The 56,233-nt window shown below is 66.2% G+C and carries 53 protein-coding genes and 1 tRNA gene (2 of these 54 only partly in view); 25 read left to right on the top strand and 29 right to left on the bottom strand.

What is annotated here, in order from left to right:
* Positions 1–388: the 3' portion of a polyamine export protein PaeA gene (locus BLQ28_RS07245; RefSeq protein WP_093238032.1), read on the top strand. The gene continues 896 nt to the left of window position 1, outside the view; only the last 388 of its 1,284 coding nucleotides appear in the window; the start codon falls outside the window, past its left edge; it ends in the stop codon at positions 386–388.
* An 83-nt stretch (positions 389–471) separates the two neighbouring features.
* Here the strand turns inward: BLQ28_RS07245 and BLQ28_RS07240 are convergent, their stop codons facing one another.
* Together BLQ28_RS07240 and BLQ28_RS07235 are read right to left on the bottom strand one after the other, a co-directional pair.
* Positions 472–1,191, bottom strand: a complete 720-nt coding sequence (locus BLQ28_RS07240) for a lytic transglycosylase domain-containing protein (RefSeq protein ID WP_093238031.1) — start codon at positions 1,189–1,191, stop codon at positions 472–474.
* Entirely contained in the window at positions 1,188–2,933 is a 1,746-nt protein-coding gene (locus tag BLQ28_RS07235) for a proline--tRNA ligase (RefSeq protein ID WP_093238029.1), read from the bottom strand. Before BLQ28_RS07235 ends, BLQ28_RS07240 begins: the two co-directional genes overlap by 4 nt.
* Before the next feature lie 134 nt (positions 2,934–3,067).
* Here BLQ28_RS07235 and BLQ28_RS07230 point away from each other — a divergent pair, with 134 nt between their 5' ends.
* Entirely contained in the window at positions 3,068–3,727 is a 660-nt protein-coding gene (locus tag BLQ28_RS07230) for an RNA pyrophosphohydrolase (RefSeq protein WP_093238028.1), read from the top strand.
* Positions 3,714–4,277 (top strand): CNP1-like family protein, encoded by a 564-nt coding sequence (locus tag BLQ28_RS07225; protein ID WP_256327208.1) that lies wholly within the window; start codon positions 3,714–3,716, stop codon positions 4,275–4,277. Before BLQ28_RS07230 ends, BLQ28_RS07225 begins: the two co-directional genes overlap by 14 nt.
* A gap of 41 nt (positions 4,278–4,318) precedes the next feature.
* Here BLQ28_RS07225 and proB read toward each other — a convergent pair whose 3' ends face one another.
* The 4 genes from proB to rplU form a co-directional block, all read right to left on the bottom strand.
* Positions 4,319–5,458 carry a glutamate 5-kinase gene (proB, locus tag BLQ28_RS07220; protein WP_093238026.1) on the bottom strand — a complete coding sequence of 380 codons (1,140 nt, stop codon included), beginning with the start codon at positions 5,456–5,458 and terminating at the stop codon, positions 4,319–4,321.
* Between the two features lie 80 nt (positions 5,459–5,538).
* Positions 5,539–6,615, bottom strand: coding sequence for an Obg family GTPase CgtA (cgtA, locus tag BLQ28_RS07215; protein WP_093238025.1), 1,077 nt, complete (start codon positions 6,613–6,615; stop codon positions 5,539–5,541).
* A 70-nt stretch (positions 6,616–6,685) separates the two neighbouring features.
* Positions 6,686–6,946, bottom strand: a complete 261-nt coding sequence (gene rpmA, locus BLQ28_RS07210; RefSeq protein ID WP_019656544.1) for a 50S ribosomal protein L27 — start codon at positions 6,944–6,946, stop codon at positions 6,686–6,688.
* A 12-nt stretch (positions 6,947–6,958) separates the two neighbouring features.
* Positions 6,959–7,270, bottom strand: a complete 312-nt coding sequence (gene rplU / locus BLQ28_RS07205) for a 50S ribosomal protein L21 (protein WP_057592097.1) — start codon at positions 7,268–7,270, stop codon at positions 6,959–6,961.
* A 181-nt stretch (positions 7,271–7,451) separates the two neighbouring features.
* Between rplU and BLQ28_RS07200 the strand changes: the two genes are divergently transcribed.
* The 10 genes from BLQ28_RS07200 to BLQ28_RS07155 all read left to right on the top strand — a co-directional run bounded on the left by BLQ28_RS07200 (position 7,452) and on the right by BLQ28_RS07155 (position 16,903).
* Positions 7,452–8,444 (top strand): polyprenyl synthetase family protein, encoded by a 993-nt coding sequence (locus BLQ28_RS07200; protein ID WP_093238023.1) that lies wholly within the window; start codon positions 7,452–7,454, stop codon positions 8,442–8,444.
* A 51-nt stretch (positions 8,445–8,495) separates the two neighbouring features.
* Positions 8,496–8,572: transfer RNA gene (locus BLQ28_RS07195), tRNA-Pro, on the top strand.
* 113 nt (positions 8,573–8,685) lie between these two features.
* A complete protein-coding gene (gene pilB, locus BLQ28_RS07190) occupies positions 8,686–10,419 on the top strand; it encodes a type IV-A pilus assembly ATPase PilB (protein ID WP_093238022.1) in 1,734 nt (577 codons plus the stop codon).
* A 24-nt stretch (positions 10,420–10,443) separates the two neighbouring features.
* Positions 10,444–11,673, top strand: a complete 1,230-nt coding sequence (locus tag BLQ28_RS07185) for a type II secretion system F family protein (protein ID WP_093238020.1) — start codon at positions 10,444–10,446, stop codon at positions 11,671–11,673.
* Positions 11,673–12,638, top strand: coding sequence for a prepilin peptidase (locus BLQ28_RS07180; RefSeq protein WP_093238019.1), 966 nt, complete (start codon positions 11,673–11,675; stop codon positions 12,636–12,638). The genes BLQ28_RS07185 and BLQ28_RS07180 overlap by 1 nt, the downstream gene beginning before the upstream one ends.
* Positions 12,639–12,646: 8 nt before the next feature.
* Positions 12,647–13,255 (top strand): dephospho-CoA kinase, encoded by a 609-nt coding sequence (coaE, locus tag BLQ28_RS07175; RefSeq protein WP_093238017.1) that lies wholly within the window; start codon positions 12,647–12,649, stop codon positions 13,253–13,255.
* A 72-nt stretch (positions 13,256–13,327) separates the two neighbouring features.
* Positions 13,328–14,821, top strand: a complete 1,494-nt coding sequence (locus BLQ28_RS07170) for an MBOAT family O-acyltransferase (protein WP_093238016.1) — start codon at positions 13,328–13,330, stop codon at positions 14,819–14,821.
* A gap of 1 nt (position 14,822) precedes the next feature.
* Entirely contained in the window at positions 14,823–15,845 is a 1,023-nt protein-coding gene (locus tag BLQ28_RS07165; protein ID WP_256327207.1) for an alginate O-acetyltransferase AlgX-related protein, read from the top strand.
* 31 nt (positions 15,846–15,876) lie between these two features.
* Positions 15,877–16,632: a cell division protein ZapD gene (gene zapD / locus BLQ28_RS07160; RefSeq protein ID WP_093238014.1), complete on the top strand. Its 756-nt coding sequence runs from the start codon at positions 15,877–15,879 to the stop codon at positions 16,630–16,632.
* 61 nt (positions 16,633–16,693) lie between these two features.
* Positions 16,694–16,903 (top strand): DNA gyrase inhibitor YacG, encoded by a 210-nt coding sequence (locus BLQ28_RS07155; protein WP_093238012.1) that lies wholly within the window; start codon positions 16,694–16,696, stop codon positions 16,901–16,903.
* Between the two features lie 42 nt (positions 16,904–16,945).
* Here the strand turns inward: BLQ28_RS07155 and BLQ28_RS07150 are convergent, their stop codons facing one another.
* The 6 genes from BLQ28_RS07150 to secA are packed head-to-tail and all read right to left on the bottom strand — an operon-like array spanning position 16,946 to position 26,321.
* On the bottom strand, positions 16,946–18,913 hold the full coding sequence (locus BLQ28_RS07150; protein ID WP_093238011.1) for an acyltransferase family protein: 1,968 nt from the start codon (positions 18,911–18,913) through the stop codon (positions 16,946–16,948).
* 30 nt (positions 18,914–18,943) lie between these two features.
* Positions 18,944–20,902 carry an acyltransferase family protein gene (locus BLQ28_RS07145; RefSeq protein ID WP_093238009.1) on the bottom strand — a complete coding sequence of 653 codons (1,959 nt, stop codon included), beginning with the start codon at positions 20,900–20,902 and terminating at the stop codon, positions 18,944–18,946.
* A gap of 42 nt (positions 20,903–20,944) precedes the next feature.
* Positions 20,945–21,406, bottom strand: a complete 462-nt coding sequence (locus BLQ28_RS07140) for a (deoxy)nucleoside triphosphate pyrophosphohydrolase (RefSeq protein ID WP_093238008.1) — start codon at positions 21,404–21,406, stop codon at positions 20,945–20,947.
* Positions 21,403–22,278 (bottom strand): ATP-binding protein, encoded by an 876-nt coding sequence (locus BLQ28_RS07135; RefSeq protein ID WP_093238006.1) that lies wholly within the window; start codon positions 22,276–22,278, stop codon positions 21,403–21,405. The genes BLQ28_RS07140 and BLQ28_RS07135 overlap by 4 nt, the downstream gene beginning before the upstream one ends.
* Complete coding sequence (gene argJ / locus BLQ28_RS07130; protein ID WP_093238005.1) at positions 22,275–23,504, bottom strand: bifunctional glutamate N-acetyltransferase/amino-acid acetyltransferase ArgJ; 1,230 nt, start codon at positions 23,502–23,504, stop codon at positions 22,275–22,277. The genes BLQ28_RS07135 and argJ overlap by 4 nt, the downstream gene beginning before the upstream one ends.
* Positions 23,505–23,534: 30 nt before the next feature.
* Positions 23,535–26,321, bottom strand: a complete 2,787-nt coding sequence (gene secA / locus BLQ28_RS07125) for a preprotein translocase subunit SecA (protein WP_093238004.1) — start codon at positions 26,319–26,321, stop codon at positions 23,535–23,537.
* A gap of 195 nt (positions 26,322–26,516) precedes the next feature.
* Between secA and BLQ28_RS07120 the strand changes: the two genes are divergently transcribed.
* Together BLQ28_RS07120 and BLQ28_RS07115 are read left to right on the top strand one after the other, a co-directional pair.
* Complete coding sequence (locus tag BLQ28_RS07120; protein ID WP_093238002.1) at positions 26,517–26,825, top strand: hypothetical protein; 309 nt, start codon at positions 26,517–26,519, stop codon at positions 26,823–26,825.
* A gap of 60 nt (positions 26,826–26,885) precedes the next feature.
* On the top strand, positions 26,886–27,872 hold the full coding sequence (locus tag BLQ28_RS07115; protein WP_093238001.1) for an ornithine cyclodeaminase family protein: 987 nt from the start codon (positions 26,886–26,888) through the stop codon (positions 27,870–27,872).
* A 12-nt stretch (positions 27,873–27,884) separates the two neighbouring features.
* Here BLQ28_RS07115 and BLQ28_RS07110 read toward each other — a convergent pair whose 3' ends face one another.
* Positions 27,885–29,033: a threonine synthase gene (locus BLQ28_RS07110; protein WP_093237999.1), complete on the bottom strand. Its 1,149-nt coding sequence runs from the start codon at positions 29,031–29,033 to the stop codon at positions 27,885–27,887.
* A gap of 90 nt (positions 29,034–29,123) precedes the next feature.
* On the opposite strand from BLQ28_RS07110, the gene BLQ28_RS07105 reads away from it, so the two are divergent.
* Positions 29,124–29,750: a helix-turn-helix transcriptional regulator gene (locus tag BLQ28_RS07105; protein ID WP_093237998.1), complete on the top strand. Its 627-nt coding sequence runs from the start codon at positions 29,124–29,126 to the stop codon at positions 29,748–29,750.
* Positions 29,751–29,777: 27 nt separating this feature from the next.
* Here the strand turns inward: BLQ28_RS07105 and BLQ28_RS07100 are convergent, their stop codons facing one another.
* Positions 29,778–30,761 carry a Bug family tripartite tricarboxylate transporter substrate binding protein gene (locus BLQ28_RS07100; protein ID WP_093237996.1) on the bottom strand — a complete coding sequence of 328 codons (984 nt, stop codon included), beginning with the start codon at positions 30,759–30,761 and terminating at the stop codon, positions 29,778–29,780.
* A 195-nt stretch (positions 30,762–30,956) separates the two neighbouring features.
* Positions 30,957–32,186, bottom strand: coding sequence for a pyridoxal-phosphate dependent enzyme (locus tag BLQ28_RS07095; RefSeq protein ID WP_093237995.1), 1,230 nt, complete (start codon positions 32,184–32,186; stop codon positions 30,957–30,959).
* A gap of 96 nt (positions 32,187–32,282) precedes the next feature.
* Here BLQ28_RS07095 and BLQ28_RS07090 point away from each other — a divergent pair, with 96 nt between their 5' ends.
* Complete coding sequence (locus BLQ28_RS07090; protein WP_093237993.1) at positions 32,283–33,203, top strand: LysR substrate-binding domain-containing protein; 921 nt, start codon at positions 32,283–32,285, stop codon at positions 33,201–33,203.
* Positions 33,204–33,227: 24 nt separating this feature from the next.
* On the opposite strand, the gene BLQ28_RS07085 is transcribed toward BLQ28_RS07090, so the two are convergent.
* From BLQ28_RS07085 to BLQ28_RS07060, 5 genes are all read right to left on the bottom strand, one after another.
* Positions 33,228–33,884 (bottom strand): hypothetical protein, encoded by a 657-nt coding sequence (locus BLQ28_RS07085; protein ID WP_093237992.1) that lies wholly within the window; start codon positions 33,882–33,884, stop codon positions 33,228–33,230.
* Positions 33,885–34,025: 141 nt separating this feature from the next.
* Entirely contained in the window at positions 34,026–35,030 is a 1,005-nt protein-coding gene (locus BLQ28_RS07080) for a response regulator transcription factor (RefSeq protein WP_093237991.1), read from the bottom strand.
* A 20-nt stretch (positions 35,031–35,050) separates the two neighbouring features.
* On the bottom strand, positions 35,051–38,713 hold the full coding sequence (locus tag BLQ28_RS07075; RefSeq protein WP_093237989.1) for a hybrid sensor histidine kinase/response regulator: 3,663 nt from the start codon (positions 38,711–38,713) through the stop codon (positions 35,051–35,053).
* Between the two features lie 41 nt (positions 38,714–38,754).
* Complete coding sequence (locus BLQ28_RS32545; RefSeq protein WP_143012444.1) at positions 38,755–38,970, bottom strand: hypothetical protein; 216 nt, start codon at positions 38,968–38,970, stop codon at positions 38,755–38,757.
* A gap of 668 nt (positions 38,971–39,638) precedes the next feature.
* The gene (locus BLQ28_RS07060) at positions 39,639–40,850 is read right to left on the bottom strand and encodes a DUF6402 family protein (RefSeq protein WP_093237986.1); all 1,212 of its coding nucleotides are present in this window, start codon (positions 40,848–40,850) and stop codon (positions 39,639–39,641) included.
* A 242-nt stretch (positions 40,851–41,092) separates the two neighbouring features.
* Between BLQ28_RS07060 and BLQ28_RS07055 the strand changes: the two genes are divergently transcribed.
* The 4 genes from BLQ28_RS07055 to ureC are packed head-to-tail and all read left to right on the top strand — an operon-like array spanning position 41,093 to position 44,062.
* Positions 41,093–41,395, top strand: a complete 303-nt coding sequence (locus BLQ28_RS07055) for an urease subunit gamma (protein WP_056512745.1) — start codon at positions 41,093–41,095, stop codon at positions 41,393–41,395.
* A gap of 29 nt (positions 41,396–41,424) precedes the next feature.
* Positions 41,425–42,027 (top strand): HupE/UreJ family protein, encoded by a 603-nt coding sequence (locus tag BLQ28_RS07050; protein WP_093237985.1) that lies wholly within the window; start codon positions 41,425–41,427, stop codon positions 42,025–42,027.
* A 7-nt stretch (positions 42,028–42,034) separates the two neighbouring features.
* Complete coding sequence (locus BLQ28_RS07045) at positions 42,035–42,340, top strand: urease subunit beta (RefSeq protein ID WP_055802788.1); 306 nt, start codon at positions 42,035–42,037, stop codon at positions 42,338–42,340.
* A 3-nt stretch (positions 42,341–42,343) separates the two neighbouring features.
* Positions 42,344–44,062, top strand: coding sequence for an urease subunit alpha (gene ureC / locus BLQ28_RS07040; RefSeq protein WP_093237984.1), 1,719 nt, complete (start codon positions 42,344–42,346; stop codon positions 44,060–44,062).
* A 28-nt stretch (positions 44,063–44,090) separates the two neighbouring features.
* On the opposite strand, the gene BLQ28_RS07035 is transcribed toward ureC, so the two are convergent.
* A complete protein-coding gene (locus BLQ28_RS07035) occupies positions 44,091–45,491 on the bottom strand; it encodes an amidase (protein WP_093237983.1) in 1,401 nt (466 codons plus the stop codon).
* Between the two features lie 169 nt (positions 45,492–45,660).
* The gene (locus BLQ28_RS07030) at positions 45,661–46,599 is read right to left on the bottom strand and encodes an AraC-like ligand-binding domain-containing protein (RefSeq protein WP_093237981.1); all 939 of its coding nucleotides are present in this window, start codon (positions 46,597–46,599) and stop codon (positions 45,661–45,663) included.
* A gap of 186 nt (positions 46,600–46,785) precedes the next feature.
* Here BLQ28_RS07030 and ureE point away from each other — a divergent pair, with 186 nt between their 5' ends.
* The 3 genes from ureE (at position 46,786) to ureG (ending at position 49,117) form a co-directional block, all read left to right on the top strand.
* Positions 46,786–47,409, top strand: coding sequence for an urease accessory protein UreE (ureE, locus tag BLQ28_RS07025; RefSeq protein WP_093237980.1), 624 nt, complete (start codon positions 46,786–46,788; stop codon positions 47,407–47,409).
* A 351-nt stretch (positions 47,410–47,760) separates the two neighbouring features.
* On the top strand, positions 47,761–48,450 hold the full coding sequence (locus BLQ28_RS07020) for an urease accessory protein UreF (protein WP_093237978.1): 690 nt from the start codon (positions 47,761–47,763) through the stop codon (positions 48,448–48,450).
* 16 nt (positions 48,451–48,466) lie between these two features.
* A complete protein-coding gene (gene ureG / locus BLQ28_RS07015; RefSeq protein ID WP_093237977.1) occupies positions 48,467–49,117 on the top strand; it encodes an urease accessory protein UreG in 651 nt (216 codons plus the stop codon).
* A gap of 32 nt (positions 49,118–49,149) precedes the next feature.
* Here the strand turns inward: ureG and BLQ28_RS07010 are convergent, their stop codons facing one another.
* Positions 49,150–49,659, bottom strand: coding sequence for a hypothetical protein (locus BLQ28_RS07010; RefSeq protein ID WP_256327206.1), 510 nt, complete (start codon positions 49,657–49,659; stop codon positions 49,150–49,152).
* Between the two features lie 125 nt (positions 49,660–49,784).
* The gene (locus tag BLQ28_RS07005; protein ID WP_093237974.1) at positions 49,785–50,654 is read right to left on the bottom strand and encodes a pirin family protein; all 870 of its coding nucleotides are present in this window, start codon (positions 50,652–50,654) and stop codon (positions 49,785–49,787) included.
* Between the two features lie 145 nt (positions 50,655–50,799).
* Here BLQ28_RS07005 and BLQ28_RS07000 point away from each other — a divergent pair, with 145 nt between their 5' ends.
* The gene (locus BLQ28_RS07000; protein WP_093237972.1) at positions 50,800–51,720 is read left to right on the top strand and encodes a LysR family transcriptional regulator; all 921 of its coding nucleotides are present in this window, start codon (positions 50,800–50,802) and stop codon (positions 51,718–51,720) included.
* Between the two features lie 15 nt (positions 51,721–51,735).
* Here the strand turns inward: BLQ28_RS07000 and BLQ28_RS06995 are convergent, their stop codons facing one another.
* From BLQ28_RS06995 to BLQ28_RS06975, 5 genes are all read right to left on the bottom strand, one after another.
* Complete coding sequence (locus tag BLQ28_RS06995) at positions 51,736–53,247, bottom strand: tripartite tricarboxylate transporter permease (protein WP_093237971.1); 1,512 nt, start codon at positions 53,245–53,247, stop codon at positions 51,736–51,738.
* 33 nt (positions 53,248–53,280) lie between these two features.
* Positions 53,281–53,769: a tripartite tricarboxylate transporter TctB family protein gene (locus BLQ28_RS06990; protein WP_093237969.1), complete on the bottom strand. Its 489-nt coding sequence runs from the start codon at positions 53,767–53,769 to the stop codon at positions 53,281–53,283.
* A gap of 115 nt (positions 53,770–53,884) precedes the next feature.
* The gene (locus BLQ28_RS06985) at positions 53,885–55,252 is read right to left on the bottom strand and encodes a sensor histidine kinase (RefSeq protein WP_093237968.1); all 1,368 of its coding nucleotides are present in this window, start codon (positions 55,250–55,252) and stop codon (positions 53,885–53,887) included.
* Complete coding sequence (locus tag BLQ28_RS06980) at positions 55,249–55,977, bottom strand: response regulator transcription factor (RefSeq protein WP_093239362.1); 729 nt, start codon at positions 55,975–55,977, stop codon at positions 55,249–55,251. The genes BLQ28_RS06985 and BLQ28_RS06980 overlap by 4 nt, the downstream gene beginning before the upstream one ends.
* A gap of 203 nt (positions 55,978–56,180) precedes the next feature.
* Positions 56,181–56,233, bottom strand: the 3' portion of a protein-coding gene (locus tag BLQ28_RS06975; protein ID WP_256327205.1) for a hypothetical protein. Its footprint extends 259 nt past the window's final position; 53 of the gene's 312 nt are visible here — the last part of the coding sequence; the start codon falls outside the window, past its right edge; its stop codon occupies positions 56,181–56,183.

Here is a 56,233-nt window from a genome sequence, read left to right as displayed (position 1 = left end):
AGTGCTGGAGCAGTTCCGGCAGGCGCACGAAGACTTCGCGATCATCGTCAACGAATACAGCCTCGTGGTGGGCGTGATCACGCTCAACGACGTGATGAGCACGGTGATGGGCGACCTGGTGTCGACACCCGACGAAGAGCAGATCGTGAAGCGCGACGAGAACTCGTGGCTGATCGACGGCATCACGCCCATCCAGGACGTGCAGCGCGCGCTCCACATCGACGAGCTGCCGCATGCCGAGGAGTACGAGACGCTGGCCGGCTTCCTGATGGTGATGCTGCGCCGCGTGCCCAAGCGCACGGACAGCGTGGCTTGGGGCGGCTATACCTTCGAGGTGATGGACGTGGACAGCTACCGCATCGACCAGGTCATGGTGACCAGGACTTGACCCGCCCGCAGGTTGCGCTGCTTCGCCTTCCCTTCACCGACGGCCCGGCAAAGCCGGCTCCCCGGTATTCCTGACACTCAGATTCAAGCTGCCGAACGATCCTTGTCGCGCTCGCGTTCGCGCGCCTTGTCGTCGTAGGCCCAGAGCCGCTGGTTCGAGAACACGGCGTTCGGGTACGGCGACTTGCCCCGGCTGCCGTTGTAGCGACCCAGCGTCATGTACAGGTCGCCGTTCTCGCGGTCGAGGTAATGGCGCAGGATCACGCAGCCGAAACGCAGATTGGTCTGCATGTGGAACAGCTTGCCCGGATCGCTGTCGCCGATCACGCGCGTCCAGAACGGCATGACCTGCATGTAGCCGCGCGCGCCGGCGCTCGACACCGCGAACTTGCGGAAGTTGCTCTCGACCTGCACCAGCCCCAGCACCAGGCTCACGTCGAGCCCCGAGCGCTTGGCTTCGTACCAGGCGGTCTGCAGGAATTCGATGCGCGAGGGCGCGTCGGCGATCTTCTTCTTGAGGCGTTCGCTCATCTCGCCGAGCCAACGCAGGTAGGCCAGGCGGGCTTCGGTGTTCGCGAACTGCGGCACCGGTGGCGCCTTGTTGTGGATGGCCGAGCTGAGCGCGGTACGCACCGAGTCGATCAGCGGCTCCTCGATCTGGGCGCCGGCAAAGGCGATGCGCGGCACCGAAACCAGCGAGAGAGCACCTGCAACCGCGGCGCCGGTGATGCACCGCCGGCGGCTGATGCCATCACCCTGCGCGGCCGTCACCGCGAGATCGTCGGGACGGCCCGGCAGGCTCATGCGGCGAGTTTGCCGGCGATGAAGTCGGCGATGCCGGCCGCGGGCACCTTGGTTGCGGCGGTATCGCGGCGATGCTGGTATTCGAGCTGGCCTTCCTTGAGGCCACGGTCGGAGATCACCACGCGGTGGGGCACGCCGATGAGCTCCCAGTCGGCAAACATCGCGCCAGGGCGTTCGCCGCGGTCGTCGAGCAGCACATCGACACCCTTGGCGAGCAGTTCTTCATAGAGCGCTTCGGCCGCCACCTTGACCTCGGGGCTGCGGTCCATGCCGATCGGGCAGACCACCACGGTGAACGGGGCCAGCGCGTCGGGCCAGATGATGCCGCGCTCGTCGTGGTTCTGTTCGATGGCCGCCGCGGGCAGGCGCGTGATGCCGATGCCGTAGCAACCCATCTCGAGGAACTGCGGCTTGCCGCCTTCGTCGAGGTAGGTGGCGTTCATGTCCTTGCTGTACTTCGTGCCGAGCACGAAGACGTGGCCGACTTCGATGCCGCGTTCGATGGCCAGCAGGCCCTTGCCGTCGGGCGAGGCGTCGCCCGCGACCACGTTGCGGATATCGGCCACCAGGTCGGGCTCGGGCAGGTCGCGGCCCCAGTTGACGCCGGTCATGTGGAAGTCGACTTCGTTGGCGCCGGTGATCCAGTCGGCCAGCACGGCGGCTTCGCGGTCGGCCACGAGCTTGACCGGCTTCTTGAGGTTCAGCGGGCCCAGGTAGCCGGGCTTGCAGCCGAAGTGGTCTTCGATTTCGGCCAGGGTCGCAAAGCGGAAGCCCTGGTTCAGGCCCGGGAGCTTGCTGACCTTGATCTCGTTCATGTCGTGGTCGCCGCGCAGCAGCAGCAGCCAGACCTGCGAGCCCTTCGGGTTGCCGGCCTCATCGACGATGTCGGTGGCCAGCACCAGCGACTTGATGGTGGTCGACAGCGGCACGCCGAGCAGTTCGGCCACATCGGCGCAGGTGCTCTTGCCGGGGGTCGGCGTCTTCTCGAGCGCGTTGGCGGGTGAGGGACGCGGACCGGCCGGGGCCAGCGCCTCGGCCTTTTCCATGTTGGCGGCGTAGTTGCTGTCGGGGCAATAGACGATGGCGTCTTCGCCGGTGGCGGCGATCACCTGGAACTCTTCGCTCAGGTCGCCGCCGATGGCGCCACTGTCGGCCGCCACGGCGCGGTAGCGCAGGCCGAAGCGGTCGAAGATGTTGCGGTAGGCCTGTGCCATGACCTGGTAGCTGGCCTTGGCTGCATCGAGGTCGCGGTCGAAGCTGTAGGCGTCCTTCATGATGAATTCGCGCCCGCGCATCAGGCCGAAGCGCGGACGGCGCTCGTCGCGGAACTTGGTCTGGATCTGGTAGAAATTCTTCGGCAGCTGCTTGTAGCTGCGGATTTCTTGCCGCGCGATGTCGGTCACCACCTCTTCACTGGTGGGCTGGATCACGAAGTCGCGGTCATGCCGGTCCTTGATGCGCAGCAGCTCGGGGCCCATCTTGTCGAATCGGCCGGTCTCTTGCCAGAACTCGGCTGGCTGCACCACGGGCATCGTCATTTCGACGGCGCCCGCCCGGTTCATCTCTTCGCGCACGATCGCCTCGACCTTGCGGATCACGCGCAAACCCATGGGCATGTACGTGTAGATGCCCGTGCCGAGCTTCTTGATCATGCCGGCCCGCATCATCAGCCGGTGGCTTGCCACCTCGGCATCGGCGGGCGCTTCCTTGAGGGTGGGGACAAAAAATCGGGAAGCTTTCATCGGGATCGCGGTGATGGAAACGGAATGGAAGTGGGGGACTGCTCCCCCGGAGAGACCCTGAGAGCCTGCATCGCAGCTTGCCGAGGGCAACCCGGCATGCATAATCGACTCAGTTCAAAAATTGGGGTTTGATTATGCTCGACCGGGACGGCTTCAGGCCCAACGTCGGCATCATCCTGCTCAACCAGAGAAACCAGGTTTTCTGGGGCAAACGCATACGCACGCATTCTTGGCAGTTTCCGCAAGGCGGCATAGACCGTGGCGAAAGTCCCGAGCAAGCCATGTTCCGGGAACTGCATGAGGAAGTGGGGCTCCATCCGGAGCATGTGCGCATCGTGGCCCGTACCCGCGACTGGTTGCGCTACGAGGTGCCGGATCGGTTCATCCGCCGTGACGCACGGGGCCACTACAAGGGCCAGAAACAAATCTGGTATTTGCTGCAACTCGTCGGCCACGATTGGGATCTCAACCTGCGTGCCACCGACCATCCCGAATTCGACGCTTGGCGCTGGCACGACTACTGGGTGCCGCTCGACGTTGTCGTCGAGTTCAAGCGCGGCGTCTACGAGATGGCGCTGACCGAGCTTGCTCGCTACCTGCCACGGCAGGATTTCCGCAATCGCTTCCTGCGCAGCAACGTGCGCGCCCGAGAGTTCGAGCGCCATCCTGCCGCACCAGGCCATGAACCTAATTTCGAGCTGCCCCCGGGTGCAAGCTTCGACCCGGACCCCAATGCCAAACTCGCGAACGACGCCCCTCCCCCGCCCAACGGCTCCCACCATGCGCCGCGTTGAACGCGCGCTGATCCTTGTCGGCCTGTGCGCGCTCGTTGCCGCGTGCAGCTCGAAGGGCTACAACACCGACAACCCCGACTGGGCCCAGGGCGGCATGCCCTTGCCGCCGAAGGTCACGAGCGCGGATGGCGAATGGAAGGAAAGCGAGGCGCCGCCTCCACCGAAGTTCGATGTGAAGCGCCTCGAACCGATCGCGATGCCACCCTATATGACACTCAAGTTCGGCGTCGATCCAGGCACCATCACGATCACCGATGACGGGATCGCACGCTATGTGGTCGTGGCAAGCAGCACGCACAACACGGGTGGCGCACTCACGGCTTACTACGAGGCCGTGCGCTGCTCGACCGCCGAGATGAAGAGCTATGCGCGCTTCACCGATGGCGCCTGGACGGAAACGCAGAAGCCTGAATGGAAGAGTTTCAGGGACCTGAACTCGAGCTACGCCCGGCAGCTCGCGATCCAGGGCCTGTGCCGCGGCGATGCACCCCGCGCTTCGGTGAAAGACATAGTCCAGAACCTTCGCGATCCCGCTCGCAAGCTGCAGTGATCTAACTGGCGGGGCGGCAAGCAAGGCCCCTCGCCCGCCGATCAGCTGGGCATCAGCACCATGTTGTCCCGGTGCACCATCTCCGGCTCTGCCGCGTAACCGAGCAGCCGTTCGAACTCGGCAGAAGGCTTGCGACACAGCAGCCGCGCCTCCACGCTCGAATAGTTGGCCAGGCCACGGGCCAGTTCGACGCCATCGGCATCCCGAACCGCGATCACGTCGCCGCGAGAGAACTCGCCCGACACGCCGGTCATGCCGATCGGCAGCAAGCTCTTGCCTTCAGCGCGTACCTTGGCAGCCGCCCCTGCATCGACGACGACCGAGCCCCGCAGCTGCAGGTGATCGGCCATCCAGCGCTTGCGCGCCTGGTGCTTGGCCGTTTGCGCGACCAGCAAGGTCCCGATGGATTCGCCACGGACCAGCCGCAGCAGGGCGTCGGATTCGCGCCCCCATGCAATCACGGTGGATGCGCCCGATCCGGCCGCACGCTTGGCCGCAAGGATCTTGGTGATCATGCCGCCGCGGCCGATGCTGGAGCCGGCGCCACCCGCCATCGCTTCGAGTGCCGGGTCGCCGGCGGCGGCCTCGTGCACGAACTTCGCGTCCGGGTCCTTGCGCGGATCGGCGGTGTAAAGGCCCTTCTGGTCCGTCAGGATGACCAGCGCGTCGGCCTCGACGAGGTTGGCCACGAGCGCACCCAGCGTGTCGTTGTCGCCGAACTTGATCTCGTCGTTGACGACCGTGTCGTTCTCGTTGATGACAGGCACCACGCCCAGGCGGAGCAGCGTGACGAGCGTCGAGCGTGCATTGAGGTAGCGTTCGCGGTCGGCAAGGTCGGCGTGGGTCAGCAGCACCTGGGCGCTGCCGATCTGGTTCTCGCGCAGCTTGGTCTCGTACATCTGGGCCAGGCCCATCTGCCCGACGGCCGCCGCGGCCTGAAGTTCATGGATTTCGTGCGGCCGGGTGCGCCAGCCCAGGCGCTTCATGCCTTCGGCAATCGCCCCGCTCGACACCATCACGACCTCGCGCCCGTCACGGACCAACTCCGCCAATTGCCGGCACCACTCGCCGATAGCGCTTTCATCCAGGCCGCGCCCCTCGTTGGTCACGAGGCTGGAGCCCACCTTGACGACGATACGGCGGGCATCCCGCAAGGCAGTGGATCCGGAGTTCGAGGTCATTTTCGGCAGTAACGGGCGTGGATGGGGCGCGATGGGCTGTGTGTGAATCGAGTGGCACCGGATTCGATGCCACGCCGCCGTCAGGACGGGTCTGGCGGCAACTCGACGAAGCGCGGATCGACCTCGACCGGCACCTGTTCGGCCACCTGCTGGGCCTTGACCTGCTGATAGACCGCCTGTACCAGATGCTCGCAGCCTTCGCGCGTGAGTGCCGAAATCTCGAACACCGGCCCCTTGAAACGCAAACGCTTCACGAAGTCCTTGACGCGGGCCGCACGCTCGTCGGCGGGCACCATGTCCAGCTTGTTGAGCACGAGCCAGCGCGGCTTTTCGTAAAGGGCGTCGTCGTATTTCTTCAGCTCGCCCACTATGGCCTTGGCCTGTGCGACCGGATCGATCGTGTCGTCGAACGGCGCCATGTCGACGACGTGCAGCAGCAGCCGCGTGCGCTGCAGATGGCGCAGGAAGAGATGGCCCAGGCCAGCGCCTTCAGAAGCACCTTCGATCAGACCAGGCAGGTCAGCCACCACGAAGCTCTGCTCCGGACCGACGCGCACGACGCCAAGATTCGGATGCAGCGTGGTGAAGGGATAGTCTGCGATGCGCGGGCGAGCGTTCGAGATCGCGCTGATCAGCGTCGACTTGCCCGCATTCGGCATGCCGAGCAAACCGACATCGGCCAGCACCTTGAGCTCGAGCTTCAGGCTTTTTTTCTCGCCAGGCCAACCGGGCGTCTTCTGACGCGGGGCTCGGTTGATGGCACTCTTGAAACGCATATTGCCGAAGCCGCCGTCACCGCCCTTGGCGATGGTGACGACTTCGCCTTCCGTCAGCAGCTCGTACAGCACCTCGCCCGTTTCGGCATCGGAGACGATCGTGCCGACCGGCATCCTGAGCGTGATGTCGTCGCCGGCGGCACCGAACATGTCGGAGCCCATGCCGTGCTCGCCGCGCCTGGCCTCGTGGCGGCGCGAGTAACGGAAGTCGACCAGCGTGTTGAGGTTCGAGTCGGCCACCGCGTAGACATGACCACCGCGGCCACCATCGCCGCCATTGGGGCCGCCGAATTCTTTGTACTTCTCATGACGGAACGACACGCAGCCGTTGCCGCCATCGCCGGCGGCGATGTCGATGAAGGCTTCGTCAACGAACTTCATGGGATGTCCAGTTTACAAATGAAGAAGCCCCGGCAAAGCGGGGCCTCGGGCAGATCGAAGTGACTCGGGCTTACGCCGCGGGGGTCACGTTGACCGTGTGCTTGTTGAGTGCACCCTTGGTAGCGAACGACACATGGCCGTCGACCAGGGCAAACAGCGTGTGGTCCTTGCCCACGCCGACGTTGACGCCGGGGTGGAACTGGGTGCCGCGCTGGCGCACGATGATCGAGCCTGCGCTGATCAGTTCACCGCCGAAAGCCTTCACGCCGAGCATCTTGGGCTTGGAATCGCGCCCGTTTCGCGTTGAGCCGCCGCCTTTTTTCTGTGCCATGGAATGTGCTCCTTAGCCGGCGATCGCGCCGATTTGCAGTTCGGTGAACTGCTGGCGATGGCCTTGACGTTTCTGATAGTGCTTGCGACGGCGCATCTTGAAGATGCGAACCTTGTCGTGCTTGCCGTGCGACAGTACCGTGACTGTCACCGTTGCGCCGGACACCAGGGGCGTGCCAACCTTGATTTCAGCGCCGTTTCCGACGGCCAGAACCTGGTCGATCACGATTTCCTGGCCTACGTCCGCAGCAATCTGTTCTACTTTAATTTTTTCGCCGGAAGCAACGCGATACTGCTTGCCGCCGGTTTTTATGACCGCGTACATGTAAACCTCTTAGAAATGAGTCTCCGCAGCGAATTCCGCAGAGCCCAAGATTATAGCGCGGTTTGCGTCTACCGGCCACCTTGGCCCCGCCCACCAGCGACAACTGAAGGCTGCTCCCTATAATTTGCGCCTTCCGACCCTTGGGTCATTCTCATTTACAGCAGCGCTCTGCGCCTTCGCTTTGCCAGTTCCCGCCGCCGACACCTCCCCCACCGCCACCGTGCTGGACCTGATTGCCGGCGACATGGTCGAAGTCGACCGTGTGATTGCCCGCCGCCTCGACACAGGCGTACCGCTGGTCAGCCAGGTTTCCAAATACATCATCTCCGCCGGCGGCAAGCGCTTGCGGCCTGCCCTTTTGCTGCTGATGTCCGGCGCATTGGGCTACACGGGTGAGCAGCGCTTCAATCTGGCTGCCGTCGTCGAGTTCATCCACACGGCCACCCTCCTGCACGACGACGTGGTCGATGAGTCGACGCTGCGGCGCGGCCGGGCAACGGCCAACGAATCGTTCGGCAATCCGGCCAGCGTACTGGTCGGCGACTTTCTGTATTCGCGCGCATTCCAGATGATGTTGGATGCAAACAACATGCGCGTCATGCAGATCCTCGCCGAGGCGACGAACGTGATCGCAGAAGGCGAAGTCCTCCAGCTGATGAACATGCACGACGCCTCGCTGGACGAGGCCGCATACCTGCGCGTCATTCGCTCGAAAACCGCCAAGCTCTTCGAAGCCAGCACGCGGCTCGCCGCCGTGCTCGCAGGCGCCACGCCCGAGACCGAAGAAGCATGCGCCACCTACGGCCAGGCGCTTGGCACGGCATTCCAGGTGATCGACGACGTGCTCGATTACGCAGGCGACGCCCACGAAACAGGGAAAAACGTGGGCGACGACCTGCGTGAAGGCAAGACCACGCTGCCGCTCATCTTTGCAATGCAACGAGGCACATCAGCACAAAGCGCGCTGGTACGCGCAGCCATCGAGGCCGGCGACACCGCGCAGCTGGGCAAAGTTGTTGAAATTGTTCGCGAAACCGGCGCGCTGGATGCCTCCCGGGCTGCCGCCGCCGCAGAGGCGCAACGCGCAATTCACGCACTTAGTGGCTTCGCAGCCAATTCTCACGCTTCTGGTTTGCTACAATTAGCGGCTCAGTTGCTTGAGCGACGTGCCTGAACACCTCTTTTGAGTTGGCATCTAGGACGATTTCTTTTTTCTTGCAACCATCGGGGTGTAGCTTAGCCTGGTAGAGCGCTACGTTCGGGACGTAGAGGCCGGAGGTTCGAATCCTCTCACCCCGACCAGCTTTTGGCTGGAACAAATAAATGCCCATGCCTGTTGCTGCGTAGCGATTTACAGCACAGGGGTGTTCAGCGATGATCGTGAAGCACTTTTTCACATCTCTTGCATTCGCTGAATGGCCGCTGCCGAACTTCCTGTTAAAGAACCTACGCAGATCGCCCTACCCGGGCTTGCGCGCGCCCTGGTTTCGGCCGGCAAGCTTCCCGCAAAGATCGCCGAAGACATCTACCAGAAGTCGCTGAGCGGCCGCACCAGTTTCATCGCGGAACTGACTGGCACCGGCGCCGTCTCGGCCGCCGACCTTGCCCACACGCTTTCCAGCGCCTTCGGTGCACCACTGCTCGACCTGGACGCCATCGATCACCAGCGCCTGCCCAAGGACCTGCTCGATCCGAAGCTGTGTCACGCGTACCGCATCGTCGTCCTCAGCAAACGCAACAACCGCCTGATCGTTGCAACGGCCGACCCGTCCGACCAGCAGGCGGCGGAGAAGATCAAGTTCGCTTCGCAAATGGGCGTGGACTGGGTCATCGCGGAGTATGACAAGCTCTCCCGGATGATCGAAGCCGCCGCCGTCAGCGCAGCGGAGACGATCAACAGCATCGTCGGCAGCGAGTTCGAGTTCGACGACGTATCCGCCGACACCTCGGGTGACGCCAACGAACAGGCCATCGCCGAGGTCGAGGACGCTCCGGTCGTTCGCTTCCTTCACAAGATGCTGCTCGACGCCGTCGGCATGCGCGCTTCGGACATTCACTTCGAGCCCTACGAGCACCACTACCGCGTGCGCTTTCGCGTCGACGGCGAATTGCGCGAGATCGCCAGTCCGCCGACGGTCATCAAGGACAAGCTCGCTTCGCGGATCAAGGTCATTTCCCGCCTCGACATCTCCGAAAAACGCGTGCCGCAAGACGGCCGCATGAAGCTCAAGATCGGGCCCGATCGGGTGATCGACTTTCGCGTGAGCACTCTGCCCACGCTGTTCGGCGAGAAGATCGTCGTTCGTATTCTTGACCCCAGCAGCGCCCGTCTGGGCATCGATGCCCTGGGCTACGACGCGGACGAGAAGGAGCGCCTGCTCCATGCCATCGGCCGTCCCTACGGCATGGTGCTGGTGACCGGTCCCACCGGTTCGGGCAAGACGGTGTCGCTGTACACCTGTCTGAACCTGCTGAACCAACCGGGCGTCAACATTGCGACGGCGGAAGACCCGTCCGAAATCAACTTGCCCGGCGTCAACCAGGTCAACGTCAACGAGCGCGCGGGCCTGACCTTCGCGACCGCGTTGCGCGCCTTCCTGCGGCAGGACCCGGACATCATCATGGTCGGCGAAATCCGCGACCTCGAAACTGCCGACATCTCGATCAAGGCCGCACAAACCGGCCATTTGGTGCTGTCGACGCTGCACACGAACGACGCGCCGACGACGCTCACGCGGATGCGCAACATGGGCATCGCGCCCTTCAACATTGCGTCCAGCGTGATCCTGATCACCGCGCAGCGCCTGGCACGCCGCCTGTGCACCATCTGCCGCGTGCCCGCCGACGTCCCGCGCGAGGCGTTGCTCGATGCAGGCTTCAGGGAAGAAGACCTGGACGGTACCTGGAAGCCCTACAAGCCCGTTGGCTGCTCTGCATGCAGCGGCGGCTACAAGGGCCGGGTCGGCATCTACCAGGTGATGCCGATCTCCGAGGCCATCCAGGAAATCATCCTGCGCGATGGCAGCGCACTCGACATCGCACAACAGTCCGAGGCCGAGGGGGTGCGCTCGCTGCGCCAGTCGGGCCTTCGAAAAGTCATGCAGGGCCTCACTTCGCTCGAAGAAGTGGTGGCGTGCACCAACGAATAACGAACACTGCACATCGGAGATCGAATGGCAACAGTGGCATCTTCCCGCTCCCAGGTCACGCACAAGGAATTTGTCTTCGAATGGGAAGGCAAGGACCGCAACGGCAAGCTGGTGCGCGGCGAACTCCGGGCCGCCGGCGAAAACCAGGTACAGGCTGCATTGCGCCGCCAGGGCGTGCTCGCATCCAAGATCAAGAAGCGCCGCATGCGCTCGGGCAAGGCAATCAAGCCGAAAGACATCGCGATCTTCACGCGCCAGCTCGCCACCATGATGAAGGCCGGCGTGCCCCTGATGCAGTCCTTCGACATCGTCGGGCGCGGCAATGCCAACGCCAGCGTGGCCAAGCTCCTGAACGACATCCGCAGCGACGTGGAAACCGGCACATCGCTGTCGGCGGCGTTCCGCAAGTTTCCGAAGTACTTCGACAACCTCTACTGCAACCTGGTGGAGGCGGGTGAAGCGGCCGGTATTCTTGAAGAACTGCTCGACCGCCTGGCCACCTACATGGAGAAAACCGAGGCGATCAAGTCCAAGATCAAATCGGCGCTGATGTATCCGATCTCGGTGGTCGTGGTGGCCTTCATCGTGATCGCCATCATCATGATCTTCGTCATCCCGGCATTCAAAGAGGTGTTCACCTCATTCGGTGCCGACCTGCCAGCGCCCACGTTGATCGTGATCGGCATCAGCGAATTCTTCGTGTCGTACTGGTGGTTGATCTTCGGCGGCATCGGCGGCGGCATCTACTTCTTCCTGCAGGCTTGGAAGCGCAACGAGCGCGTGCAAAGGACCATGGATCGTTTGCTGCTCCGCATTCCCATCTTCGGCACCCTGATCGACAAATCCTGCGTGGCCCGCTGGACCCGCACGCTGGCCACCATGTTTGCGGCCGGCGTGCCGCTGGTCGAAGCCCTGGACTCCGTGGGCGGCGCCTCGGGCAACACCGTCTACGGCGACGCCACCGCCAAGATCCAGCAGGAAGTGTCGACCGGCACCAGCCTCACGACAGCCATGACCAACGCGAACCTGTTCCCGTCCATGGTGATCCAGATGACTTCCATCGGCGAAGAGTCCGGCTCCATCGACCACATGCTCGGCAAGGCGGCCGACTTCTACGAGTCCGAGGTGGACGACATGGTGGCAGGCCTCTCGAGCCTGATGGAACCCATCATCATCGTGTTCCTCGGCACGATCATCGGTGGCATCGTGGTGTCGATGTACCTGCCCATCTTCAAGCTCGGCCAGGTCGTTTGATGCTGGTTTCGAGGGAAATCGACACCGCTTTCGCCGGTGTGCTGGGGCTATTGATCGGCAGCTTCCTGAATGTGGTGATCTACCGCGTGCCAGTGATGATGTACCGGACCTGGCTGGCCGATGCCGTCGACAACCTCAGGCCCTTGAAGGATGTCCCTTCGCTCTGGTCGCTGGTCTTCGGCTCGAAGGCCGTGCCGCCCGAGGGACTGGAAGCCGCAGCCGACAAGGCCGCGGTGGCAATCGATGGCCTGTCCCCCTTCGATCTCACGCGCCCCGCGTCGCGTTGTGGCGCCTGCGGCCACAAGATCCGCTGGTACCAGAACATCCCCGTGCTGAGCTACCTGCTGCTGCGCGGCCGCTGTGCGTCCTGCAAAACGCCGATCAGCCTGCGCTATCCGCTGGTCGAGCTGGTCACGGGTGCCCTCTTCGCGCTTTGCGCCTACCGTTTCGGCCTCACGCCCACCGGCGTGCTGTGGGCGGCCTTCGGTGCACTGTTGATCTGCCAGTTCCTGATCGATTTCGACACCCAGTTCCTGCCCGATTCGCTCAACTACCCCCTGCTCTGGCTCGGCCTCATCGGCGCGGCCATGGGCTGGACGGGCGTCTCGCTGAGTTCGGCCGTCTGGGGTGCGGTCTTCGGTTACCTGAGCCTCTGGCTTGTGTACCATGGCTTTCGCCTCGTCACTGGCAAGGAAGGCATGGGCTATGGAGACTTCAAGTTGCTCGCCGCACTGGGCGCATGGCTCGGGGCCGACTACCTCATTGCGATCATCCTCGTCTCTTCGCTGGTCGGCGCCGTGATCGGCCTGACGCTGCGCTTTGCCGGCAAGCTCGCCCACAAGGACATCCCCATCGCATTCGGCCCCTTCCTGGCCGGCGCGGGCCTCGTGTGCCTGGTGGCCGGCCCCGAACTCGTGAGGCAGTGGATTCCGTTCGCGTTCCCGCTCGGCGCGCTGATCCATTGACACAAGGCATGGTCCGGCGCATCGGCCTGACGGGCGGTATCGGGAGCGGCAAGAGCACCGTGGCGGCGTTGCTGGTCGCCCAGGGCGCCGTACTGGTCGACACCGACGCCATTGCGCGCGCCATTGCACAGCCGGGTGGCGCAGCCATGCCGGCCATCGAGGCGGCCTTTGGCCGCAGCGTCATCGCACCCGATGGTGGGCTGGATCGGGCCGGCATGCGCCAGATCGTGTTCACCGATGCAAGCGCCAAGGCCCGTCTCGAATCCATTCTTCACCCCCTGATCGGCGCCGAAACACAGCGCCAGGCCGCAGCAGCCGGCGAAGACGCCATCGTGGTGTTCGACGTGCCGCTCCTGGTCGAATCCGGACGCTGGCGCGCCATCGTGGAACGGGTGCTGGTGGTCGATGCGACAGAAGAAACACAGTTGAAACGTGTTGTTGCACGCTCGGCCTGGACGCCCGAAGCGGTCCGGGCCGTCATTGCCCAGCAGGCCCCGCGCAAGGCGCGCCGGGCTGCGGCCGACGCCATCATCTTCAATGAGTCGCTCACGCTGGCGGAACTAGAAATCGAAGTGCAGGGTCTCTGGAAGCAGTGGTCAGTGGCCACCACGCGATAATCCAAGACCGCCGCCCTCGCGGCGGCACAACGACTACGACAAAAAGGCACTCGCTGAAGTGTCCTCCCCGAGATGCTGTTCAACTCGTATCCCTTTATTTTTGTCTACTTCCCGCTGGTCCTGATCGGGTTCTTTCTGATCGGCAAGCGCAACGCCCGGGCCGCCGCTGGCTTCCTTGCCCTGGCCTCGCTCTTCTTCTATGGCTGGTGGAGCGTCAAGGCCCTGCCCCTGCTGCTGGGCTCCATCTGCGTCAACTACTGGTTCGGGCTGCGGCTGTCGCCCGCGCCCGGCCGCGACGACCGCAAGCGCAAGACCCTGCTGGTGATCGCGCTGGCGATCAACCTGGGTGTGCTGGCGATCTTCAAGTACGCCAACTTCTTCGTCGCGAACGTGAACGACGGCCTTGCCGCGGCCGGCCTCTCGCAGATCCCGATGCTGCACATCGTGCTGCCTATCGGCATCTCGTTCTATACCTTCACGCAGATCGCCTTCCTGGTCGATTGCTGGCAGGGCAAGGTGCATGAACGCAGCTTCATCCACTACGTCCTGTTCGTGACCTACTTCCCGCATCTGATCGCGGGCCCCGTGTTGCATCACGCGCAAATGATGCCGCAGTTCGCCAATCCGGCGACCTACCGCATCAGCCCCGACAAGCTGGCGCTGGGCCTTGCCATCTTCACCTTCGGCCTTGCCAAGAAGCTGCTCATCGCGGACCCGATGGGGCAATACGCCGACCTGATGTTCAACGGCGTGCACCAAGGGCTGGAGCCCACGCTCTACACCGCGTGGTTCGGAGCGCTGGCCTACACGCTGCAGATCTATTTCGACTTCTCGGGCTACTCCGACATGGCCGTGGGCCTTTCCATGTGCCTGGGCGTGCAGCTGCCGCTGAATTTCCGCTCGCCCTACAAGTCGACGAACATCATCGAGTTCTGGCGCCGCTGGCACATCTCGCTGTCGACCTTCCTGCGCGACTACCTCTACGTGCCGCTGGGCGGCAACCGCAAGGGCCCGGCCCGCCGCTACCTGAACCTCTTCCTCACGATGCTGTTGGGCGGCCTGTGGCACGGCGCCGCCTGGACCTTCGTGATCTGGGGTGCCCTGCACGGCATCTTCCTGATGATCAACCATCTCTGGAACGCCAAGATCAGGCCCCATGCCACGCCCGGCCGCCTGGGCCGCTTCCTGGGCTGGCTGCTCACCTTCCTGTGCGTCATCATTGCCTGGATCGTCTTCCGCGCCGAAAGCATGCAGGCCGCCATCGCGATCTACAAGGGCATGCTCGGCATGCACGGCGCGCCGGTCTCGGTGTTCCATGAAATGGGTGCCATCCCTTTCCGCAAGCCCAAGTTCTTCCAGACCATGCTGATCGCACTGATCATCTGCCTGGCGTTCCCGCCCACGATCACGCTCGAACGCTGGGTGCCGCGCGTGCAGATGCTCGCCGGCCGCGCACGCCTGGCCTGGCTCTCGACCGCCCTGATGGCGCTCTTCACGGTGGTCTTGCTGGGCTTCTGCATCTCGCGACTCGGCAGCTACAGCCCGTTCCTCTATTTCCAGTTCTGAGATGGCTCGCATCACGACACCAGCCAAAGTCTGGCTGCTGACTTTCTTGGCGGGCTTCATCGTCATCTCGGCGATGCTCGCCGTCACCCTGGCGACGCCCATTCCCTACGGCGACCTGTCGCGCATCGGCCGCCTGTCCGACCAGCAGTTCGGCTGGCTCGCGCCACCGCCCAAGGTCGACCCCGAGCTGCTGCGCGGCACCCCCATCGACCAGGCCGACATCGTCGTGATCGGCGACAGCTTCTCCATGACCTACCGGTGGCAGTCCGCGCTGGTCAAGGCCGGCTACCGCGTCTCGACCACCTACTGGCTCCAGTTCGGCGAGGCCCTGTGCGGCGACGTGGACGACTGGCTGGCCAAGGCCGGCTTTCGCGGCAAGCTGGTCATCGTCGAAAGCGTGGAGCGGCTGCTCAACGAGCGGCTGCGCACGAGCGCCCAATGCCCGAACATGGTGAGGCCCTACGAAGCGAAGCTGGTGCCCTTCTCGTCCCCGTTCGAAGAAGTACCGGGCTTCGCCCTCAACTGGAACGCCCAGCTCACCTCGGGCCTGATCACCTACCGCAACACCCAGCGCGCCATGAAGACGCCGGGCGACACCGTCTTCAACGTCGAGACCATGGCGCGCCCGGTTCAAGACGGCTGCAAGTTCTTCAGCAACCGCCTGTGCGACAAGGCCCTGTTCCTGTCGGAAGACATCCGCAACGGCGAACTCACCCCGGCGAACGTGGAGTCCATGAAGACCTTCACCGCGGCCCGCCGCACGCCGCTGCTGTGGATGGTGATTCCCAACAAGACCACCGTCTACATCGATCACGACCACTCGAAGGACTTCGTCACTGCGTTCCGGGGCTCCAACCTCGGCCCGGACCTGTTCGGCTGGGCCGAGACGCGGCATGCGCTGACTCGCGACTTCTTTTTTCCGAACGATACTCACCTCTCGATGCACGGACAGCTCGAGCTGGGCGAGTTGATGCTGAACGAAGTCCGCAAGAAACTGCCCGAACCGCCCTCGCGTCACCCGTGAGCTCATTCGATTCGACGACAGGAACCCGCCCGTGATCCTCTACGAATACCCCTTCAACGAGCGCATCCGGACCTACCTGAGGCTGGAGCACCTGTTTCGCCGCCTCGGCGAACTGGTGCCCTCGGAATCGCCGCTCTCCCATCACTACGCCCTGATCACGATCTTCGAGATCATGGACGTTGCCGCGCGCGCCGACCTCAAGGCCGACGTGCTGCGCGACCTGGACAAGCACAAGAACGTCTTCAACAGCTACCGGGGCAATCCGGCCATCGCCGAAGCCGTGCTCGACCAGGTCGTCGGCCAGCTGGAACGCAATTTCACCGCGCTCAACAGCGTGACCGGCAAGGCCGGCCAGGCCCTGACCGAGAACGAGTGGCTCATGAGCGTCCGCAGCCGTGCCGGCATTCCGGGCGGCACCTGCGAGTTTGACCTGCCTGCCTACTACGCCTGGCAGCATCACAGCGCTCCGAGCCGCCGCGCGGACCTCGAACGCTGGTCCAACACGCTGTCGCCGCTGGCCTCGTCGATCTACCTGCTGCTGAAGCTGCTGCGCGATGCCGACGTGCCCTACAAGGTGATCGCCACCCACGGCCAGTTCCAGCAGAACCTGCCGCAGGGCCGCAGCTTCCAGCTGCTGCGCCTGCGCATCGACCCCAAGCTCGGGCTGGTTCCCGAAATCAGCGGCAACCGCCTGATGGTGTCGGTGCGGCTCATGCGGCATGAGGCCGACGACCGGCTGCACCAGAGCACGGAAGACGCGCCCTTCGAGCTGACCCTTTGCGCGTGAGCGCCGCGCCGGGCCGCCCCAAGCCGGCTCGAACCGCGGTGCACGGCACGGAGCCTATCCAATGAGCAAGTTGAACGACAAAGGCGAGCGGATCGTTCGTTGCCCCGCGTGCGGCGGCGACAGCATTTACGCGCCCAGCAACCCCTACCGCCCCTTCTGCAGCCCGCGTTGCAAGGGCATCGACCTCGGTGCCTGGGCGAACGAAGAGTTCCGGATGCCGGCCGAGACGCCGCCCGACGACGAGCCTTTCGGCGATCCCAAGATCCAGTAGCAACGGCCACCGGCCCTGCGACTTTCCTGCTGCGGCTTCCTTCTATCGGCCGGCCGGCGACGGCCCGCCGTGGCCATCGCCCAGGAACAGCTTGTCCACGTAGCTTGCGTTCTGCCGCGTGTAGTACGGCCGCAGATGCTCCTTGTCCTTGTAGATCGGGTTGCCGTCGGGCATGGCCCGCAGGCATTCGCCGGCCTTGCAGAGCTGCGCGATCACGTCGACAGGCTCGGCACCGCTGGCCTCGGCGATCCGCAGCAGCCGCTCGTTGAGTTGCGCTTCGGCCGGCGGCAACGCAGCGGTCGGCGTGCTTCGCGAGGCGGTCATCGTGCCAAGCCGGCTGCCCTCGATCAACCGCAGCGGCTCGAAGGCCGGGCCGCTCGGGTTGTCCAGCAACAGATACACCTTCTTCTTGCGATGGACCAGATCCGTCAGCAGTGCCTGGAGCGCATCGAGCGAGCGCCCGATGCCCGGGCCCCCGTTGTTCACCGGATACGACGACACGCCATCGCGGAACTCGAAGTCCAGCGGGAAATTCCCGGTGAAGTAGCAGTTCCAGCAAGCCCCGACCACGACCGTGTCGAACCGCGGATCGCGCGCCAATTCGAGCATCCGGTTGCGCTGCCTTTCGCAGTCGGGATTGCCCTCGGCGATCAAGCCGGGAATGGGCGGACACGCCCCATAGGTCGAGAAAACCGCCGTCGCCATCCGCTCGGGCGAAGTGCGCGCCAGTTCTGCCGCGCGCGGCCCGTACTGCTGCGTGTGGCTGTCGCCGATCAGCAGCACCTGCCCGCGTCCGTTGCCCACGCGATTCACGAAACGCGAGCCCAGCTTCTCGCGGGGAACGTCGTCGTAATAGCCGCCGTCGACCGTGGCATCGGACACCATGCGAAGCATCTCGCCGCCGTTGCGTGGCGACATGCCACCGAAGGCAAGCAGGCCCACGACCGCGACAACGACACCAGCCCCCAGCAACGCGCGCAGCATGCCCACGCCCGTTTTTGCACGCGTGTAGCGCTCGACAAACCGATAGGTGCCCCAGGCCAGCACCACGCTGGCGACCACCGCGGCCACGCGCACGCCCGCCGACGGCGTGCCCTGCTCGACGATGCGCGCGTACACCAGCAACGGCCAGTGCCACAGGTACAGCGGATAGCTGATGAGGCCGATCCACACCATCACCCGGTTCGACAACACGTAGCGGTTGAGCAACCCGTTCGGCCCCGCCGCGATGCAGCTCACCGCGCCCAGCGTCGGCAGCAGCGCCCACCAGCCGGGGAACGCCTTGTACGCACGGATCGACACCAGCCCGTACACGATCAGCCCCACACCGAGCACCGACTGCGCATGGCTGCGCCATGCGGAAGGCGTCGGCGGCTTCAGCCGCATGCAGGCCAGGATGCCGCCCACCATCAGTTCCCAGAAGCGCGAGCCCGGCGAATAGAAAGCGGCCTCGCGGTACGGATGCACCATCAGCACATTGGCAACGAACGACACCGCCGCCAGCACCCAGAGCATCCGCACGATCGGCCAGCGCATGCGCCACGCGAACCCGAGCAGCAGCGGCCAGAAAATATAGAACTGCTCCTCGATGCCGAGCGACCACAGGTGCAGCAGCGGCTTGGTCTCGGCAATCGTGTCGAAGTAGCCCGACTCGCCCCAGAAGATGAAGTTGGCCACGAAGGCCATGCCACCCGCGGCCTGCTTGCCGAGCTCCGAGAACTCCCTGGGCAGCAGCACATACCAGCCCAGCGCCAGCGCAGTGGCCAGCACCAGCGTCAGCGCCGGAAAGATCCGCCGGATACGCCGCGCATAGAAGTCGCTGTAGCTGAAATCGCTCGCAGCGTGGCTCTGCATGATGATCGTCGTGATCAGGAAGCCCGAGATCACGAAGAAGATGTCGACCCCGATGAACCCGCCGGGCAACGCATCGGGAAACGCGTGATAGGCCAGGACCGATGCCACGGCCACGGCGCGCAGGCCATCGATGTCGGGACGGTACTTGGGGTGCATCGGTGCGTTGTTCAGGCGTGCGGCAACCGCTTATCGCGGCCCGGCGCCCTCGCCGGCGCCAAGGAAGATCGGGTCGAGATAGGTCGCGGAGTGCCGGGTGTAGGTCGCCCGCAGGTGATTGTCGTCCGCGTAGACCGGGGTCTTATCGGGCATCGCCCGCAGGCACTGGCCGTCCTGGCACAGGTGAGACGTTGCATCGACGATCTCCACGCCGCTCGATGCGGCGATGCGTCGAAGCTGCAGGTCGAGGCTGGCCTGGTCGGGCGGCAGTGCAGCGGTCCGCATGTCGGTCACGGCCGGCTTGCCCAACCGGCTCCCTTCGATCAGGCTGTCAGGCGCGAACTGCGTGCCCGTCGGGTTGTCCAGCAGCAGGTAGACCTTCTTGCCACGCCCCGCCAATCTCTTCAGAACGGCTTCGAGCGCATCCAGCGAACGCGGGATGCCGGGGCCGCCGTTGTTCAGTGGGTAGGCCACGCCGCCGGTTCGGAACTCGTAGGTCACGGGCAGGTTGCCGGTGAAGTAGCAGTTCCAGCAGCCACCGATCACGACCGCGTCGAACTTCGGATCGAGAGCGTGCTGGAGAACCTTGTCGAGCCCTTCACCGCATTCGGGGATGCCTCGGCCAAGCACGCCGGGAATGGGCGGGCAGGCAAAAAAGGTGGCGAAGTCGACTGTCGCCATCTGCCCCGGTGACGACCTGGCCAACTCCGCGGCGCGCGGCGCGTACTGCATCACATGGCTGTCGCCGATCAGCAGCACCTTGTGGGCGCCCTCGCCAAAGCGCCGGATCGGGAAGCCGTCCAGGTTGACCAGCTTGAAGCCCTCGTAGTAATCGCGGTCCGACCCGGCATCGACCACCTTCTGCAGCAGCGCGCTGTCGTTGCGCGCGGGCGCACCCGCCAGGACGACCAGCCCAGCCATCAACACCACGATGCCGCTTTGCCAGAGCACGCGCAGCGTGCCTGTGTCCGAGCGCACCCGCACGAAGCGCTCCACATACCGGTAGGTCAGCCACGCCAGCGCAATGCTTGCCACCACCATCGCCGCACGCGCGCCAAGCGGCGGCTCCGCGCCTTCGACGATGCGCGCGAACGCCAGCAGCGGCCAGTGCCACAGATAGAGCGGGTAGCTGATGAGGCCCAGCCATACCATCGCGCGGTTCGACAGGATGTATTTGTTCAGCACCCCGAGCGGCCCGGCCGCGATGCAGCTCGCCGCGCCAAGCACGGGCAGCAGCGCCCACCAGCCCGGAAACGCCTTGTCGCTGCGGACCGCCACGAGCCCCAGCACGATCAGCCCCACGCCCAGCACCGACTGCACATGGCTGCGCCACGGCTTCGGTGCCGACGCCGGGGCCAGCCGCATGCCGGCCAGGATCGCACCCGCCATCAGCTCCCAGAAGCGCGAAACCGGCGAGTAGAAAGCGGCCGTGCGAAACGGATGGATCGTCAGCACGTTGACGAGAAACGACAGCGCCGCCAGCGCCCACAGCACCCGCACGATCGGCCAGCGCCTGCGCCATGCGATGCCCAGCAGCAGCGGCCAGAAAATGTAGAACTGCTCCTCGATGCCCAGCGACCACAGGTGCAGCAGCGGCTTGACCTCGGACGCCGTGTCGAAGTAACCCGCCTCGCTCCAGAAGACGAAATTGGCCACGAAAGAGGCACCGCCCGCGACCTGCTTTCCGAGCTCCGCAAACTCCCGGCTCAGCAGCACGTACCAGCCGAAGGCCAGCGTCGCGGCCAGCACCAGCATCAACGCCGGAAAGATCCGCCGGATGCGCCGCGCATAGAACTCGCGGTAGCTGAAATCGGCCGCGGCGTGACTCTGCAGAATGATCGTCGTGATCAGGAAGCCCGAGATCACGAAGAAGATGTCGACGCCGATGAAGCCACCCGGCAGCAGCCCCGGGAAGGCGTGGTAGACCACCACCGACGCGACGGCGACCGCACGCAGGCCGTCGATGTCAGCGCGGTACTTGGGATGCATGTATCTGTTGTCTGCGGGCCCGCGGCTTCTTACCGCGAACCGCTACGCGAGCGTCGAAACGGCCTGTGCCGCGGACGCGGGCAGACCGCGCTCCTGCACCAGCCACTCCAGCACCGGCAAGGCACCGGGCAACACCGGCGCCACGTCGAGCGGCAGGTGCTGCCACGCCATGGCCTGGCCTTCGCGCATCTCGAACTCGCCGGTCCACGCAGTCACCTTGCACCAGTGCAGGCGCACCAGCGCATGCGGGTAGTCATGCTCCGTGACCTTCCAGACCTCGGCGTCTTCGATGGTGATGCCGAGTTCTTCCTGCAGCTCGCGCCGCAGGGCCTGCTCGACCGTCTCGCCCGCTTCGATCTTGCCGCCGGGAAACTCCCAGTAGCCCGCGTAGGCCTTGCCTTCGGGCCGGGTCGAGAGCAGCAGCGCGTCGTCGGCCAGGCGGATCAGCACGCCGACCGCGACCTCGGTGTGCTTGCGGCCTTGCGCTTCCTGCGACTCGCTCACGCGGTGGCCCGCCCTGCGTAGTCGCGCGCGAACTGGTAGGCCACGCGGCCGCTGCGCGAGCCGCGCTCGAGTGCCCAGACCAAAGCCTCAGGCCGTGCCGCCGCGATGGCGGCTGCATCGACGCCGAACGACGAGAGCCACTGGCCCACGATCGTCAGGTATTCGTTCTGGCTGAAGGGATAGAAGCTCACCCAGAGGCCGAAGCGCTCCGACAGCGAGATCTTTTCCTCGATCACCTCGCCCGGGTGCACTTCACCATCGTCGGTGTGCTTGTACGTGAGGTTGTCCTTCATGTACTCGGGCAGCAGGTGGCGCCGGTTGCTGGTCGCGTAGATCAGCACGTTGGGCGTCGATGCCGCAATCGATCCATCGAGGATCGACTTGAGCGCCTTGTAGCCCGGCTCGCCCTCGTCGAAGCTCAGGTCGTCGCTGAAGACGATGAACTTCTCGGGGCGCTGCGAGACCACTTCGACGATGTCCGGCAGGTCGGTCAGCTCGGCCTTGTCGACTTCGATCAGGCGCAGGCCCTGCGGCGCATAGGCCTGCAGGCAGGCGCGGATCAGCGACGACTTGCCCGTGCCGCGCGCACCCGTCAGCAGCACGTTGTTGGCCGGTTTGCCTTCGACGAACTGGCGCGTGTTGCGCTCGATCTTTTCCTTCTGGACGTCGATTTCCTTGAGCGAATCGAGCGCCATCGCGGCCACGTGCTTCACGGGCTCCAGCACGCCGTGGCCCGAGTTGCGGCGGCGATAACGCCACGCGATGGATGCGTTCCAGTCGGCCGGCGCCACCAGGGGCTGCGGCAGGATCGATTCGATGCGGGTAATGAGCTGTTCGGCGCGCTCGATCAGCTTCTGGAACTGCTCGTTCATGACCTGTAATCGGCGTTGATGGTCACGTAGTCGTGGCTCAGGTCGCAGGTCCACACCGTTTCGCTGGCCTTGCCACGGCCCAGGCCGATGCGCACCGTGATCTCGCTCTGCTTCATCACGCGCTGGCCGTCTTCCTCGCGGTACGACGGGTTGCGCCCGCCCTTGACGGCCACATGCACGTCGTCGAGGAACAGGTCGATGCCGGTCTGGTCGAGGTCGGCGATGCCGGCATAGCCGACGGCCGCCAAGATGCGGCCCAGGTTCGGGTCGCTGGCGAAGAACGCGGTCTTGACCAGCGGCGAATGCGCCACGGCGTAAGCCACCTGCTTGCACTCGGCTGCATCGCGCCCGCCTTCGACCTGGATGGTGATGAACTTGGTCGCGCCTTCGCCGTCGCGCACGATGGCCTGCGCCAGTTGGCGCGCCACGTTCTGCATGGCCGCCACGAGCGCCTGGCCGTCGGCCGAGTCGAGCGAGGTGATGGTGACGTGCGCCGCCTTCTGCGTCGCGATGACCACGAACGAATCGTTGGTCGAGGTGTCGCCGTCAATCGTCACGCGGTTGAACGAGGCATCGGCCAGCAGCTTGGCCAGCGGCTGGATCAGCGACGGATCGATCTTCGCGTCGGTCGCCATGAAGCCGAGCATGGTCGCCATGTTCGGGCGGATCATGCCAGCGCCCTTGCTGATGCCGGTGATGGTGACGGTGGCGCCGCCGACCTGCGCCCGCTGGCTGAACGCCTTGGGAATCGTGTCGGTGGTCATGATGCCTTCGGCGGCACGGGCCCAATGATTTTCCGAGGCGTCGGCCAGCGCGGCCGGCAGGCCGGCTTCGATGCGATCGACAGGCAGCGGCTCCATGATCACGCCGGTCGAGAACGGCAGGATCTGCTCGGGCGCGACCTCCAGCTTGCGCGCCAGCGCGATACAGGTGGAGCGCGTGCGCATCAGCCCGTCTTCGCCCGTGCCGGCATTCGCATTGCCGGTGTTGATGACCATCGCGCGAATGCCGAAGTTGGCCGCCAGATGGTCGCGGCACACCTGCACCGGTGCCGCGCAGAAACGGTTCTGCGTGAACACGCCGCCGACCGCCGAGCCTTCATCGATCAGCACGACCGTCAGGTCCTTGCGATTGGCCTTGCGCACGCCCGCTTCGGCCACGCCGATGCGGACGCCGGGCACCGCGAACAAGGCGGCGGGATCGGGGGCGGACAGGTTCACGGGCATGGAATTTCTCTCAATGAAAGGTTCTGGACTTCAGCTCAGCTTGCCGTGGCATTGCTTGTACTTCTTGCCGCTGCCGCAGGGGCAGGGGTCGTTGCGGCCCACGCGCGCGAAGGCCAGGGCCTCGGCGCTCAGCGCGCCCGCGCCAGCCGCTGCCAGGCGGCGCTGGCTTTCCTCGTCGACACGCACCTCGACTTCGCCGGTTTCGGTGGGCGCCGTGTAGGTGATGTTGGCGACGTTTTCGCCGCGGCTTTCGAGGGCTTCGGCGGCTTCTTCGAGCTGCTCGCCCGACTGCACGCGCACCGTCATGAGCTGGCGCGTGACTTCGTTCTTGACCGAGTCGAGCAACTGGCCGAACAGCTCGAAGGCTTCGCGCTTGTATTCCTGCTTGGGCTGCTTCTGCGCATAGCCGCGCAGGTGGATGCCCTGGCGCAGGTAGTCCAGCGAAGCCAGGTGTTCGCGCCAGTGCGTGTCGATGCTCTGCAGCAGGACCATGCGCTCGAACTGCGTGAAGTTCTCCTGGCCGATCAGCGCCAGCTTGGCGTCGAAGGTCTCGTTGGCGGCCTTGACCACCTTCTCGAGCACGTCCTCGTCGGAGATGGCGTCGGAGGCCTCGACCTCCTTCTTGAGCGGCATGTCCAGGCCCCACTCGGCAAAGAGGCTCTTCTCGAGGCCGTTCAGGTCCCACTGCTCTTCGACCGATTCGGCCGGCACGTACTGGCGCACCAGGTCCATGAAGCAGCCTTCGCGCAGCGCCGCGATCTGCGCCGTGAGGTCGGCCGCGTCGAGGATGTCGTTGCGCTGCTGGTAGATCACCTTGCGCTGGTCGTTCGACACGTCGTCGTATTCGAGCAGCTGCTTGCGGATGTCGAAGTTGCGCGCCTCGACCTTGCGCTGCGCGCTCTCGATGCTGCGCGTGACGATGCCGGCCTCGATGGCCTCGCCATCGGGCATCTTCAGGCGGTCCATGATCGCCTTCACGCGGTCGCCCGCGAAGATGCGCATCAGCGGATCGTCCAGGCTCAGGTAGAAGCGCGAGGAGCCCGGGTCGCCCTGGCGGCCCGAACGGCCGCGCAGCTGGTTGTCGATGCGGCGCGATTCGTGGCGTTCGGTGGCAATGATGCGCAGGCCGCCGAGCGACTTGACGAATTCATGGTCCTTGGTCCACTCGGCGCGAATGCGCGCGATCTCGGCCTCTTTGGCCGCGGCGTCGAGCGATTCGTCGGCTTCGATCGCCTCCATCACCTTCTCGATGTTGCCGCCCAGCACGATGTCGGTACCGCGACCGGCCATGTTGGTCGCGATGGTGATCATCTTGGTCCGGCCGGCCTGCGCCACGATGTCGGCTTCGCGTGCGTGCTGCTTGGCGTTGAGCACCTGGTGCGGCAGGCCCGCCTGCGTCAGCAGGCCGTCGATGATTTCGGAGTTCTCGATCGACGAAGTACCCACCAGCACCGGCTGGCCGCGCTCGTAGCACTCGCGGATGTCTTGAATGGCCGCTTCGTACTTCTCGCGCGTCGTCTTGTAGACGCGGTCGAGCTGGTCTTCGCGCTTGCTGATGCGGTTCGGCGGAATGATCGTGGTCTCGAGACCGTAGATTTCCTGGAATTCATAGGCCTCGGTGTCGGCCGTGCCGGTCATGCCGGCCAGCTTGGCGTAAAGGCGGAAGTAGTTCTGGAAGGTGATCGAGGCCAGCGTCTGGTTCTCGGCCTGGATTTCCACGCCTTCCTTGGCTTCCACGGCCTGGTGCAGGCCGTCGCTCCAGCGGCGGCCACTCATCAGGCGGCCGGTGAATTCGTCGACGATCACCACTTCGCCCTGCTGCACCACGTAGTGCTGGTCGCGGTGGTACAGGTGACGGGCACGCAGCGCTGCATTCAGGTGATGCATCAGCGTGATGTTGGCCGGGTCGTAGAGCGAGGCGCCCTCGGGCAGCAGCTTGAACTCGCCCAGGATGCGCTCGGCGTTCTCATGGCCGTCTTCGGTCAGGAACACCTGGTGCGTCTTTTCGTCGACCGTGAAGTCGCCGGGCACCGTGACGCCTTCGCCCGTGCGCGGGTCGGCTTCGCCTTCCTGCTTGGTCAGCAGCGGCACCACCTTGTTGATGGCCAGGTAGAGGTCGGTGTGGTCTTCGGCCTGGCCGCTGATGATCAGCGGCGTGCGGGCTTCGTCGATCAGGATCGAGTCCACTTCGTCGACGATGGCGAAGTTCAGGCCGCGCTGAACCCGGTCGCCGGGCTCGTAGACCATGTTGTCGCGCAGGTAGTCGAAGCCGTATTCGTTGTTCGTGCCGTAGGTGATGTCGCTGCCGTAGGCTTCCTGCTTTTCTTCGCGCGGCATCTGCGGCAGGTTGATGCCCACCGACAGGCCCAGGAAGTTGTACAGCCGGCCCATCCACCGGGCGTCGCGGCTGGCGAGGTAGTCGTTCACCGTGACCACGTGCACGCCCTTGCCGGACAGCGCATTCAGGTACACCGGCAGCGTGGCGGTCAGCGTCTTGCCTTCGCCGGTGCGCATTTCGGAGATCTTGCCGTTGTGCAGCGCCATGCCGCCGAGCATCTGTACGTCGAAATGACGCATCTTCATGACGCGCTTGGAGCCCTCGCGCACCGTTGCAAAGGCTTCCGGCAACAGGGCGTCGAGCGATTCGCCCTTGGCCACGCGGTCCTTGAACTCCTGCGTCTTGGCGCGCAATGCGTCGTCGCTGAGCTTCTCGAACTCGGGTTCGAGCGCATTGATGCGTTCCACCGTCTTGCGATACTGCTTGAGCAGCCGATCGTTGCGACTGCCGAAAATCTGGGTCAGGAAGTTGGTTGCCATGGGTGGAGATGGGCGGGCACCTGACGCGACAGGCACTTCGACCGGATTCCCTAAGATATGGTGAAAGCAGTTGGGCGCGCCACCTTTGAAATCAAGTTTTGAAATCAAATCCGCAGGCGAGCGGCCCATTTTTCCGGCGCGAACGCCGGCAAACCGGGCATTTTAGCTGTCTTGTTTCTAACCCCTGGATTACCCATGTATCGCCGCACGCCCCCGCCCATCTCGCTGCAGCAAGCTGCCGAAGGCTCGCCCACCCTGGGAAGCCTGATGGCGCGCGCACGCGATGCCTCGGACCGGCTGAAGGCGGTGGAAGGACTGATTCCGCCCGCCATGCGCGCCGCCATCCAGGCCGGGCCGGCCGAGGGCGATGTCTGGTGCCTGCTGGTCAAGGGCAGCGCCGCGGCCGCCAAGCTGCGCCAGCTCTCGCCGATGCTGGTGACGCGACTCAAGAACAAGGGCTGGGACGTGTCGACCATCCGGATCAAGGTGCACACCGGGCGCTGAGGCCCGCGGCATCGGTCGCCAAAAATTGATGATTCGTCTGAAGATGGATAATATTTCCAGATGACATCCCTCACGGCACCCGCCGACGCCCAACTCCTGCTGCTCGACAAGCACCAGGTCGACACCCTCCTTTCCCCCAACGACGTGCTGCAGGCCGTGCGCGAGGCTTTCGTGCTGCACAGCGAGCGCGAGGGCCGCGTCTTCCCGGTGGTGCGAGAGCCGCTGTCCACCGGCGGCGTGTTCGGCATCAAGTCGGGCGACGTGCAGGCGCAGGGGCTGCTCGGCTTCAAGGCGGCCGGCTTCTGGCCCGCCAACCGGCAGCGCGGCGGCGAGCCGCACCAGGCGACGATCCTGCTGATCGACCCCGCCACCGGCCGGCCGCTGTGCGTGATCGACGGCAACACGGTCACCACCGTGCGCACCGGCGCAGCGGGCGGGCTGGGCCTTCAGCGGCTCGCGCGGCCGGACAGCACGCGGCTGTGCATCTTCGGCACCGGCGTGCAGGCGCGCATCCAGCTCGACTTCGCGCTGCGCCTGCTTCCATCGCTGCGCGAGGTTCTTTATGTCGGCACGAGCGGCCAGCGCAACGCCGCCTTCGAGGCCCACTTCGCGCAGCGCTGCCACATCGCGCCCGCCAGCGACCGCAACGCGGCCGTCGCGCAAAGCGACATCGTGATCACCGCCACCCCGGGCGGCGGCGCACTGTTCGACCTGCAGGCCGTGCAACCCAGCACGCACCTGAACTGCGTCGGCGCCGACACCCGGGGCAAGCGCGAGCTGCCTGAAGGCCTGCTGCCGCGCGTTCGCCTCGTCGTCGATGACCGCACCCAGGCACAGCAGATCGGCGAGACCCAATGGGCGCCCGACACGCCATCCATCGAACTGGGCGACCTGCTGACCGGCAAGACGCCCTTCGAGCGTGCCCCTGCCGACATCACCGTGTTCGACATGACCGGCCTCGCACTGCAGGACCTGACCGTCGCGCGCCTGCTGCACGAGCGCGCCGCCGCCACCGGCACGGGCACCCGCATCGCGTGGCCCTGGTAGGGCCAGAGCCGTTCAGGCGGGCGTGCCGCCGAACAGCTCGGTCATGAACTGCGTCGACTTCAGCCCGGTGCCTGTCAGCAGCGCCACCGTGGTTTCGCTCGACCGGATATCGCCGCGCTGCGCCAGCACCTCGATGGCCGCCGCCGCGGTGGCGGAGGTCGGCTCGGCATAGAGGCCGGTGGCCGCCAGCCGGCGCACGGCGGCTGCGATCTGCTCTTCGGTCAGCGCCACCGTCCGGCCGTTCGTCTCGCGCAGCGCCTGGAGAATTTCACGCAGGCGCACGGGCCGCTTGATGGCCGTGCCTTCGGCGATCGTCGGCTTCACGGCCCGCTCCACCAGCGTGTCGACGCCCGCGATGAAGCTGGCATCGATCGGCGAGCAGTTCAGAGGCTGCGCCACGAAGAGGCGCGGCAGCTTCGTGATCTGCCCCGCCGCCAGTAGCTCCTTGAAGCCGATGTGGCAGCCCAGCACATTGCTGCCCGCGCCCGCCGGAATGACCACGTTGTCGGGCGCGACGAAGCCCAGGTCTTCCCACAGTTCGTACGCCAGTGTCTTCGTGCCCTGCAGGAAGAACGGATGCCAGTTGTGGCTGGCGTAGAAGATCGATTCCGACTGGCGCACCGCCTCGTATTCCGACTCCTCGCGCGGCCCCGGCACCAGTTGCACCTCGGCGCCGAACGCGCGAATCTGCGCCACCTTGGGCGCCGGCGTGTAGCTGGGCGCCAGCACCTTGACCCGCATGCCGGCCGCCGCGCCCGCCGCTGCGATGGCGGCACCGCCGTTGCCCGAGCTGTCTTCCAGCACCGCATCGACGCCGATCTGGCGCAGGAACGACATCATCACGGCCGCGCCGCGGTCCTTGAAGCTGCAGGTCGGGTTGAACCATTCGAGCTTGAAGTAAGGCGACAGCTCGCCCCAGCGCTTCTGCACCAGCGGCGTGCAGCCCTCGCCGAGGCTCGACGGCCGCTCGATCACCACCGGCAGCGCCGCCCGGTAGCGCCACACCGAGCGCTCGCGTGTGTCGATGTCATCGCGCGTGATGCCGGGCAGCGGCGTCACCATCATCGGGTTGCCGTCGTCCGAGCGCCAGCGGCGTTCGGAGAGTTCGTGATGCCGGCCGGTGAGCGGGTCGACATAGCGTGCGCGTTCTTTCAGGGTCATTCGCGGCTCCATGTAATTTGGATAATACGTCCGATATTGTACTTTTTGTACAAATTGGATGCTTCGTCCAGAGCTGGATACATTCCGGGCATGAAAAAGAAGTCGAACAAGCAGCTGCTGGAAATGCTCGGCCACGTGGCCGAAGGCCTGGGCGAAACCTTCGCGCCGTTCTGCGAAGTCGTGGTGCACGACCTGAGCAATCCGAAGAACGCGATCTACGCGATCGAGAACAGCCTGAGCGGACGCGAGGTGGGCCAGTCGGTGACCGAGCTCGGGCTGGCGCGCATCCGCGACCCCGAGTTCCCGGCGGTGATCGCGAATTACGCCAACACCTTTCCTGATGGACGCAAGGTCAAGAGCACCTCCATCGGCATCAAGGACGAGAACGGCGAGTACGTGGCCGCGCTGTGCCTCAACGTCGACCTGACGCTGTTCCAGAGCTTCCAGGGCGCCATCTCGCAGTTCACGCGCATCGACGACAAGGAAGTGCACGAGCACCTCGATGCGGGCGGCAACCCCTCGGACCGCATCCATGCGCGCATCGACGAATTCGCGGCCGCGCGCGCGACCACGCCGCGCTCGCTCAAACCCGTCGACCGCAAGCAGCTGGTGCAGGAACTGAAGAAGGCCGGCCTGCTGGAAGTGCGGCGCGGCGCCGAGATTGCCGCGGCGCACATGGGCGTGTCGCGCGCCACGGTCTACAGCGACGCCAAGTAGACGTCCGCGCCTCTTGCGAGGCGGCGGCTACTGGGGCTGCAGCCCGATCTCGTGCGCGGCCTTCTGCCAGCGCTCGGCCTCGGAACGCAGGAAGGCGCGCAGCTCGCCCGGCGTCGAGCCCTTCATCTGCACGCCCAGCACCGACAGGCGCTCCTTCACCTGCGGATGGTCCAGTGCGGCGATGGCCTCGCGGCGCAGCTTCTCGATCACATCGAGCGGCGTGGTGGCAGGCGCCACCATGGCCCACCACTGGTCGATCTCCAGGCCCTTGAGCCCGTTCTCCGCGAGCGCGGGCACGTTCTGCAGGCCGGGAATGTTCGTCACGCGCTGCGTGCTCGTCACCAGCAGCGGCCGGATGCGGTTGGCGCCCAGCAGGCTCGAGCCGCTGGCCAGCGTGGCGAAGTGGCCCGCCACCGTGCCCGCCGCCACGTCGGTGAGCGCCGGTGCCGAGCCCCGGTACGAGACCATGTTGAAGCGGATCTTCGTGCGGCTCGCCACCAGCTCGGCCGCAAGATGGCTCACGGTGCCCGCGCCGCTGTGGGCGATGGCGGGCGGCGCCGACTTCGTGGCGGCGGTCTTGATGAAGGTCTTGAAGTCCTTGCTGTCGTCGTCCATGCCCGCGAAGAACACCAGCGGCGAAGTGCCGATCATGGTCACCGGCGTGAAGTCGCGCAGCAAGTCGTAGGGCAGCTTGGCGGTCACGGCCGGCGCAATCGCGTGCGGCAGTTCGACGATGGCGATGGTGTAGCCATCGGGCGCGGCCTTGGCGGCGGCGTCGGTGCCGATCATGCCGGCGGCGCCGGGCCGGTTGTCCACGATCACCGGGCTGCCGATGGTCTGGCTCATGCGTTGTGCCATCGCCCGCGCAATCGCGTCGGTGCTGCCGCCCGCGGCCCAGGGCACGACGAGCTTGATGGGCCGGTCGGGGTAGGCCGCCCATGCGGTTCCGGTTGCAGTGAGCAGGGCTGTAGAGCCGGCGGCCAGAAAGGCCCGGCGATGCATCGTCGGCATGGAAGATTCCTGGAGGTTTAGGGTCTGTTCACACTACGCAATGGGTCGCGAAGCTCGCCACAGCCCGCCCATCAAGGCGCGTGACGCCGTGCGTGCGTCCGCACGCACAAGGAACGCAACGCCGAGGGGCGGGCTGTGGCGAGCTTCCCTTCGGGTTGCTTCGCAAAGGGGCCCATTGCGTAGTGTGAACAGACCCTACACGGGCCGGTCGGGCCAGCTCGGATCGCTCGACGCATTGGCGGTCAGCATCAGCACCACGTTCGCATCGGCCGCGATGGCGCTGCTGTCGCGCAGCTGCTGCAGCGCGGCCAGGCCGGCCGCCGCGCACAGTTCGGCACTGACGCCGGCACCGGCAAGCACCTGCCGGGCCGCGCGGGCTTCGTCGTCGCCCACGACCACCGCACCGCCGCCCGTGGCGGTGGCGGCCTGCCACTGCAGGTACGTCACGGTGGCACCTGCCGTCGAGAACTGCGCCGTGTGGCCCGGGTAGCTGCCATTGAGCGCACCACCCGCCAGCACGCGCGACAGGCGCGCGAAGGGCTCCACCAGCCAGAGCCTGGGCAGGCGCGCGATGCGCCCCGCGGCCAGCAGGTCGCGAAAGCCCGCGTAGATGCCCCAGGCAAGATCGCCGCGCGCGGTCGGGATCACGATGTGGTCCGGCAGCCCGCCGTCGTTCAGGCATTCGAGCGCGATGGGCTTGTAGCCCTCGATCGCCAATGGCGCACTGCCCAGCGCGGGCAGGCGGTAGTTGGTCAGCGCGAAATAGCCGGGGTACTGCGAGCGCTCGCGCACGAAGGCCCAGCGCCCCGCGTTGTCGGCGAAGACATAGCGCCGCGCGCCGAGCGCATCGAGCTGCCGCGCATAGGTGGCGGGCATGCCTTCATAGGTGGCCACTTCGCAGCCCAGGCCGGCGGCCCACGCATAGTGCGCCGCCGACACCGCCGCATTGCCCGAAGACGCGAGCACCAGCGTGTGGGCATCGAAGTCCAGCGCCTGCGCCACGCCCACAGCGGTCATGCGGTCCTTGTGGGAGCCGGTGGGGTTGCACGATTCGTCCTTCAGGCCCAGGCGGGCCACGCCGAAGCGCTGCGCCAGCGCGGGCATGTCCTGCAGCGGTGTGTGGCCCTCCCCGAGCGTGAAGCCGGGCCCGTAGGGCATCGGCATCGCATCGGGGGCATCGGGCAGATAGCTGGCGCGCAGCGCAACGTGAAAGCCCGCGCGCTTGCAGGCAGGGCAGCCGTCGTGCGTCAGCGTGATCGGATAGAGCGCATCGCATCGAAGGCACTGCAGGCCGCGCAGATGCGGATTGCGCGGGGGCTTCGGCGTTCGGTCGCGGACGATGGCCATGTGATTGCCAGAAGAAGAATGAGCCAAAGAATCCGCGGGCGGCGCGGTGAACTTGAAGTCCAGGACTGGCGATGTCATCACAAGGTCATGCGTTGAAAGTTGTTGCCTAAATCTTATGCATTCGGAAATAAAATTACGCAGCCCCAGATACTCAACCGATAAATAAGCTTATCGATGCGGTTCACAGAAATCGAGACTTTCCGCGCGCTCATGCGCGGCAGTTCCACTCGCAAGGCCGCGGCGTTGTTGCATGTGACGCAACCCGCCATCAGCCAGTCGCTCAAGCGCCTCGAAGCGCAGGCCGGCATGCTGCTGTTCCAGCGCACCGGCGGGCGGCTGGTGCCCACGCCCGAGGCGCGCGCGCTGTGGATCGAGGTGGAGCGCGTGTTCATCGGCATGGACGCCATCGAGCACCGCGTGCGCAGCCTGCGCGACTTCGGCGTCAGCCAGCTGGAGCTGAGCTGCTTTCCGGCCTACGGCCTGGGCTTCATGCCGCGCGCACTGGCAAGGCTGAAGGCACACCGCGGCGCGAGCCCCTGGCCGCAGGTGTCGCTGCAGGTGCTCAGCTCGAAGGACGTGCGCGACCGCGTGGCCATGGGCATTTCAGACTTCGGGCTGATGGCCGACGAGCTGTCGCTCGAAGGCATCGACCACTCGACCTTCTCGCGCTTTCCGGGCGTGGTCGTCATGCCCGAGGGCCATGCGCTGGCGCGCTTCAAGACCATCAAGCCGGAACAGTTGGCAGAGGCACCCTTTCTTTCGCTCAACCCCGAAGACCCTTCGCACCAGCGGCTGGAGGCTGCGCTCGCCCCGTATGGCGTGGCGTTGCGCGTGCTGGTGCAGACGCCCTACGCGGCCAGCGTGTGCGAGATGGCGCTGCGCGGGCTCGGCGTGGGCCTGGTCAACCCGATCACCGCACTCGACTACGCCGAGCGTGGGCTCGTGGTGCGCCGCTTCTCGATCGACGTGTCTTTCACCTGCCTGCTGGCCCTGCCGGCGGGCAAGGTGCTGTCGGCCACGGCGCGCGACTTCATCTCGCTCATGCGGCAGCAGCTGGCCGAGGACGAGAAGCGGATACAGCGCTACCTGCGCTGAAGGCCCCGCCGCCCTTCGCTGTTTTCACTTCCACGTGAATTCGTGATTCAGGCCGATCACGAAGCCCCGCACGCCCCGTGGCCCGCTGTGCGATGCGCTGATGTCCACGCTGATCAGCGGCGTGATGCTGAAGCGGCCGCCGATGCGCGAAGTCCACACGCCCGCCGCCTTGCTGCGTTCCGCGATCAGCGACACGGTGTCGTTCCATGCCCATTCGACAGCAACGCCGCCACGCGGCGTGCGCACGCCGGTGCCCAGCGCCCAGTCGGCCCCGAGGTTGGCATGCACCTGCAGGCTGCTGGTCGGGCGCCATGTCAGCGGCACGACGAACTGCCCGCCCATGCGGCCGCCGCGCCGCAGGTCGGACACGGTGCTCATCGACACGGCCGCGCTGAAGGGCGCGTCCGCCGCCTGCCCCAGGAAATTCCACTTGATCTGCGGGCCGCCGGTGACCGTGTGAACACCCTCGACCGAGAGGCGGTCGAAGTTCAGGCCCAGCTCGACCGGCCCGACCCGGCAGGCCGGCCCGATGTGAAAACCCGTGACCGGCTCGGTGCCGGTGCGGCCCCACCAGGTTTCGTACTGGCACTGGCCGGGGTCGAGCGTGCCGGCATCGTCGACGTCGAAATGCCCGGCCGCCTGCGCACCCAGGCTGGCGAGCGAACAGGAAGCGGCGAGCATCCAGCCGAGGCATGGCGGTCGGGTTGTTGTTCTGTGCCTGCTCTTCATCTCGTGCGTCCCAAAGGCCCTCGAACCATTCTAGGGACGCGGAAAGTCGGCGCCGTGACGCCGCGCCGGCACTGAAAAGCGAGAGAAGCGGGCTCAGATCTCGAACTGGGGCTGCAGCTCGCGGATGCGCTTGATGGCCACGCCCGCCGCGGCCGTGCGCGTCTCGACGCCCAGCTTCACGTACACCCGCTCCAGGTGCTTCTTGGCGGTGGCCGGGCTGCTGCCCAGGATCTCGCCGATGTCCTTGTTGGTCTTGCCCTTGACCACCCAGTACAGCACCTCGGCCTCGCGCGCCGTGAGCTTCAGGCTCAGGCTCATGGCCTCGATCACGCCGGTGTCGGACACCTCGCGCATGATGATCATCCACTCGTCGCCGTCGTCGTCGCTGCTGGTCTGCTGGTGCAGCCGCAAGGTGAGGCTGCTGGCGCCCTGCGCGATCGACAGTGCAGGCGGCTCGATGCCGCGCTGCCGCGCATCGGGCGTGTGGCTGCGCAACCAGTCGAGCACCGCCGGCGGCGTTTCGGGGGCACGCGTTTCGCAGTAGCGCTGCAGCAGGTCGCGCGCCAGCGCCGTCTGCCAGATCAGCCGCCCCTCGGGCAGCCGCACGGTGATGCTCGCGTAGCCGAAGGCATCGAGCGCGTTGCGCGCCTGGCCGGCCTGCTGCGCGTCTTGCCGTGCGCGGCGCGCGCCCTGCAGGTGCACGTTCATGCGCGCCAGCACTTCCTTCGGCTTGATGGGCTTGGTGACGTAGTCGACGCCGCCTGCCTCCAGCGCGGCCACGAGGTGCTCGGTCTCGGTCAGGCCGGTCATGAACACGATGGGAATGTGCGCCGTCGCGGCATCGGCCTTGAGCCGTCGCGCGACCTCGAAGCCATCGATGCCCGGCATCATCGCGTCGAGCAGCACGATGTCGGGGCGTGCCTGCGCGGCGCGCTGCAGCGCCTGCTCGCCGCTGGTGGCAATGAGCACGGTGTAGCCCGACTCGTCGAGCGCGTCGTGCAGCACCGCGAGGTTGTCGGGCACGTCGTCGACGATCAGCACAAGGTCGCTGTTGGCGCCCTGCTCGCGCAACGTTCGGGCAAGCGGCGATGTTTCCATGGTCGGGGGTGTCGTGGGGTTCATGGCGCGCTCACGGCTTCGGCGAGCGCACGGCTCATGGCTTCGAACTGGAACTGGCGGGCCAGCACGCGCTGGGCTTCGGTCCATGCCACGCACTCGGGCTGCGCGGCATCGATGTCGTCGAGCTGGTTCATGATGCCGCGGAAGTAGCCGAGGCCCACCGCCTCTTCGAGCGCGCGCAGCCGGGGCAGCGACGGCGCCTGCATGGCGCGCGGCGCCGCCGCGACGGGCACGGGCTTGGCGACTGCATCGGTCCACTGAAGGCCCAGCCGGCGTTCGAGCCAGTCGAGCAGTTCGGTGTGGCGCACCGGCTTGACGAAGAAGTCTTCGGGCACGATGCCCACGTCGTTGTCGAGCCCCTTGTCGAAGGCATTGGCCGAGACGATGGCCACCGCGGCATCGCCCAGCCCCAGCTTGCGTGCGCGGCGGATGGTTTCCCAGCCGTCGATGCCCGGCATCGCGAGGTCGACGAACATCGCGTCGGGCCGGTAGCCGGCAGCGATGAGGTCGAGTGCATCGTGTCCGCTGGCCGCGCTGCGCAGCTCGAAGCCCAGCGGCGCGAGCACATGGCCGAGCAGGTCGCGATCGGCCTCTTCGTTGTCGACCACCAGCAGGCGTCGGCGCACGCCTTCGTAGCCGCGCCGCGCGCGCTGCACCGGCGCAGGCCGGTTGGCGGCGACGGCGATGTCATGTACGCGCGGCAGGAACAGGCGCACGCAGAAGAGCGAGCCCACGCCCGGCGTGCTGCGCACCTTCATCTCGCCGCCCATCAGGTCGGTCAGCATCTTGGCGATGGTGAGCCCGAGCCCCGCGCCCGGCGCCGCCGACGCGCCGGCCGCCCCCGCCGCATTGCCGCGCGCGAAGGGCTCGAAGATGCGCTCGATGTCTTCCGCCGGCATGCCGGGGCCGGTGTCTTCGATCTCCACCGAGGCGAACTCGCGCGCATAGGCCAGCCGCAGCGTGACCTGCCCCGCCGCCGTGAACTTGATCGCGTTGCCCAGCAGGTTGATGAGGATCTGGCACACGCGCTTTTCGTCGGCGCGCACCACCTCGGGCAACGGCCCCGCGGCCTCGAAGCGGAACTCCAGGCCTTTTTCGGCCGCCTGCAGCTCGAACATGTCGGCCAGCTCGCGCAGCGTGTCGGCAAAGCGCATCGGCCGCGCATGCAGCGTGAGCTTGCCGGCCTCGATGTGCGCAATGGCCAGCGTGCCTTCGATGAGCGACAGCAGATGCTCGCCGCCGCGCTTGATGACGGCCACCGCCTGCTGGCGATGCGGCGGCACGGAATGGTCTTCGCCCATCAGCTGCGCATAGCCCAGGATGCTGTTGAGCGGCGTGCGCAGCTCGTGGCTGATGGCGCTGATGTAGCGGCTCTTGGCCTGGTTGGCCTGGTCGGCGGCCTGCTTGGCCTGCTCCGCCGCGAGCTTGGCGTGTTCCGCGATCTCGCGGGCTTCGTCGGCGGTCTGCTTGGCCGCCTGCAGCGCACGGTCGGTTTCGCGGTGCAGCTCGATCTCGCGCACCAGCAGGTGGGTCTGCCGGTTCGATTCTTCCTGCGCCACCTTGCGGCTCTGGTGCGCCAGCACCAGCCACCACGCCACGATGCCCGCGATGACCAGCAGCGCCATGTAGGCCTTCATGAAACCCGAGCGCAGCGACGACTGCTGCACGTTCGTCCAGGCTTCGGAAGCGCCCGCCGGCGACGCGAGTGTCAGTGCGCTTTCGGCCAGCGCGCGCAGCTCCTGCTGGTAGAGCACGCCGAACACCACGGCCAGCAGCGGCACGATGACCAGCATCAGCAGCAGGAAGTGTCCAAGCCCGGTGTCGAGGTAGCGCCAGCTGCGGCGCGGCAGCAGCCAGCGCAGCGCGGCCGACCACTGCGCCGACAGGCTCGCGTGCGGCTTGCACAGGTCGCCGCAACGCGCATCGAGCGTGCAGCACAGCGAGCAGATCGCGCCCTGGTAGGCCGGGCAATGCGCCATGTCGGGCCCTTCGTACTCGCGCTCGCAGATCACGCAGTGCTGCACCTTGAGGCGCCGGTAGCTGCCTTCTTCGCTGTCCCTGTCGTCACTGCCGACGCCCTCATCGCGCTCGACCCGCGCCCACCGTACCGCGCGCGAGCCGGCGGCCGGCGCGAACAGCACGGCACCGCCCGGCCCCGACGAGGTGCGCGCCAGGTAGTACTTGCCACCGGTCGCCCACGCCAGCAGCGGCGACGCCACCAGCGCCGTGCCGAGCGCGATCAGCGCCGAGAAAGACTGCGCCAGCGGCCCGAACACCCCCAGGTGCGCGGTGATCGACAGCACCGAGGCCAGCGCCATCGCGCCCACGCCCACCGGGTTGATGTCCCACAGGTGCGCGCGCTTGAACTCGATGCCCGGCGGCGACAGCCCCAGCGGCTTGTTGATGACCAGGTCGGCCACCACGGCCATCATCCAGGCGATGGCGATGTTGGCGAACAGGCCGAGCACGTCGCCCAGCGCCTCGAACACGTTCATCTCCATCAGCATGAAGGCGATCAGCGCGTTGAACACCACCCACACCACGCGCCCCGGATGGCTGTGCGCCACGCGCGAGAAGAAATTGCTCCAGGCCAGCGAGCCCGCGTAGGCATTCGTCACGTTGATCTTCAGCTGCGAGATCACCACGAACAGCGCGGTGGCCGCCACCGCCCAGCCGTAGTTCGGGAACACGTACTCGTAGGCCGCCAGGTACATCTGGTTCGGGTCGACCGCCCGCTCGGCCGGCACCATGTGCGAGATCGCCAGGTACGCCAGCAGCGCGCCGCCCAGCATCTTGAACACGCCCAGCACCACCCACCCCGGCCCGCCGGCCAGCACGCCGGCCCACCAGCGGCGTGCCGTGGCGGCCGTGCGCGCGGGCATGAAGCGCAGGTAGTCGGCCTGCTCGCCCATCTGGGTGATCAGCGCGATGCCGACCGTCAGGGCAGCGCCAAACAGGTGCAGATCGAACCCCTTCGTGCCCGGCTTAACCCCGTTGTAGTGCGCGATGCCCGCAAATGCACCAGGATCGCGCACCAACACATAGATGAAAGGCACCACCAGCATCAGCAACCACAGCGGCTGCGTCCACAGCTGCAGACGGCTGATGACCGACACCCCGTGCGTGACCAGTGGAATCACCACCAGCGCGCACACCAGATAGCCCCAGACCGGCGGAATGCCCAGCGCCAGTTCCAGCGCATAGGCCATCACCGCGGCTTCGAGCGCGAAGAAGATGAAAGTGAAGCTCGCGTAGATCAGCGAGGTGAGCGTCGAGCCGATGTAGCCGAAGCCGGCGCCGCGCGTGAGCAGGTCCATGTCGACGCCGTAGCGCGCCGCGTACACGCTGATCGGCAACCCCGCCAGGAAGATGATGAGCCCCGTCGCCAGGATCGCCCAGAAGGCGTTCGCAAAGCCGTACTGCACCAGCAGCGTGGCGCCCACCGCCTCCAGCACGAGGAACGAAGCCGCCCCGAAAGCCGTGTTGGCCACCCGCCATTCGGACCATTTGCGAAAGCGCTGCGGCGTGTAGCGCAGGGCGTAGTCTTCGAGCGTTTCGCTCGCGACCCAGCTGTTGTAGTCGCGGCGCACCTTGACGATGCGCTGGGGGGCGTCGTCGGGGGTGGCGGAGGTGTCAGCGGGATTCACACCGTTTCGGTGCATCTTTCGTGCCATCTGCGGGGCCGCTCCCGGCGGCGGCAGGCTCAGGGCAGCATGGCGAGAAAGTTGTCGAGGCGGGTGGGTGGGAGCTGGATGCCGCCGCCCAGGTACGAGTCGTCAGCGGTGTCGTAGATCAATTCGTGTTCTGTCCAGAAAATGTCGACGCCGTGTTCACGATAGGTGCGCTCCGCGAGCAGCGTCGAGTCACCCGTGCGGTAGAGCCTCAGCAGAATCGTGTCGCGGCTGGTGAAGGTGGACATGGCCGTGTATTCCTCGTTTGGAAAATCCGAAACACTGGTCCACCATCGGTCGGGTTTCTTGTCGGCTCCGATACGGCCCCTCGCCTCGAAGCAATACTTGATACCGAAAAAGACGATCACGATGCAAAGCATCCATCGAAGGGAGCGGGCGCCTCGCCGAAGCATCGAACGGAGGTCGGACATCACGGCGCCACCCTGATCGGTGTATCGAGCTTCATGGTGATCGTGTCGCCTTAAATGAAGGAGCCGTTCCTATGCAACTGGAATTCAGGGCAGCCTGGCGAGAAAGTTATCCAGGCGGGTAGGCGGAAGCCGAATCGAGCCTTCTTCATAAGAAGTGTCGGATGTGTCATAGATCAACCACCCATCTTCCGTCCAGTGAAGCTCCACGCCGTGCTCTGTGAACATGCGCTCCGCCAGCAGCGTTGGGTCACCCGTGCGGTAGAGCCGTAGCACAAGCGTGTCGCCTCTGACGAAGGCGCTTTTCGCTGTGTAAGACACCCCTTGAACGGTCGCGGTATCTATTTGCCACCTGTATGGGTGCTCACCGGCGTGGGCACGACCCCACGCGTCAAGACAGTACTTTGCCCCTAGAAGAGCCGTCGCGAGGCAAAGCGTCCAGCACAGCAAACGCGCGCCTCGTCGGAGCACCGACCGAGAGTCGGACATCACAAAGCCACCTTGATCGGCGTGGCGAGTTTCAGGGTGATTGCGTCGGTGTAGATGATGAAGTCACCGCCCCGGTTGTGCTTGTGCTGCCACGCACGAAAGTCCGTGTTTTTCACTGGATACAGCACAGCATCCTTGGCATACACATTGCCTTGCACCACTGGATAGTCGAGCCACCCGATGTTCGCCATCGCCGCGACTTGATGAGCCGGAACAATGGCTACGTGGCTACGGCTCCAGTGCCCGAGGTACTGCGACGCCTCGTTCTTTTTGTCCGTGAATGTGAAGTTGTCTTTCACGTAGACGGAGACGTGAGTCACGATGGCCGACTTGTTCTTGTGGTCGAAATAAGCACGCGAAATCGCCGCATAAAGATTGAAGGAGCCCAAGGCGCAGGTCAGATCATCCGGAACACCTTCGTTGTAGAGGGACCGCGTGACGAATTGCATCAGCTTCTGATGGAGCGTGCCTTCGACAGGCGCATGTTGAAACTGGAATTCCTTGTGAAGGCGAACGATGTCGCCCTGGCATTCCAGCCAGGGCTGGATGTCCTGCCGGTTGCGGTACGGACGCAGTGCCTTGGCAGCCTCTCTTCGAGCCGCTGCTTTCTCCAGTTGGGATATCAACTTCTCCACTCCGCTCTTGGCCCTTGCAAACCTCAGAACCCATTCAATCTTGACGGAGGTGACGTCGATCATGCTCGGCGGGTAGGGCACGCCGTTCTGGTTGATGCCCTTGCGCTCGTCATCCGACGTCGGCGGGTAGTTCAACTGGCCGGCAAACCATTTGTCCATCAAGTCCGCCCCAAACGGCGCCCCGATCTTGCGCATCGCACCAGGGATATCCTGAATATCGAACGGCGGCATGGTTTGAACCGGCTTCTGCTTTTCTTTCGGCGGAAGTGGTGGAGGCGGCGGCGACTTCAGCCACTGCTGAAAGCCATCCACGGCACCGGATACCGCTTCAACCGCCTTGATCGCTCCGAGCACCGTGCCGACGTAGGGGTCGTCCTTGGCCTTCTTCCTCGAAGGCACCTCGACCGATTTACGCGCCGCGGGCACAACGACAGGTGTGTCCCGCATCACCGGAGGCGCCCGGCTCATGGACAGCGCGGCCTCCTCGCGGCAGATCTCGCCGACCTGCGGCGACCAGGAGCGCATGAAATTGTTCGACTTGTGAAAGTCGATCTTCTCGCCTGCTTGCGACTGCATTTTTGGCCCTCCCCCTGTGACTCGAACCCTGGCACCGGCCACCTCCGATACGCCAGAACACTCGGTGCGCAATCCGCGCTCAGCCACCGTACCCCCGTATTCCCGCATCCATCCCCTTCGCGCGGCGCTGAAACTCCGCTTCCGTGCAATCCGTACGACTTTTGGCGAACACGGCACGACTGTTGCAAAGCACCTGGCTTGCCCATAATGTCCGCCTCCCTCCGCCACCCGATGCCGATCCCATGGAACTGACCCCGCGCGAAAAAGACAAGCTGCTGATCTTCACCGCGGCGCTGCTGGCGGAACGCCGCAAGGCGCGCGGCCTGAAGCTCAACTACCCCGAAGCCATCGCCCTGATTTCCGCCGCCGTGATGGAAGGCGCCCGCGATGGCAAGAGCGTCGCCGAACTCATGAGCGACGGGCGCTCGGTGCTGACCCGCGCCGACGTGATGGACGGCATCGCCGAGATGATTCCGGACATCCAGATCGAAGCCACCTTCCCCGACGGAACCAAGCTGGTCACCGTCCACCAGCCCATCGTCTGACACGCCAGAACAAACAACAGAGACCTCCCATGCGCCACACCGCTGCTTCCAAGACCCTTGCCCTGCTCGCCATGCTGCTGCCGCTCGCGGCCAGCGCCCACACCGGCGTCGATGGCGGCCTGCACCACGGCTTCACCACCGGCTTCCTGCATCCACTGACCGGTGCCGATCACCTCGCGGCCATGGTCGCGGTCGGTCTCTGGAGCGCGCTGGCCGCGCGCCGCGCGTGGCCCGATCTTCTGTGGGCACCGCTGGCCTTTGCAGGCATGCTGCTCGCGGGCGCGCTGATGGGCCTGGCCGGCGTGCAGCTGCCAGCCGTCGAGCCGATGATTGCGGCCTCGTTGCTGGTGCTGGGCCTGCTGGTGGCCACGCGCATTCATCTGCCGGCCGTCGTCGCAATGGCGATCGTCGGCGTGTTCGCGGTGTTCCACGGCGTGGCGCACGGCCACGAACTCGCGAGCGAGGAAGGTGCCGGCCTCACGCTGGCCGGCATGGTCTGCGCCACCGTGCTGCTGCACGCCGCGGGCATCGCCGTCGGCTGGGCACTGCGCCATGCCAACGCCTGGCTGCCGCGCATTGCCGGCGCCGCCGTGGTCGGCCTGGGCGCAACGCTGCTGGCACAGGCCATCTGAGGCGGCCATGACGCCCGGCGAACTCTTCACCGACGACGGCGAGCACACGCTCAACCCCGGCCGCCGCACCCTCACGCTGGTGGTGCAGAACACCGCCGACCGGCCGATCCAGGTCGGCTCGCACTATCACTTCGCCGAGACCAACGGTGCCCTCGGCTTCGACCGCGAGGCCGCGCGCGGCATGCGACTGAACATCGCATCGGGCGCCGCCGTGCGCTTCGAGCCGGGCCAGCAGCGCACGGTCGAGCTGGTCGATTTTTCAGGCGATCGCATCGTCTATGGCTTTCGCGGCCTCGTTCAAGGAAAGCTCTAAAGCATGGCCACCATCGGGCGACGCGCCTACGCAGAAATCTTCGGCCCCACGGTGGGCGACCGCATCCGTCTTGCGGACACCGAACTGCTGATCGAAGTGGAAGCCGACTACACGCTGCGTGCCGGCGGCTACGGCGAAGAAGTGAAGTTCGGCGGCGGCAAGACCATCCGCGACGGCATGGCGCAGTCGCAGCAAACGCGTGCGCAAGGCGCCGTCGACACGGTACTGACCAACGCGCTCATCCTCGACCACTGGGGCATCGTCAAGGCCGACATCGGCCTGAAGGACGGCCGCATCGCCGCCATCGGCAAGGCCGGCAACCCCGACGTGCAACCGGGCGTGGACATCGTCATCGGCCCCGGCACCGAGATCATCAGTTGCGAAGGCAACATCGTCACCGCAGGCGGCATCGACAGCCACATCCACTTCATCTGCCCGCAGCAGATCGAAGAGGCGTTGTCGTCCGGCGTCACGACCATGCTCGGCGGCGGCACCGGCCCTGCCACCGGCACCTTCGCAACCACGTCGACGCCCGGCCCCTGGCACATCGAGCGCATGCTGCAGGCGGCCGATGCGTTTCCGATGAACCTGGGCTTTCTCGGCAAGGGCAACGCGAGCCTGCCGCACGCGCTGCACGAGCAGATCGATGCCGGCGTCATCGGCCTGAAGCTGCACGAAGACTGGGGCACCACGCCCGCGGCCATCAGCAACTGCCTGGACGTGGCGGACGCCACCGACACGCAGGTGGCCATTCACAGCGACACGCTCAACGAATCGGGCTTTGTCGAAAACACCATCGCGGCCGTGGGCGGCCGCTCGATCTGCGCCTTCCACACCGAAGGCGCGGGCGGCGGGCATGCGCCCGACATCCTGCGCGTGGTGGGCGAGGCGAACTTCCTGCCCTCTTCCACCAACCCCACGATGCCCTACACCGTGAACACGCTCGACGAGCACGTCGACATGCTCATGGTGTGCCACCACCTGGACGCCGGCATCGCCGAAGACCTGGCCTTTGCCGAGTCGCGCATCCGCAAGGAAACCATCGCCGCCGAAGACGTGCTGCACGACCTGGGCGCGATCAGCATGTTCAGCTCCGACAGCCAGGCCATGGGCCGCGTGGGCGAGGTCATCATCCGCACCTGGCAGACCGCGCACAAGATGAAGCTGCAGCGCGGCAAGCTGCCGGAAGACAGCGAGCGCAACGACAACTTCCGCGCCAAGCGCTTCGTCGCCAAGTACACGATCAACCCCGCCATTGCGCACGGCATCGCGCATGAAGTGGGCTCGCTCGAAGTCGGCAAGTGGGCCGACATCGTGATCTGGAAGCCGGCCTTCTTCGGCGTGAAGCCCTTCACCATCCTCAAGGGCGGCACCATCGCAATGGCTGCGATGGGCGACCCGAACGCGTCGATCCCGACGCCGCAGCCGGTGCACTTCCGCCCGATGTTCGGTGCCTACGGCGGCTCGCTCGCCAGAAGTTCGCTGACCTTCGTCTCGCAGGCCGGGCTGGCATCGGGCATCAAGGAGCGCTACGGTTTAGCCAAGCACCTCAGCGCGGTAAAGAACATCCGCAACGTGCGCAAGAAGGACCTGATCCACAACGGCTACACGCCGAAGATGGAGATCGATGCGCAGACCTATGCGGTGCGCGCCGACGGACATTTGCTGACCTGCGAGCCGGCGAAGCTGCTGCCGATGGCGCAGCGCTACTTCCTGTTCTGAAGAAAGCTGCGCCGGCCACAGCAGCGATTCACACCGCGGGATGCCGGCGATGCCAGTCGGTCGCCCGCTGGAACGCCCAGCCCGCGCGCACCAGCAGGTCTTCGCCGAAGTGCGGGGCCACGAACTGGAAGGCCACCGGCACGCCGGCCTCGGTGGCGCCGCCCGGCAAGGTGAGCGTGGGACTGCCCGTGAGATCGAACGGGCAGGTGTAGCGCAGCATGCCGGCCAGCAGCTCCGGGTCTACGCCGAGCTGGCCGGCGCGCTCGAGTGTCGGCGCCGCGAAGGGAATGGCCGGAATCAGCAGCAGGTCGACCTGCTCGAAAAACGCGCGCACGCGACCGCTGAAATCGGCGCGGCGCAGCAGCAGCTTCTGATAGTCGGTGGCGCTTTGCGACAGGCCGAGATCGATCAGCCCCGACAAGCCCGGGCCGTACTCGGCACGCCGCGCCGGGTACGTGGCCTCGTGGGCCACAGCCGTCTCGACAGCGCACAGCGGCGACCAGTCGAGCACCGCCTGCGTCGTGTCGGGAAACACCACCTCGCGCACCGAGGCGCCCAGCGATTCGACCGTGCGGATCGCAGCCGCCAGCGTGGCGCGCGTCGGTGCGTCCACACGGTCCAGCGTCCAGCCGGGGTCGATGCCGACGCGCAGGCCGGCCAGGCCGCGCGTCATCGTCGCGAGGTAGTCGGGCACCGGCTGCGTGCTGGCCGTCGGGTCGCGCGGATCGGCGCCGGCGATGGCTGCCAGCACCGCGCCCGCGTCAGCCGCGCTGCGCGTCATCGGGCCGATGTGGTCGAGCGAGGCCGCCAGCTCGAAGGCACCGTGCCGGCTCACCCGCCCCCACGTTGGCTTGAGGCCGGTGATGCCATTGGCTGCCGATGGAAAGCGGATCGACCCGCCGGTGTCGGTGCCCAGCGCGCCGAAGCACAGGCCCGCCGCGGTGGCCACGCCCGAGCCACTGGATGACACGCCGGGCCAGAGCGTGGCATCCCACGGGTTGACCGGCGACGCGATCTGCGGATGGTGATCGGCAAAGGCGCCTTCGGTCTGCTGCAGCTTGCCAAGGATTACCGCGCCGGCCTCGCGCAGACGGCGAACTACGGTCGCGTCCTCCGTCGGGCGGAAGGACTGATGGATCGTCATGCCGTGCGCGCTCGGCACGCCTTCGGTCCAAAGCAGGTCTTTCACGGCCAGCGGCACGCCGTGCAGCGGACCGCGCGCGCGGCCGGCCGCGATCTCGGTGTCGGCGCGGCGCGCATCGTCGAGCGCCTGCGCGTCCATGCGCGTCGCGTAGCTGTGCAGCCGGCCGTCGACGGCCTCGATGCGCGCGAGCATCGCGCGCGTGACTTCCTCCGACGATCGCTCGCGCGACTGAATCTGCCGGCCGACGTCCAGCAGTTCGAGATGATGCAATTCCTTGTCCGCCATGACTGACTCCCGGGGCGCAATGCACCCGCATGCGTTGGGTTGAGAAAAAAAGGCCGAATCACGGTGGCGGAAAGAAGCCGCCACCCCGGGCGAACCTTATCCACGCAGGTCGGTCCACGCTGGTCTCTCCCGGACATGCACTTGTGCTGGGGCGGACAGCCCCCACCGGTCAGCGCGCTTTCAGGAGCGTGTGCGGTGCGCAGCCATAAGTCTTGCGGAAGACCCGGCTGAAATGCGACAGATCGGAAAACCCGTGCTGGAACGCGACGTCGGTCACGCTGCGCGCGCGCCCACCCGCCAGCGCATCGCGGCTGGCCACTAGGCGCGCCTGCCAGACCGCGCCCATGGCCGTCTCACCTTGTCGCGCAAACGCCCGGGTCACGGTGTGAGCCGAGACACGGTGCGCCTGCGCCAAACCTTCGAGCGAGAGCGCCGGGTCGTCCAGGTTGCGCTCGATGTAGGCCTTCATGCGCGCATGCAGGCCAAGCTCGGCGCCGGCATTGTCGATAGCGTCCTGCTGGAGTTCGAGCGTCACGGCCAGCAGGTCGATGAGCGCGCCGCCGAAGCGCTCGGCCGCAGCGGCGCGTGGGTACGCAAACGCCGGGTTCGCTGTTTCCCGCAGCATCGCATGCAGCGGCGTCGCGCCGGGACGGTCCGCGGCAATGGCGCGCGCGGTGAAGTCCTCGGCCTTCGCGAAGCGCCGCAACAGCAGCCGGCGCGGCATGCGCGCCAGGTAGACCGAGCGCGCGTCCATCGTGCATTCGAACGGCCGGCCGGCGTCGTAGAGCAGCATGTCGCCACTGCGCAGCCGCCCCTGCCGCCCGCCTTGCTCGAAGGCGCCTTCACCCTCCTGGACGAACGCCAGCCACAAGTCGTCCAGCGGATGCCGGCGCAGGTGGTGCGCGTCGCGCGACCAATAGTGCAGCGGCGCCGACATGCGGTTGACGCTGACCGCGCCCACATCGCACACGTCGAGCCGCCCTTCGAACGGTCCGGGCGTCATCGCGCGGCTGGCCGCGGGAATGCAGTGGCGGCACACGACGTCGTGCCAGTAGTCGAAACGCAGCGCGGTGGCGACGTCGGTCGTCAGGTAGGCCAGGCTGTTCATGGCGCAGATGGTGGGGCGGATGGGGCGTGGAGGCAAGCCCTTGGCGGGGCCCGGTACTTGCTACGGAGAAAGAAGCTTTGGCGCATCGCGCCTATCGTCCATTCCCACGTTGCCCCTCGACTGCGCCGCGCGGCCCGTATCAGCAAAAGTTATATTGCGCGCACTCATCTGGAGTTGCAACCCGCCATGCTCACCGCCAACAAACTCATGCCCCAGGGCCGCGGCCTTGCGCCCGTTCTGCTCAAGCGCGCCGCCACGATCGAACTCGACTGGGACGTCCGCCAGAAAAGCCGCTTCGACGCCACCGACTCGCAGGGCCGGCAGATCGGCATCTTCCTGCCGCGTGGCACGGCAGTGCGTGGCGGCGACGTGCTGGTGGCCGAAGACGGCTCGCTGATCCGCATCATCGCGGCACCGCAACCGGTGCTTCGCATCACGCATTGCACGGCCCACGGCACGCCCTTCGACCTGACGCGCGCGGCCTATCACCTGGGCAACCGGCATTTGCCCATCGAGCTGAAGCCCGACCACCTGAAGATCGAACCCGACCATGTGCTGGCCGACATGCTGCGCTCGATGCACCTGATCGTCGTGGCGGTCGAGGAGGCCTTCGAGCCCGAAGGCGGTGCCTATGGATCGCATGAGCATTCGCATGGTGGTGGCGGTCACAGCCATGACCACGCGCATGACCATGGCCATGCGCATGCCAGCAGCAAGGGACCGAAACCGCTCGTGCTTGCACCGGAACTGCTCGACGCGCATGAGCATTCGCATGGTCACGACCACGATCACCACGGGCACTCTCACTGAGCATTGAGATGAGGCCTTGCCTTTCGGTTCGCCGCGTTGTGTTTGGATGGGGTCGTTCAGGGCTCGACCACGCCGACGGGGTACCTTGCTCCGCGAATGTCCCCCGGCCTGCGGCCTCCTCCTTTATTTCGCTGCGCAAGGCACCCCGCCAGCGTGATCGTTGGGCAGTGCAGTTGTTGATCGGCCAGCACCACGGCTGCGCCCATCGTGCGCAGGGCACCGGGTGCTCCCCGCAGCGAAATAAAGGAGGAGGCGAAGCCGGGGGACATTCGCGGAGGGGAGTACCCGGTGTCCTGTGCACACGCCCCGAACAAAAGCACCCCGCCACACAACGCATGGCAAAGAGCTGACATGGCCGACCCAGCCAACGCACAGAGCGCCAGCAGCCTGCTTCAACTGATCTGGCTCGCCTCCCCCGCCCTGCCCGTCGGCGGCTTTTCTTATTCAGAAGGCGTCGAGGCGGCTGTTGAATGGGCCGGCATCGATTCAGAAGCCAAGGCCACCGAATGGCTGACCGACCAGTTGCACCTGAGCTTCGCGCGCGGCGACCTCGCACTGGTGGCGCAGGCCATCGCCGCCTGGCGCGCCAACGACATGGCGCGCGTCCGCGAACTCAACGAATGGGTGATGGTCACACGTGAATCGGCCGAGTTCTTCCTGCAGACCGAACAGATGGGCCGCTCCTTCGTCGAGTGGCTCAAGCTGCACCATGCCGACACGGCCGAGGTCTTCGCGAACCTGCCCGCGACCTACCCCGTGGCCTTCGCCTTCGCCGTCAGCCGCACCGGCGCGACGGTGCACGATGGCTGCCTGGCCTTTGCCTTCGGCTGGGCCGAGAACATGATCGCCGCCGCCGTCAAAGCCGTGCCGCTCGGTCAGAGCGCGGGCCAGCGCATCCTCGGCCAACTGGCGCACGACATTCCTGCCGCCGTGGCGCGTGCCATGAACCTCGGCGACGACGAACGCCAGGCCTTCGCGCCCCTGCTGGCCGTGTTGTCGGCCCGCCATGAAACACAATATTCCCGCCTCTTCCGAAGCTGAACCGGACACTTCCTCCATGACCTCCGCACTGCACCACATCCCCCGCCGTACCAAGAGGCTTCCTCCCCTTCGCGTGGGCATCGGCGGCCCCGTCGGCTCGGGCAAGACCACACTGCTCGAAATGCTCTGCAAGGCGATGCGCGACAAGTACGACCTGGTCGCGATCACCAACGACATATACACCAAGGAAGACCAGCGCCTGCTGACCGTGGCCGGCGCATTGCCCGCCGAACGCATCATGGGCGTGGAAACCGGCGGCTGCCCGCACACCGCGATCCGCGAAGACGCCTCGATCAACCTCGAGGCCATCGACCGCATGCTCGAAGACTTTCCCGATGCCGACGTCGTGTTCGTCGAGTCGGGCGGCGACAACCTCGCGGCCACCTTCAGCCCCGAGCTGTCGGACCTCACGATCTACGTGATCGACGTGGCCGCCGGCGAGAAGATCCCGCGCAAGGGCGGCCCCGGCATCACCAAGAGCGACCTGTTCGTCATCAACAAGACCGACCTCGCACCCTACGTGGGCGCCAACCTCGACGTGATGGAACAGGATACGCAGCGCATGCGGCGCCAGCGCCCCTACGTGATGACCAACCTCAAGACGCACACGGGCGTGGCCGAGGTGGTGGCGTTCATCGAGCAGCGGGGCATGCTCACCGCGGGCTGAAGCCTGGCTTCAGCAGGCGCAGGAGCAGGCGCTCAGAGCTCGCTGCCGTCCCGCAGCTGCCGCGCCTTGTAGACCAGCCGCACGCTCGCATGACGCGGGTCGCTGACCTGCTGCACATAAACATCGGTGTCGTTGCTCACCCAGGCCGCATAGGCGCTGCCCGGGTCGCGTGACGCCAGTTCGTTGCCGAACACGCCGCGCCCCCATTGCACGAGCGCCGCGAAGGCTGCGGCGCCGCTGTCGGGCAACGCCTGCGCGGTCGCCACGTACTCCACGCGCCGCAGCTCGGAAGCCGCAAAGAAGAAGGTCGGCTCGAACACCAACCCGGCCATCGTGACCGGCGCCGCGCGCCAACTGCCGAGCAGGCCACCGGACAGGCGCTGCGGCCGCTGCACATGTTCCGCCGCGGGCAGCACGGCCCGCAACTCATCGGCCGTCATGCCCAGGCGCACGCCCGGTGGCAGGGCCTGCGCATGCAATGCACCGGCGGCAAGAACGGCAACACTGGCGGCAAGCGCCCGCGGAAGGGTCAGGAAGGCCATGAATCGCACGTGAGGCATCGGGAGAAAGGCAGCGGCACCGTGGGACCGCGAGTATGACGCGGAGTTCCACGGTGCCGCCACCGCCTTGTGCCGCCCCACCAGAGCGTTCAGAGCACCCGGCGCGCTCAGTGCGCCTGCATCTGTCCGAAGCGGCCGCTGCCGAAGTCCTTCATGGCCTGCACGATCTCGTCGCGCGTGTTCATCACGAACGGCCCGTGCCCGACGATGGGCTCGTCGATCGGCTCGCCGCTCAGCAACAACACCACGGCGTCGTTATTCGCCTCCAGCGTCAGCGCATCGCCAGCGCGGTCGAGCAGCACCATCTGCGCATCGCGCGCCACTTCGTCGCCGTTCACCATCACCGTGCCGCGCAGCACGACGATGGCGGCCACGCGGCCTTCGGGCACGGGCAGCGTCACGCTTGCGCCCTGGTTCAGGCGCACGTCCCACACGTCGATGGGCGTGAAGGTGTGGGCCGGCCCCTTGTGGCCGAGGTAGTCGCCCGCGATCACGCGCACGCGGCCTGCGCCGTCGCCCAGTTCCACCGATGGAATCTGCGCATCGGTGATGCCCTGGTAGCCCGGTGCGGCCATCTTGTCCTTGGCGGGCAGGTTGACCCAGAGCTGCACCATCTCCAGCTCGCCACCGTCGCGGGTGAAGGCGTCGGAATGGAACTCCTCATGCAGGATGCCCGCGCCCGCGGTCATCCATTGCACGTCGCCGGGGCCGATGGTGCCGCCCTGCCCGGTCGAGTCGCGGTGCGACACCTCGCCCTTGTAGACGATGGTCACTGTCTCGAAGCCACGGTGCGGGTGCTGACCCACGCCGCGCGGCCGCACGGTCGGCTCGAACTTCGCCGGCCCCGCGTAGTCGAGCAGCAAAAACGGGCTGGTGTGGCGGCCCAGCGTGTCGTAGCTGAACAGCGAGCGCACGGGAAACCCATCGCCCACCCAATGCGGGCGCGGTGCGCTGTAGGTGCCGAGGATCTTCTTCATGGGGTGCTCCTTCTGTGGGGCCTCCCGATGCGGGAAGGCCATGTACAGAGGATGCGGCCGCAACGATGCTTTGAGTAGATGCCAGAATTCGCCCTCATCGTTCCATCTGGCGAACGATCAAGGGCAACGGAGGCACCGGCAAACCATGCGCGACCTGAACGATCTCTACTTCTACGCCCAGGTCGTCGACCACGGCGGCTTCGCCCCGGCCGGCCGGGCGCTGGGCGTGCCCAAGTCCAGCCTGAGCCGGCGCATCGCGCTGCTCGAAGAGCGGCTGGGCGTGCGGCTGATCCAGCGCTCCACGCGCCGCTTCATCGTCACCGACATCGGCCGGCAGTACTACGAGCACTGCGTCGCGATGCTGGTCGAGGCCGATGCCGCGCAGGAGGCCATCGACCGCATCCACGCCGACCCGCAAGGGCTGGTGCGGCTGGCCTGCCCATCGGCGCTGGTGTACTACCAGGTCGGCGAGATGATCGCGAAGTTCATGACCGAGTGCCCGCGCGTGCAGGTGCACATGGACAGCACCAACCGCCGCGTCGACGTGATTCGCGAAGGCTTCGACCTTGCGCTGCGCGTGCGCTTTCCGCCGCTCGAAGACACCGACCTCGTGATGAAGGTGCTGGGCAAAAGCGCCCAGCGTCTGGTGGCCCACCCCCGCCTGCTCGAAGGCCTGGCGGCACCCGCCGGCCCGGCGGACCTGGGCACCTTGCCCAGCCTCGACCTGGGCCCTTCGCAGCCACAGCACACCTGGAGCCTCGAAGGCCCCGACGGCGCCACTGCCGAGGTGCGCCATCAGCCCCGGCTGGTGACCGACGACATGGTCGCCTTGCGCTTTGCCGCGCTGCAGGGCGTGGGTGTCGCCAAGCTGCCGACCATGATGGTCCATGACGACCTGAAGGCCGGCCGCCTCGTCGACGTGCTGCCGCGATGGGCGCCGCGCGCCGGCATCGTCCACGCGGTGTTCCCGTCGCGCCGTGGGCTGCTGCCCTCGGTGCGCAAGCTGGTGGACTTTCTTGCGGCTGAGTTCGAGGCGCTGGAGGCCGCGCAGGCCCCCGCGCCTTGAATCAGATCACCCCGTTCACTCTTCGACGAACGCCTCTTCGCGCTTGGCCTTCACCGAAGGCAGCAGCACGACGATCAGCAGCAGCGCAGCAGCGGCCAGCAGGCCCGCCGACAGCGGCCGCGTGACGAACACGCTCCAGTCGCCGCGCGACAGCAGCAATGCGCGCCGCAGGTTCTCTTCCATCATCGGCCCGAGGATGAAGCCCAGCAGCAGCGGCGCCGGCTCGCATTTGAGCTTCAGGAAGGCATAGCCCACGATGCCGAAGATCGCGACCATCCACACGTCGAAGGTGTTGTTGTTCTCCGAATAGACACCCACCGCGCAGAACAGCACGATCGACGGAAACAGCCACTTGTAGGGAATGGTCAGCAGCTTGATCCAGATGCCGATCATCGGCAGGTTCAGCACGATCAGCATCAGGTTGCCGATCCACATCGAGGCGATCAGGCCCCAGAACAGCTCGGGGTTGCTGGTCATCACCTGCGGGCCCGGCTGGATGTTGTGGATGGTCATGGCCCCCACCATCAGCGCCATCACCGCGTTGGGCGGAATGCCCAGCGTCAGCAGCGGAATGAAGGAGGTCTGCGCACCGGCGTTGTTGGCCGACTCGGGGCCCGCCACGCCGCGGATGTTGCCCTTGCCGAAAGGCACTTCGCCTTGCTTGAGCTTGATCTTCTTCTCGATGGTGTAGGCCGCGAAGGCCGACAGCAGCGCACCGCCGCCGGGCAGGATGCCCAGTGCAGAACCCAGCGCCGTGCCGCGCAGCACCGCAGGCGTCATGTCCTTGAAGTCCTGCTTGGTGGGCCACAGGCCCTTCACCTTGGCGGTGAACACTTCGCGCTCGTGCTCCGGCACCGCGAGGTTGGCAATGATTTCGCCATAGCCGAACACGCCCATCGCGATGGCGATGAAGCCGATGCCGTCGGTCAGTTCAGGAATGTCGAAGCTGTAGCGCGCCACGCCCGAGTTCACGTCGGTGCCCACGAGGCCGAGCGCAAGCCCCAGAAGAATCATCGTGATGGCCTTCAGCAGCGAGCCCGAGGCCAGCACCACGGCGCCGATCAGGCCCAGGATCATCAGCGAGAAGTACTCGGCCGGGCCGAACTTGAAGGCCAGCTCGGTCAGCGGCGGCGCGAACGCGGCCAGGATCAGTGTGCCCACGCAACCCGCGAAGAACGAGCCCAGGCCCGCCGCGGCGAGCGCCGGTCCGGCCCTCCCCTTGCGCGCCATCTGGTAGCCGTCGATCACCGTCACCACCGACGACGATTCACCCGGCAGGTTGACCAGAATGGCCGTGGTCGAGCCGCCGTACTGCGCGCCGTAATAGATACCGGCCAGCATGATGAGCGCGGCCACCGGCGGCAGCGCGTACGTCGCGGGCAGCAGCATCGCGATGGTCGCCACCGGCCCGATGCCCGGCAGCACGCCGATCAACGTGCCGAGCAGACAGCCCACGAAGGCATAGACAAGGTTCTGCGCGGTGAAGGCCACGCCGAAGCCGATCGAGAGATTGGTAATCAGGTCCATTTTTCTTGTCGTGTTCTTGTTGTTCTGCGCGGATCAGCCGGCGATGAAGGTGGGCCACACCTGGAACTGCAGCTTGAGCGCGACCACGAAGGCCAGGTAGCTGCCCAGCGCCAGGATGCTGGCGAGCACGGTCACGCCCTTCCAGCCGAAGTTGTCGCCCGCCAGGCTCGCGATGAAGGTCAGCGCATAGATCGCGACGATCAGCCCCATCGACGGCAGGCCGATGCTGGGCAGGCCGCCGAGCAGCACGCCGAACATCAGGTTCGCGCCGATGATGAACACCAGCGGCTTCCATGCGATGCGGCCGATGGGCTCGCCGTCTTCGGTCTCCACCGTCAATGCCTTGAGCGTGATCATCACGCCCATCAGCGCAATGAGGATGCCCACGATCAGCGGGAAATAACCGGGGCCCATGCGGGCGCCGCTGCCGACGTTGTAGGTCGTGGCACCCCATGCGAAGGCCACGCCGAAGGCGCTGAAAAGGACGCCCGAGCAGAAATCTCTCTGACTCTTGATTCTCACCGTTGATGTCTCCTGGAACTCGGCACAAGACGTGCGCAGCCGATCCTAGGAATTCAGGTGCCCGGTGTGTATGAACAGAACATTGCCGTTTGGCAATGTGGCGAACGCAGCGCCGTCAGTCGCCCGCCGGCAGGTCGATGCACACGCGCAGGCCCGGCGCCGCATCGTGCAGCTGCAGCCGGCCGCCATGCAACGCGACTACGGCCTGCACGCTGGCCAGCCCCAGCCCGTGCCCCGGCGTGCTGCGGTCCAGCCTGTGGAAGCGCACGCCGATGCGCTCGAACTCGGCCGCCGGAATGCCCGGCCCGTTGTCCTGCACGAAGAGCTGCGCGCGGCCGTCCACCGTGTGCGTGCCGATGCGCACCGTGGCGCCGGTGCCCGCGTACTTGAGCGCGTTGTCGAGCAGGTTGGCCGCCGCGCCCGCCAGCAGATCGCGGTCGCCCAGCGCCACCGCGATGTCGACCGGCTCGCGCAGCAGCGTGATGCCCTGCACCTCGGCCACTGCCTCATACAGCTCCGCCACGTCGTCGGCAATCACGTGCAACGCGACTGGCGCGAACTGCTGGCGCCGCGCACCGGCCTCGACCTCGGCGATCTGCAGCAGCTTCTCGAACACCACCGCCAGTTCGTCGAGTTCGCGGATCGCGGTGGCCACGGCCTGGCGCTGCACGTCGTTGCCGCCCAGCTCCTGCTCGACCGCGCGCAGCCGCACCAGCACGCGCGTGAGCGGCGTGCGCAGGTTGTGCGCGATGGTGTTGGACACATGGCGCACGCCGTCCATCAGCGACTGGATGCGGTCGAGCATCGCGTTGATATCGTTCTCGAGCAGCGCGAACTCGTCTTCCTGGCCCGACGGCGCCACCCGTTCCTGCAGCTCGCCCGCCGCGATGCGCGCGGCCGTGCGCCGCACCGCACCCACGCTGCGTTCAAGCTCCTGCCTGAAGACGAAGGTGCCGCCGATCAGCAGCAGCACCGCGACGATGCCCGCCGCCGCGCTTGCGCTCGCCACCAGCGACTCGATGGACTCTTGGTCGCGCAGGTCGTGCCCCACCACCAGCAGGGCGCCATCGGGCAGGTGCCGCATCACGAGGTAGCCGATGGCGCTCTGGCCCGAGCGCACCACGCGCCGGTGCACACCGTCGCCCGCATCGGGCGCAAGCGACGGCGTCTGGTCGAGGTTGCCCGCGAGCTTGCGGCCTTCGCGGTCGGTGAGCAGGTAGATCTCGTTGTCGGAATTGCGCCCGTCGGACAGCGCAAAGCCGATCTCGCCCGCCACGCCGTCCAGGCCGCGCGCGTCGTAGCGCACCATCAGCTGCTGCACGCTGGCCGACACCTGCCGCACCATGCGCTGCTGCAGCACGCCGACGGTCTGCATGTAGACGATGGCCAGCGCGGCAAGCATCGTGATCGCCACGAGCAGGCCGTAATAGAACGCGAGCCGGAACCCGACCGAGCGCCACAGCTGGCGCAAGGTCTTGATCATGGGGGCGCTTCCCGGATGTCGGGCGCATCGCCATTGCCATCGCCATGACCCAGCGCCAGCCGATAGCCCACGCCGCGCAGGGTGTGGATCAACGTCGGCGCGCCGCCGACATCGAGCTTGCGGCGCAGCCGGCTCACCTGCACGTCGATCACGTTGGTCTGCGGGTCGAACTGGTAGTCCCACACCGCTTCGAGCAGCATGGTGCGCGTGACCACCTGCCCCGGATGCATCATCAGATAGGCCAGCAGCCGGAACTCGCGCGGCTGCAGCGCGATGGGCCGGCCGGCACGCTCCACATGCCGCCGCGCCAGATCGAGCGTGAGGTCGGCCAGCTGCAGCATGCGGATCTCGGGCCCCGTGCGCGAACGCCGCACCAGCGCTTCGGCACGCGCCGCCAGTTCGGAAAAGGCGAAGGGCTTGGCCAGGTAGTCGTCGCCACCGGCCTTGAGCCCGCGCACGCGTTCGTCGAGCGCGCTCAATGCGCTGAGCACCAGCACCGGCGTTTTCTTGCCGAGGGCGCGCATCGTCGACAGGATCGACAGGCCATCGACCTCGTTGGGCAGCATGCGGTCGAGGATCACCAGGTCCCACGACTCGCCCGTTGCGCGCGCCAGCGCATCGGCACCATCGCGGCTGATCACGGCCACGTGGCCGAGCGAACGGAAACCGTCGGCGATGTAGCGGGCGTTGTCGGCGTCGTCCTCCACGATGAGGCAGCGCCACATGGCGGTCGGCCCGATCACCTCGGCGTGACCGACGTGGCGCCTTCGTGCGGCGCGGCAAGGCGGTTCGTGGAAAGGGAAAGATCGGGGAGTGGCTGCGTTCTGGTGCTCATGGCGATGGAGTCGGTCGGCCGGCCCTTCGCTCGCAGGCCGCCGCCGGAGGCCATCCTAGCCGCGATTCAACCAGAGAAAGCGCCGCCGCTTCATTACCGTTTGTCCATGTTCGCCGGCCCGGAGAGGCGGAACTCCAGCGCACCCG

Origin of the sequence: Variovorax sp. EL159, from assembly GCF_900100965.1 — a bacterium.
GTDB lineage: Bacteria > Pseudomonadota > Gammaproteobacteria > Burkholderiales > Burkholderiaceae_C > Variovorax.
Note: the sequence above shows the minus strand (reverse complement) of the source record. Positions and strands in the feature narration are given on the sequence as shown.

Bases quoted from the DNA above. Each gene is read 5' to 3' on its own strand.
- BLQ28_RS07155 (WP_093238012.1), top strand. From the start codon at position 16,694: ATGAGCAAGTTGAACGACAAAGGCGAGCGGATCGTTCGTTGCCCCGCG.
- argJ (WP_093238005.1), bottom strand. From the start codon at position 23,504: ATGCCCGTGAACCTGTCCGCCCCCGATCCCGCCGCCTTGTTCGCGGTG.
- BLQ28_RS07030 (WP_093237981.1), bottom strand. From the start codon at position 46,599: ATGAACAGCCTGGCCTACCTGACGACCGACGTCGCCACCGCGCTGCGT.
- BLQ28_RS07165 (WP_256327207.1), top strand. From the start codon at position 14,823: ATGGCTCGCATCACGACACCAGCCAAAGTCTGGCTGCTGACTTTCTTG.
- BLQ28_RS07020 (WP_093237978.1), top strand. From the start codon at position 47,761: ATGGCCGACCCAGCCAACGCACAGAGCGCCAGCAGCCTGCTTCAACTG.
- BLQ28_RS07235 (WP_093238029.1), bottom strand. From the start codon at position 2,933: ATGAAAGCTTCCCGATTTTTTGTCCCCACCCTCAAGGAAGCGCCCGCC.
- BLQ28_RS07240 (WP_093238031.1), bottom strand. From the start codon at position 1,191: ATGAGCCTGCCGGGCCGTCCCGACGATCTCGCGGTGACGGCCGCGCAG.
- rpmA (WP_019656544.1), bottom strand. From the start codon at position 6,946: ATGGCACAGAAAAAAGGCGGCGGCTCAACGCGAAACGGGCGCGATTCC.
- BLQ28_RS07075 (WP_093237989.1), bottom strand. From the start codon at position 38,713: ATGCACCGAAACGGTGTGAATCCCGCTGACACCTCCGCCACCCCCGAC.
- BLQ28_RS07120 (WP_093238002.1), top strand. From the start codon at position 26,517: ATGTATCGCCGCACGCCCCCGCCCATCTCGCTGCAGCAAGCTGCCGAA.
- secA (WP_093238004.1), bottom strand. From the start codon at position 26,321: ATGGCAACCAACTTCCTGACCCAGATTTTCGGCAGTCGCAACGATCGG.
- BLQ28_RS06980 (WP_093239362.1), bottom strand. From the start codon at position 55,977: ATGTGGCGCTGCCTCATCGTGGAGGACGACGCCGACAACGCCCGCTAC.
- BLQ28_RS06985 (WP_093237968.1), bottom strand. From the start codon at position 55,252: ATGATCAAGACCTTGCGCCAGCTGTGGCGCTCGGTCGGGTTCCGGCTC.
- ureG (WP_093237977.1), top strand. From the start codon at position 48,467: ATGACCTCCGCACTGCACCACATCCCCCGCCGTACCAAGAGGCTTCCT.
- BLQ28_RS07000 (WP_093237972.1), top strand. From the start codon at position 50,800: ATGCGCGACCTGAACGATCTCTACTTCTACGCCCAGGTCGTCGACCAC.
- BLQ28_RS07005 (WP_093237974.1), bottom strand. From the start codon at position 50,654: ATGAAGAAGATCCTCGGCACCTACAGCGCACCGCGCCCGCATTGGGTG.
- coaE (WP_093238017.1), top strand. From the start codon at position 12,647: ATGGTCCGGCGCATCGGCCTGACGGGCGGTATCGGGAGCGGCAAGAGC.
- ureE (WP_093237980.1), top strand. From the start codon at position 46,786: ATGCTCACCGCCAACAAACTCATGCCCCAGGGCCGCGGCCTTGCGCCC.
- BLQ28_RS07060 (WP_093237986.1), bottom strand. From the start codon at position 40,850: ATGCAGTCGCAAGCAGGCGAGAAGATCGACTTTCACAAGTCGAACAAT.
- BLQ28_RS07085 (WP_093237992.1), bottom strand. From the start codon at position 33,884: ATGCTCGCCGCTTCCTGTTCGCTCGCCAGCCTGGGTGCGCAGGCGGCC.
- BLQ28_RS06995 (WP_093237971.1), bottom strand. From the start codon at position 53,247: ATGGACCTGATTACCAATCTCTCGATCGGCTTCGGCGTGGCCTTCACC.
- BLQ28_RS07230 (WP_093238028.1), top strand. From the start codon at position 3,068: ATGCTCGACCGGGACGGCTTCAGGCCCAACGTCGGCATCATCCTGCTC.
- BLQ28_RS07090 (WP_093237993.1), top strand. From the start codon at position 32,283: ATGCGGTTCACAGAAATCGAGACTTTCCGCGCGCTCATGCGCGGCAGT.
- BLQ28_RS07170 (WP_093238016.1), top strand. From the start codon at position 13,328: ATGCTGTTCAACTCGTATCCCTTTATTTTTGTCTACTTCCCGCTGGTC.
- BLQ28_RS07045 (WP_055802788.1), top strand. From the start codon at position 42,035: ATGACGCCCGGCGAACTCTTCACCGACGACGGCGAGCACACGCTCAAC.
- BLQ28_RS07225 (WP_256327208.1), top strand. From the start codon at position 3,714: ATGCGCCGCGTTGAACGCGCGCTGATCCTTGTCGGCCTGTGCGCGCTC.
- BLQ28_RS07135 (WP_093238006.1), bottom strand. From the start codon at position 22,278: ATGAACGAGCAGTTCCAGAAGCTGATCGAGCGCGCCGAACAGCTCATT.
- BLQ28_RS07010 (WP_256327206.1), bottom strand. From the start codon at position 49,659: ATGGCCTTCCTGACCCTTCCGCGGGCGCTTGCCGCCAGTGTTGCCGTT.
- rplU (WP_057592097.1), bottom strand. From the start codon at position 7,270: ATGTACGCGGTCATAAAAACCGGCGGCAAGCAGTATCGCGTTGCTTCC.
- proB (WP_093238026.1), bottom strand. From the start codon at position 5,458: ATGACCTCGAACTCCGGATCCACTGCCTTGCGGGATGCCCGCCGTATC.
- BLQ28_RS07180 (WP_093238019.1), top strand. From the start codon at position 11,673: ATGCTGGTTTCGAGGGAAATCGACACCGCTTTCGCCGGTGTGCTGGGG.
- BLQ28_RS07105 (WP_093237998.1), top strand. From the start codon at position 29,124: ATGAAAAAGAAGTCGAACAAGCAGCTGCTGGAAATGCTCGGCCACGTG.
- BLQ28_RS07080 (WP_093237991.1), bottom strand. From the start codon at position 35,030: ATGGAAACATCGCCGCTTGCCCGAACGTTGCGCGAGCAGGGCGCCAAC.
- BLQ28_RS07100 (WP_093237996.1), bottom strand. From the start codon at position 30,761: ATGCCGACGATGCATCGCCGGGCCTTTCTGGCCGCCGGCTCTACAGCC.
- cgtA (WP_093238025.1), bottom strand. From the start codon at position 6,615: ATGAAGTTCGTTGACGAAGCCTTCATCGACATCGCCGCCGGCGATGGC.
- BLQ28_RS07115 (WP_093238001.1), top strand. From the start codon at position 26,886: ATGACATCCCTCACGGCACCCGCCGACGCCCAACTCCTGCTGCTCGAC.
- ureC (WP_093237984.1), top strand. From the start codon at position 42,344: ATGGCCACCATCGGGCGACGCGCCTACGCAGAAATCTTCGGCCCCACG.
- BLQ28_RS07035 (WP_093237983.1), bottom strand. From the start codon at position 45,491: ATGGCGGACAAGGAATTGCATCATCTCGAACTGCTGGACGTCGGCCGG.
- BLQ28_RS07050 (WP_093237985.1), top strand. From the start codon at position 41,425: ATGCGCCACACCGCTGCTTCCAAGACCCTTGCCCTGCTCGCCATGCTG.
- BLQ28_RS07110 (WP_093237999.1), bottom strand. From the start codon at position 29,033: ATGACCCTGAAAGAACGCGCACGCTATGTCGACCCGCTCACCGGCCGG.
- pilB (WP_093238022.1), top strand. From the start codon at position 8,686: ATGGCCGCTGCCGAACTTCCTGTTAAAGAACCTACGCAGATCGCCCTA.
- BLQ28_RS07145 (WP_093238009.1), bottom strand. From the start codon at position 20,902: ATGCATCCCAAGTACCGCGCTGACATCGACGGCCTGCGTGCGGTCGCC.
- BLQ28_RS07095 (WP_093237995.1), bottom strand. From the start codon at position 32,186: ATGACATCGCCAGTCCTGGACTTCAAGTTCACCGCGCCGCCCGCGGAT.
- BLQ28_RS07055 (WP_056512745.1), top strand. From the start codon at position 41,093: ATGGAACTGACCCCGCGCGAAAAAGACAAGCTGCTGATCTTCACCGCG.
- BLQ28_RS07150 (WP_093238011.1), bottom strand. From the start codon at position 18,913: ATGCACCCCAAGTACCGTCCCGACATCGATGGCCTGCGCGCCGTGGCC.
- BLQ28_RS07185 (WP_093238020.1), top strand. From the start codon at position 10,444: ATGGCAACAGTGGCATCTTCCCGCTCCCAGGTCACGCACAAGGAATTT.
- BLQ28_RS32545 (WP_143012444.1), bottom strand. From the start codon at position 38,970: ATGTCCACCTTCACCAGCCGCGACACGATTCTGCTGAGGCTCTACCGC.